The organism is Pedobacter cryoconitis, from assembly GCF_014207135.1.
Lineage (GTDB): Bacteria > Bacteroidota > Bacteroidia > Sphingobacteriales > Sphingobacteriaceae > Pedobacter > Pedobacter cryoconitis_D.
Genome location: NZ_JACHCC010000005.1, coordinates 115,343 through 173,013, shown reverse-complemented (window position 1 = coordinate 173,013; position 57,671 = coordinate 115,343). Strand labels below are relative to the sequence as shown.

Annotated in this window: 52 protein-coding genes (2 of these 52 running past the window's edge); 23 read left to right on the top strand and 29 right to left on the bottom strand. The window is 39.4% G+C overall.

Going from position 1 to position 57,671, the window contains the following annotated elements; genetic code table 11:
• The 3 genes from HDF25_RS10460 to HDF25_RS10450 all read left to right on the top strand — a co-directional run.
• Positions 1–593: the 3' end of a thioredoxin domain-containing protein gene (locus tag HDF25_RS10460; RefSeq protein WP_184624703.1), read on the top strand. 1,420 nt of this gene lie to the left of the window's left edge; the window shows 593 of its 2,013 coding nt (coding positions 1,421–2,013); the start codon falls outside the window, past its left edge; its stop codon occupies positions 591–593.
• Between the two features lie 11 nt (positions 594–604).
• Complete coding sequence (locus tag HDF25_RS10455) at positions 605–1,105, top strand: peptidylprolyl isomerase (RefSeq protein WP_184624702.1); 501 nt, start codon at positions 605–607, stop codon at positions 1,103–1,105.
• Between the two features lie 461 nt (positions 1,106–1,566).
• Positions 1,567–1,857 (top strand): YXWGXW repeat-containing protein, encoded by a 291-nt coding sequence (locus HDF25_RS10450; RefSeq protein ID WP_184624701.1) that lies wholly within the window; start codon positions 1,567–1,569, stop codon positions 1,855–1,857.
• A gap of 51 nt (positions 1,858–1,908) precedes the next feature.
• Here HDF25_RS10450 and HDF25_RS10445 read toward each other — a convergent pair whose 3' ends face one another.
• From HDF25_RS10445 to HDF25_RS10430, 4 genes are read right to left on the bottom strand one after another with little or no spacing between them, the layout of a single operon-like run.
• Positions 1,909–2,340, bottom strand: a complete 432-nt coding sequence (locus HDF25_RS10445) for a Fur family transcriptional regulator (RefSeq protein ID WP_184624700.1) — start codon at positions 2,338–2,340, stop codon at positions 1,909–1,911.
• A gap of 14 nt (positions 2,341–2,354) precedes the next feature.
• Entirely contained in the window at positions 2,355–2,792 is a 438-nt protein-coding gene (locus HDF25_RS10440) for a hypothetical protein (protein ID WP_184624699.1), read from the bottom strand.
• Between the two features lie 12 nt (positions 2,793–2,804).
• On the bottom strand, positions 2,805–4,037 hold the full coding sequence (locus HDF25_RS10435; protein WP_184624698.1) for an ABC transporter permease: 1,233 nt from the start codon (positions 4,035–4,037) through the stop codon (positions 2,805–2,807).
• The gene (locus HDF25_RS10430; RefSeq protein WP_184624697.1) at positions 4,034–4,663 is read right to left on the bottom strand and encodes an ABC transporter ATP-binding protein; all 630 of its coding nucleotides are present in this window, start codon (positions 4,661–4,663) and stop codon (positions 4,034–4,036) included. The genes HDF25_RS10435 and HDF25_RS10430 overlap by 4 nt, the downstream gene beginning before the upstream one ends.
• Positions 4,664–4,894: 231 nt before the next feature.
• Between HDF25_RS10430 and HDF25_RS10425 the strand changes: the two genes are divergently transcribed.
• Entirely contained in the window at positions 4,895–6,088 is a 1,194-nt protein-coding gene (locus tag HDF25_RS10425; RefSeq protein ID WP_184624696.1) for a GTP-binding protein, read from the top strand.
• Positions 6,089–6,514: 426 nt separating this feature from the next.
• Positions 6,515–7,999, top strand: a complete 1,485-nt coding sequence (locus HDF25_RS10420) for an alpha/beta hydrolase-fold protein (protein WP_221450889.1) — start codon at positions 6,515–6,517, stop codon at positions 7,997–7,999.
• A gap of 79 nt (positions 8,000–8,078) precedes the next feature.
• Here HDF25_RS10420 and HDF25_RS10415 read toward each other — a convergent pair whose 3' ends face one another.
• Complete coding sequence (locus HDF25_RS10415; protein ID WP_260409355.1) at positions 8,079–8,282, bottom strand: hypothetical protein; 204 nt, start codon at positions 8,280–8,282, stop codon at positions 8,079–8,081.
• 76 nt (positions 8,283–8,358) lie between these two features.
• Between HDF25_RS10415 and HDF25_RS10410 the strand changes: the two genes are divergently transcribed.
• On the top strand, positions 8,359–9,261 hold the full coding sequence (locus tag HDF25_RS10410) for a polysaccharide deacetylase family protein (protein WP_184624694.1): 903 nt from the start codon (positions 8,359–8,361) through the stop codon (positions 9,259–9,261).
• Between the two features lie 74 nt (positions 9,262–9,335).
• Here HDF25_RS10410 and HDF25_RS10405 read toward each other — a convergent pair whose 3' ends face one another.
• Positions 9,336–10,961 carry an ABC-F family ATP-binding cassette domain-containing protein gene (locus tag HDF25_RS10405; RefSeq protein WP_184624693.1) on the bottom strand — a complete coding sequence of 542 codons (1,626 nt, stop codon included), beginning with the start codon at positions 10,959–10,961 and terminating at the stop codon, positions 9,336–9,338.
• Positions 10,962–11,062: 101 nt separating this feature from the next.
• Between HDF25_RS10405 and HDF25_RS10400 the strand changes: the two genes are divergently transcribed.
• Positions 11,063–11,641, top strand: coding sequence for a nitroreductase (locus tag HDF25_RS10400; protein WP_184624692.1), 579 nt, complete (start codon positions 11,063–11,065; stop codon positions 11,639–11,641).
• The gene (locus HDF25_RS10395) at positions 11,634–12,095 is read left to right on the top strand and encodes a 3-oxoacyl-ACP synthase (RefSeq protein WP_184624691.1); all 462 of its coding nucleotides are present in this window, start codon (positions 11,634–11,636) and stop codon (positions 12,093–12,095) included. The genes HDF25_RS10400 and HDF25_RS10395 overlap by 8 nt, the downstream gene beginning before the upstream one ends.
• 70 nt (positions 12,096–12,165) lie before the next feature.
• Here the strand turns inward: HDF25_RS10395 and HDF25_RS10390 are convergent, their stop codons facing one another.
• From HDF25_RS10390 to HDF25_RS10365, 6 genes are all read right to left on the bottom strand, one after another.
• On the bottom strand, positions 12,166–13,038 hold the full coding sequence (locus HDF25_RS10390) for a polysaccharide deacetylase family protein (RefSeq protein WP_184624690.1): 873 nt from the start codon (positions 13,036–13,038) through the stop codon (positions 12,166–12,168).
• Between the two features lie 131 nt (positions 13,039–13,169).
• Positions 13,170–14,243: a TlpA disulfide reductase family protein gene (locus HDF25_RS10385; RefSeq protein ID WP_184624689.1), complete on the bottom strand. Its 1,074-nt coding sequence runs from the start codon at positions 14,241–14,243 to the stop codon at positions 13,170–13,172.
• 21 nt (positions 14,244–14,264) lie between these two features.
• Positions 14,265–15,845, bottom strand: coding sequence for a RagB/SusD family nutrient uptake outer membrane protein (locus tag HDF25_RS10380; protein ID WP_184624688.1), 1,581 nt, complete (start codon positions 15,843–15,845; stop codon positions 14,265–14,267).
• A gap of 10 nt (positions 15,846–15,855) precedes the next feature.
• Positions 15,856–19,302: a TonB-dependent receptor gene (locus HDF25_RS10375; protein ID WP_184624687.1), complete on the bottom strand. Its 3,447-nt coding sequence runs from the start codon at positions 19,300–19,302 to the stop codon at positions 15,856–15,858.
• A gap of 191 nt (positions 19,303–19,493) precedes the next feature.
• On the bottom strand, positions 19,494–20,612 hold the full coding sequence (locus tag HDF25_RS10370; protein WP_184624686.1) for a FecR family protein: 1,119 nt from the start codon (positions 20,610–20,612) through the stop codon (positions 19,494–19,496).
• Between the two features lie 81 nt (positions 20,613–20,693).
• Positions 20,694–21,272: an RNA polymerase sigma factor gene (locus HDF25_RS10365; protein WP_184624685.1), complete on the bottom strand. Its 579-nt coding sequence runs from the start codon at positions 21,270–21,272 to the stop codon at positions 20,694–20,696.
• Between the two features lie 284 nt (positions 21,273–21,556).
• Between HDF25_RS10365 and HDF25_RS10360 the strand changes: the two genes are divergently transcribed.
• Complete coding sequence (locus HDF25_RS10360; protein ID WP_184624947.1) at positions 21,557–23,086, top strand: IS1182 family transposase; 1,530 nt, start codon at positions 21,557–21,559, stop codon at positions 23,084–23,086.
• A 220-nt stretch (positions 23,087–23,306) separates the two neighbouring features.
• Here the strand turns inward: HDF25_RS10360 and HDF25_RS10355 are convergent, their stop codons facing one another.
• Entirely contained in the window at positions 23,307–23,945 is a 639-nt protein-coding gene (locus HDF25_RS10355) for an outer membrane beta-barrel protein (protein ID WP_184624684.1), read from the bottom strand.
• A 398-nt stretch (positions 23,946–24,343) separates the two neighbouring features.
• Between HDF25_RS10355 and HDF25_RS10350 the strand changes: the two genes are divergently transcribed.
• A complete protein-coding gene (locus tag HDF25_RS10350) occupies positions 24,344–25,825 on the top strand; it encodes a glycoside hydrolase family 130 protein (RefSeq protein WP_184624683.1) in 1,482 nt (493 codons plus the stop codon).
• Here the strand turns inward: HDF25_RS10350 and HDF25_RS10345 are convergent, their stop codons facing one another.
• Together HDF25_RS10345 and HDF25_RS10340 are read right to left on the bottom strand one after the other, a co-directional pair.
• Positions 25,826–26,827: a glycosyltransferase family 4 protein gene (locus HDF25_RS10345; protein WP_184624682.1), complete on the bottom strand. Its 1,002-nt coding sequence runs from the start codon at positions 26,825–26,827 to the stop codon at positions 25,826–25,828.
• The gene (locus HDF25_RS10340; RefSeq protein ID WP_184624681.1) at positions 26,824–29,097 is read right to left on the bottom strand and encodes a glycosyltransferase family 4 protein; all 2,274 of its coding nucleotides are present in this window, start codon (positions 29,095–29,097) and stop codon (positions 26,824–26,826) included. Before HDF25_RS10340 ends, HDF25_RS10345 begins: the two co-directional genes overlap by 4 nt.
• A gap of 343 nt (positions 29,098–29,440) precedes the next feature.
• On the opposite strand from HDF25_RS10340, the gene HDF25_RS10335 reads away from it, so the two are divergent.
• A complete protein-coding gene (locus tag HDF25_RS10335) occupies positions 29,441–29,770 on the top strand; it encodes a hypothetical protein (RefSeq protein WP_184624680.1) in 330 nt (109 codons plus the stop codon).
• Between the two features lie 97 nt (positions 29,771–29,867).
• Here the strand turns inward: HDF25_RS10335 and clpB are convergent, their stop codons facing one another.
• Positions 29,868–32,474 carry an ATP-dependent chaperone ClpB gene (gene clpB / locus HDF25_RS10330; protein WP_184624679.1) on the bottom strand — a complete coding sequence of 869 codons (2,607 nt, stop codon included), beginning with the start codon at positions 32,472–32,474 and terminating at the stop codon, positions 29,868–29,870.
• Positions 32,475–32,783: 309 nt separating this feature from the next.
• On the opposite strand from clpB, the gene HDF25_RS10325 reads away from it, so the two are divergent.
• Both HDF25_RS10325 and HDF25_RS10320 read left to right on the top strand, forming a co-directional pair.
• Positions 32,784–33,698, top strand: a complete 915-nt coding sequence (locus HDF25_RS10325) for a DMT family transporter (protein WP_184624678.1) — start codon at positions 32,784–32,786, stop codon at positions 33,696–33,698.
• 13 nt (positions 33,699–33,711) lie between these two features.
• Positions 33,712–34,518, top strand: coding sequence for an endonuclease/exonuclease/phosphatase family protein (locus tag HDF25_RS10320; RefSeq protein ID WP_184624677.1), 807 nt, complete (start codon positions 33,712–33,714; stop codon positions 34,516–34,518).
• Between the two features lie 61 nt (positions 34,519–34,579).
• On the opposite strand, the gene HDF25_RS10315 is transcribed toward HDF25_RS10320, so the two are convergent.
• The gene (locus tag HDF25_RS10315) at positions 34,580–34,978 is read right to left on the bottom strand and encodes an SRPBCC family protein (RefSeq protein ID WP_184624676.1); all 399 of its coding nucleotides are present in this window, start codon (positions 34,976–34,978) and stop codon (positions 34,580–34,582) included.
• A gap of 1 nt (position 34,979) precedes the next feature.
• Positions 34,980–35,642: an orotate phosphoribosyltransferase gene (gene pyrE / locus HDF25_RS10310; protein ID WP_184624675.1), complete on the bottom strand. Its 663-nt coding sequence runs from the start codon at positions 35,640–35,642 to the stop codon at positions 34,980–34,982.
• A gap of 258 nt (positions 35,643–35,900) precedes the next feature.
• Here pyrE and HDF25_RS10305 point away from each other — a divergent pair, with 258 nt between their 5' ends.
• The gene (locus tag HDF25_RS10305; RefSeq protein ID WP_184624674.1) at positions 35,901–36,545 is read left to right on the top strand and encodes an NUDIX hydrolase; all 645 of its coding nucleotides are present in this window, start codon (positions 35,901–35,903) and stop codon (positions 36,543–36,545) included.
• Here HDF25_RS10305 and coaD read toward each other — a convergent pair.
• Genes coaD through HDF25_RS10290 form a run of 3 tightly spaced genes read right to left on the bottom strand, consistent with a single transcriptional unit; the run spans position 36,520 to position 38,348 of the window.
• Positions 36,520–36,981: a pantetheine-phosphate adenylyltransferase gene (gene coaD / locus HDF25_RS10300; RefSeq protein ID WP_184624673.1), complete on the bottom strand. Its 462-nt coding sequence runs from the start codon at positions 36,979–36,981 to the stop codon at positions 36,520–36,522. The genes HDF25_RS10305 and coaD overlap by 26 nt on opposite strands.
• A gap of 3 nt (positions 36,982–36,984) precedes the next feature.
• Complete coding sequence (locus HDF25_RS10295; RefSeq protein WP_184624672.1) at positions 36,985–37,524, bottom strand: RsmD family RNA methyltransferase; 540 nt, start codon at positions 37,522–37,524, stop codon at positions 36,985–36,987.
• Positions 37,515–38,348, bottom strand: a complete 834-nt coding sequence (locus HDF25_RS10290; protein ID WP_184624671.1) for a DUF3822 family protein — start codon at positions 38,346–38,348, stop codon at positions 37,515–37,517. Before HDF25_RS10290 ends, HDF25_RS10295 begins: the two co-directional genes overlap by 10 nt.
• Before the next feature lie 52 nt (positions 38,349–38,400).
• Here HDF25_RS10290 and HDF25_RS10285 point away from each other — a divergent pair, with 52 nt between their 5' ends.
• Complete coding sequence (locus HDF25_RS10285) at positions 38,401–39,864, top strand: AAA family ATPase (RefSeq protein WP_184624670.1); 1,464 nt, start codon at positions 38,401–38,403, stop codon at positions 39,862–39,864.
• A 264-nt stretch (positions 39,865–40,128) separates the two neighbouring features.
• Here HDF25_RS10285 and HDF25_RS10280 read toward each other — a convergent pair whose 3' ends face one another.
• On the bottom strand, positions 40,129–40,353 hold the full coding sequence (locus HDF25_RS10280) for a hypothetical protein (protein WP_184624669.1): 225 nt from the start codon (positions 40,351–40,353) through the stop codon (positions 40,129–40,131).
• A gap of 227 nt (positions 40,354–40,580) precedes the next feature.
• Between HDF25_RS10280 and HDF25_RS10275 the strand changes: the two genes are divergently transcribed.
• Together HDF25_RS10275 and HDF25_RS10270 are read left to right on the top strand one after the other, a co-directional pair.
• Positions 40,581–41,951 carry a hypothetical protein gene (locus tag HDF25_RS10275; protein ID WP_184624668.1) on the top strand — a complete coding sequence of 457 codons (1,371 nt, stop codon included), beginning with the start codon at positions 40,581–40,583 and terminating at the stop codon, positions 41,949–41,951.
• A 24-nt stretch (positions 41,952–41,975) separates the two neighbouring features.
• Positions 41,976–42,935 (top strand): MBL fold metallo-hydrolase, encoded by a 960-nt coding sequence (locus HDF25_RS10270; protein ID WP_184624667.1) that lies wholly within the window; start codon positions 41,976–41,978, stop codon positions 42,933–42,935.
• Between the two features lie 37 nt (positions 42,936–42,972).
• On the opposite strand, the gene HDF25_RS10265 is transcribed toward HDF25_RS10270, so the two are convergent.
• Positions 42,973–43,371 carry a nuclear transport factor 2 family protein gene (locus HDF25_RS10265; RefSeq protein ID WP_184624666.1) on the bottom strand — a complete coding sequence of 133 codons (399 nt, stop codon included), beginning with the start codon at positions 43,369–43,371 and terminating at the stop codon, positions 42,973–42,975.
• 155 nt (positions 43,372–43,526) lie between these two features.
• On the opposite strand from HDF25_RS10265, the gene HDF25_RS10260 reads away from it, so the two are divergent.
• The gene (locus HDF25_RS10260) at positions 43,527–44,537 is read left to right on the top strand and encodes an AraC family transcriptional regulator (protein WP_184624665.1); all 1,011 of its coding nucleotides are present in this window, start codon (positions 43,527–43,529) and stop codon (positions 44,535–44,537) included.
• Here the strand turns inward: HDF25_RS10260 and HDF25_RS10255 are convergent, their stop codons facing one another.
• Complete coding sequence (locus HDF25_RS10255; RefSeq protein ID WP_184624664.1) at positions 44,538–46,955, bottom strand: TonB-dependent receptor domain-containing protein; 2,418 nt, start codon at positions 46,953–46,955, stop codon at positions 44,538–44,540. It lies immediately after the preceding gene.
• Between the two features lie 171 nt (positions 46,956–47,126).
• On the opposite strand from HDF25_RS10255, the gene HDF25_RS10250 reads away from it, so the two are divergent.
• Positions 47,127–47,846: a hypothetical protein gene (locus HDF25_RS10250; RefSeq protein WP_184624663.1), complete on the top strand. Its 720-nt coding sequence runs from the start codon at positions 47,127–47,129 to the stop codon at positions 47,844–47,846.
• Here HDF25_RS10250 and HDF25_RS10245 read toward each other — a convergent pair.
• On the bottom strand, positions 47,824–48,345 hold the full coding sequence (locus tag HDF25_RS10245; protein ID WP_184624662.1) for a GNAT family N-acetyltransferase: 522 nt from the start codon (positions 48,343–48,345) through the stop codon (positions 47,824–47,826). The two genes, HDF25_RS10250 and HDF25_RS10245, sit on opposite strands and share 23 nt — an antisense overlap.
• Before the next feature lie 39 nt (positions 48,346–48,384).
• On the opposite strand from HDF25_RS10245, the gene HDF25_RS10240 reads away from it, so the two are divergent.
• From HDF25_RS10240 to HDF25_RS10230, 3 genes are read left to right on the top strand one after another with little or no spacing between them, the layout of a single operon-like run.
• Positions 48,385–48,810: a hypothetical protein gene (locus HDF25_RS10240; protein WP_184624661.1), complete on the top strand. Its 426-nt coding sequence runs from the start codon at positions 48,385–48,387 to the stop codon at positions 48,808–48,810.
• Positions 48,811–48,840: 30 nt separating this feature from the next.
• Positions 48,841–49,566 (top strand): hypothetical protein, encoded by a 726-nt coding sequence (locus HDF25_RS10235; RefSeq protein WP_184624660.1) that lies wholly within the window; start codon positions 48,841–48,843, stop codon positions 49,564–49,566.
• Between the two features lie 2 nt (positions 49,567–49,568).
• Positions 49,569–50,021, top strand: a complete 453-nt coding sequence (locus HDF25_RS10230) for a hypothetical protein (protein WP_184624659.1) — start codon at positions 49,569–49,571, stop codon at positions 50,019–50,021.
• Positions 50,022–50,032: 11 nt separating this feature from the next.
• Here HDF25_RS10230 and HDF25_RS10225 read toward each other — a convergent pair whose 3' ends face one another.
• Both HDF25_RS10225 and HDF25_RS10220 read right to left on the bottom strand, forming a co-directional pair.
• Entirely contained in the window at positions 50,033–51,238 is a 1,206-nt protein-coding gene (locus HDF25_RS10225; RefSeq protein ID WP_184624658.1) for an MFS transporter, read from the bottom strand.
• A gap of 193 nt (positions 51,239–51,431) precedes the next feature.
• Positions 51,432–51,911, bottom strand: a complete 480-nt coding sequence (locus tag HDF25_RS10220) for a hypothetical protein (protein WP_184624657.1) — start codon at positions 51,909–51,911, stop codon at positions 51,432–51,434.
• 172 nt (positions 51,912–52,083) lie between these two features.
• Between HDF25_RS10220 and HDF25_RS10215 the strand changes: the two genes are divergently transcribed.
• Positions 52,084–53,130, top strand: coding sequence for a hypothetical protein (locus HDF25_RS10215; protein WP_184624656.1), 1,047 nt, complete (start codon positions 52,084–52,086; stop codon positions 53,128–53,130).
• Between the two features lie 60 nt (positions 53,131–53,190).
• On the opposite strand, the gene HDF25_RS10210 is transcribed toward HDF25_RS10215, so the two are convergent.
• Complete coding sequence (locus HDF25_RS10210; RefSeq protein WP_184624655.1) at positions 53,191–56,919, bottom strand: tetratricopeptide repeat protein; 3,729 nt, start codon at positions 56,917–56,919, stop codon at positions 53,191–53,193.
• Positions 56,920–57,107: 188 nt separating this feature from the next.
• Positions 57,108–57,671, bottom strand: the 3' end of a protein-coding gene (locus HDF25_RS10205) for a DUF4236 domain-containing protein (protein WP_184624654.1). 807 nt of this gene lie beyond the right edge of the window; the window shows 564 of its 1,371 coding nt (coding positions 808–1,371); its start codon lies off the right edge, out of view; its stop codon occupies positions 57,108–57,110.

Below are 57,671 nucleotides of genomic sequence, written 5' to 3'. Positions count from 1 at the left end.
ATGACTATGCCTTTTTTATCTCTGCTCTGCTGGCCTTATATGAGGCTGATTTTGACGAGCGCTGGTTAACGGAAGCTAAAAGGTTGACTGATTTGGTTTTAAGTAATTTCCGTGATCTGGATAGTCCGATGTTATTCTATACGGCGGCTAACAGTGAAACGCTGATTGCACGTAAACATGAGATCATGGACAATGTGATTCCGGCTGCCAATTCTGTGATGGCGCAAAATCTGAAGCAACTGGGCTTGTTATTTGATGAAGCCCGATATACTGATAAAGCTGATAAGATGCTGGCTGCGGTACATGCCCAGATCAAAACCTACGGCTCTGCTTATTCCAACTGGGCTATTCAGTTGATGAATGAAGTGTTTGGAATCAATGAAATTGCAATAACAGGTGATTCGGCTGTTGAGATAAAGAAAGAGCTGGACCAGAGGTATATCCCAAATAAAATTGTACTGTCGGGAACAAATTCTGCACTTCCTTTGTTAAAAGATAAGCAAAGCATTGAAACAAAAATCTATATTTGCCGAAATAAATCATGTCAGCTGCCTGTTACAACAGTTGAAGAAGCATTAAAATTAATTAACTAAATAAGATTCCAATGAGTATTAAACCCAATACAGTAGTTTCATTAACGTACGAATTGCATACGACTAATGAAGAGGGACAACAAGTTTTCGTAGAAAAAGCTGATGAGCAAAACGCGTTGGTTTTCTTATACGGTACAGGTATGATGTTACCTAAATTTGAAGAGCATTTAAATGGATTAAATGTTGGTGATGAGTATAAATTTGAGCTGAGCGCAGCTGATGGTTACGGAGATTTAGATCCGGGAGCTTTCGCTGACCTGCCTAAAGATATGTTCAAAGATGTTGACCTTCCTAACGTAGGTGATGTTATTCCTTTACAGGATAACGAAGGAAATCACTTCAGAGCTGGAGTAACTGCTATTCATGATACAACTATTTCGGTAGATTTGAATCACCCGATGGCTGGTAAAAACCTGATTTTTGGTGGTAAAATTCTTTCAGTACGTGAAGCAACTGAAGAAGAATTAAGTCATGGTCATGCACACGGTGCTGATGGACATTCAGGACACTAGTCCAGATAATATATAAGTATACTGTTTAGTTCCCGATTATTAGTCGGGGGAAACAGGATTTAAAAAAGGGATTTAAGGTAAAACTTAAATCCCTTTTTTTTGGCTCTAACCGAAATAGATTTTCAGGTTAAACCTTATTCATCAGTCTTAGTCAGAATGATTATAAGTGTTTATTTAATTTGAATTTTATGAAACTCATTAAGTTTTTCATCGCAGCATTAATCATGACATCTTTTGTGCAGTTAGCCAAAGCTCAACCTGTAACCGAAACTATTTATTCCTACCACTATCATCCCAGAATCGTGATTGTTCATAGGCCAGTTATTGTTGAAAGGCCATTTTTTTACGCACGCCCGGCCTATTATCATTATTATGGACCTGAGGTTTATTACAGACACCATTACCACTACTATAGACACTGCTGGTAAAAACAGAAGCTAGTTAAATTTAATCAATCAGATATGAAAAGGATAGGATATATTATTGTGTTAATGTCGTTAACAGTCATGTTTTTTGCTTCATGCGCTCCTGCTTACTATGTCGACAGCCGTCCTGTTGAACCGGTGTACGTACGTCCGGCTGTTCCTTATCCAAATGCCTACTGGGTACCTGGCGAATGGGAATGGAGGGGTGGAGGATATGTACATGTCAATGGTTATTATGTAAGACCAAGACCTAATCATGTTTATGTTCAGGGATATTGGGGTCGGGCAAGACATGGCTACGCGTGGCACAGAGGGCACTGGCGATAGCTAAAAAAGAATCCCAATGAATATTCATTGGGATTCTTTTTTTTATAGAATTTAATCTTTTTTTATCATCTGATTACACTTGTCGCAAATCCCGTAAGCGGTAGTATTCACTGTTTTTGCGGTGAACCCTTTAGGCATCGTGCTGTGCGGGACTGCTACATCCAGACAATATATTTTGTGACAGCTGGTGCAGTTAAAATGGATATGCTCATCATGGTGATGATCCTCAGAACAGGCAGAAGAGCAGATTGCATAATTTGCTGTTCCGTTCATATCCATAATCCGGTGCAGGATTCCTTTGTCTTCGTAAATATTTAATATACGGTAAAGTGTTACCCTGTCAATTTCCTTACCCAGCTTTTTTTCCAGTTCAGGTTGTGAAATGGCAACAGTATCTAAAGCTATCTCTTCCAAAACACGTACCCTTTGTTTGGTATGTTTCAGTGAGTGTTCTTTCAGGATGTTAGTAGGATCGATTTTCATTGGATTTATACTGATTAGATTGACTTTGCATTTACTAAAGCTATCGGAGGGTTGTCCATGGCGTTTCCGGCACTTAATTTCAGTGTTCCCTTAATAGTAATAGTCTGGTAGGTGAATTTAATGGGTTCAGCAAGCTCAACCATCACCATAATTGGTACTCCATTTTTTCCGCAGAAATAACACTGATTTATCGGAAGGGTAGAAAGCATAAATTTAGTTTGTTTCATCCCGTCTTTAATCGGAACTAAATAGCCCTCCAGCTCAAATGGTTTATTGGCGTGTTTTTTAATTTCCGGATTATATACAACATACATTTCTGAATCCTTTACAATCTTAAAATCGACACTTCCTATCACATCCCAGTTACTGGATGTAATCTGATCATTTGGGTTATGTTGTGCTTTTACGGCATAACCGGTAAAAAGCAAAAATATCAGGATCAATTGTTTCATTAGAATTTCATTTTAGTTTTTAGACAATATCTTAGAAATATTTGACCGGTAAGCCTGCAACGCAGGAATAATGGATGCAAATATACCAATCGCCAGGCCTGCCGCAAATAAATAAATTTCATCTTTCAGGAAAATGAAACCGCTTAACCTGGCCTGACTGCTTTCCTGGTAATTTCCAATAAATTGAAGTACTAAATGACCCAGGACTACACCAATAACCGTGCCTGCCAGTGTCAGTAGTATACCTTCAAAAATAACGATGCAAAACAGCTGTCCCCGCGAAGCACCCAGTGTCCGCATGATGGCCAGATCGTAACTTCTCTCTTTTAAAGAATTGTACAGGTTGACAAAAACACTGATGGCAGCAATCAGCATAATCAGTGCTGCAAACCATTGTAAGGTATCCACGCCAACACCAATGAGTGAGAACAAACGTGTACTTTCCATCGCAGGAGAGGCAGCCTGTAGATTAGTTGAAGAGTTGACCATTCTGGGAAACATCACCACAGACATCGGAGAGCGGTACTGGATCAGCAGGGCAGTGATTTCTTTCTCATCCTGGTGTTCTGCCTGGTCAGGGCGTTGTTTTTCGGCAGTATGATGATGTTCTGCGGCTTCTTCTTTCTCATGGTCCTCGTGCATTTTCCAGACACTCGAGATATTAGTCAGGATCAGATTATCAGTCACATTACCCTGCGGGGTTAAGATTCCGACTACTTTATAGGCATGTGTTTTATGGATATCACTGCTGCCGGTCAGACCATGGGCCCCAAAAAAAGTATCTCCTAGTTTTAGTTTCTGATTCTGGGCTACAGTTGAACCTATAGTGACTTCAAAATCTTCTTTCCAGAATTTACCCGTGGCAGTTTTCAGTTTGTATATGCTGACAAAATTACTGTCTGTGCCTACTATTCTGATACCCTGGTAATTATCGCCCTGCGCAAGCGGAACTGCTTTTTTAACAAAAGGGCTGTGCGCCAGTTCCTGCGCGGCTTTTAATGGGATATTACCGGTGGGGAAATCTATATAATAGATACTGCTGAGGATTAACTGAAGCGGGCTTCCCTTCGCACCGACAACCAGGTCAATATCTTTGGCATTGTTATCTAGTTTTTCTCCGATCTGTCTCGAAGCTAAAAGCAGAATGGTCAGAATGCCGGTACCAAAAGCAATAAGCATAATATTTAATGCGGAAGACAATGGTTTAGACCATAAACTTTTCCAGCTGATTTTTAAGGGGCTCATATTAATTGATAAGTATTGGTAAAGGCATCTTTAACTCTTTTGTCATGGGTGGCTACGATCAGGGTAGCCTGGTTTAAACCGGATTGCTGCATCAGCAGGTCTAGTACGGCCTTTGCATTTTTGTCGTCCAGACTAGAAGTCGGTTCATCAGCAATCAGTAAGGCTGGTTTATTGATCACAGCTCTTGCTATAGATACTCGCTGCAATTGTCCCTGGCTTAATTCATCTGGATAGGCATTCTTTTTTGCTGCTATGCCTAAAGACTCAAGGACTTCATTTACCCTGTTCAGATTTTCCGGGAGAGAGGCGAAACTTTGTGCCAAAACGAGGTTTTCTGTAATAGTAAGGCTTTTGATCAGGTGCGGCCGCTGAAAGATAATCCCTATATTTCTGCCCCTGAACTGATCCAGTGCCCTGGAAGAAAGTGCATAGACAGAGGTGCCGTCCATATTGACTTCACCCTGGGCTGGTTTCAGGATTCCGGTCAGAATGTGCAGGAGGGTAGTTTTACCGCTGCCTGATTCTCCCAGGAGCAGCCATTGTTCGCCGTTGTTGATTTCCCAGTCTTTAAAGCTGATGCGCTGGGCACCGGCATAACTATGTGAAACTGATTGAATGGATATCATTTGTGTTTATCTTTTAATAGGGCCTTTATATTATACACTTATTATTTGGTAAAAGTACTATATGCAAGTTGATTGCATATAGATTATGTGTAAAGAGTTTGCTACCGCTTTTAATAGCAGAACGGTGTGTTTTTTGAATTGTTATCTGATCGTCAATATAAATGCAATTAAATTGCATTTAATGTAGTCTTTAATATATTTGCAACTTAATTGCATAAAAGATTCCGATAGATGAAAACGAAATTATTACCTGTAACAGTACTCAGCGGCTTCCTGGGAAGCGGAAAAACAACTTTACTGAATCACATCCTGCATAACAAACAAAATCTGAGGGTTGCCTTGATTGTGAATGATATGGGTGAGATTAACATTGATGCGAACACGATTGAACGCGGAAATATGTTGTCCAAAACGGAAGAAAAGCTTGTGGAAATGAGTAATGGCTGTATTTGCTGTACGTTACGCGAAGATTTGATTGCAGAAGTGGAGAAACTGGCTAAAGAAAACCGCTTTGATTATCTGATCATTGAAAGTACGGGTATTTCAGAACCTGTGCCTGTGGCGCAGACCTTTAATTATATAGATGAGGAGCTGAATATTGACCTGAGTAAGTTTAGCAGACTCGATACGATGGTTACTGTAGTGGACTGCTTTAATTTTAAAAGAGATTTTGGGACGAATGAAAAACTGGTTGACAGGGCATGGGTAGATGATCTGGCCGATCAGCGGACGATTGTCAATCTGCTGACAGATCAGATTGAATTTGCCAATGTGATTATCCTGAACAAAACCGATCTGATTTCTGCTGAGGATTTGTTGTTATTAAAAGCGGTGATCAAAAAATTAAATCCTTCAGCCAGACAGATACCTGCTTCATTTGGTAAAGTAGATCTGAAGGAAATATTAAATACGGGTTTGTTTGATTTTGACGAAGCTTCGCAGGGAGCGGGGTGGATTAAAGAACTGAACTCGGAGCATTTGCCCGAAACGGAGGAGTATGGGATTAGCAGTACTGTATTTCGTTCTTCCAGACCTTTTCATCCGGTGCGTTTGTGGAATTACCTCAATCTGCAGTTCCCGCCGAATATTATCCGGACTAAAGGATTATTCTGGCTGGGACCAATGCCAGACCGGGCATTGAATTTTTCACAGGCAGGAGGTTCATTGCGAATTGAAAGTGCGGGCACCTGGTGGGCGAGTATGCTACCATCCGAAAGACTCAATTATCTGGATTTTACTGAGAACAGAAAGGAAATTGAAATCCGCTGGGATAAAGATTTTGGAGACCGGATGAATGAACTGGTATTTATTGCGCAGGATCTTCAAAAGGAAGAATTACACGGGCAGCTCCATGCATGTCTGATGACGGATAAAGAGGTTAAGCTAGGTGTATTTGATAATCCTTTTGCGAATGTAATCCAGTAAGCCGGATTTAATGCTTTACTGTTAGGGTACTGTTCGGGTTGTAGTGCAGTTGTGGTCGGGACTGAACCAGTATCGGCACAGTTTCTATCCGTGGCAAGTCCATGTATTTTAACTAGTTAGAATGCATGGACTTGCCACGGTATAAAACCATTTCAAAGCTGGTTGGTTCCAAAGCCTGACCATAAACTGAGCTAACTGGTACCCGAAAGGTTGATTTCAATAATAAATAAATTATTAATGCAATGTAGTTGCAATTGTGTTGCGTTTGTATTATATTTGGTCTTCATTATTTAGTTAATAGGAAAGCACTGGTAACGGATTCATCACCCGTTACGGTGCTTTTGGTTTTTTTGGGTTATTTTTTTAGAATTAATTAATATCGTCATTGTGTTGTATATTTAGGATTGAATTAATATGCTGCATAATATGATAAAAAGAACTTGTTTACTGCTGTTTTTGATCTTTTCTGTATCCCTGGGTAGTTTCGCTCAACAATTTAAAGTCAGTTATTCTCCAGCAGCACTCAACCGGCCTTTTACAGGGAAGGTTTTTCTGTATTTATCAAAAAATAACCCCAGACCAACAGAAGCTTCTATCGGTATTGAACCTTTAACTTGTTTTTCAGTTAGTGTCAGTGGGGTTAAACCTGGTGAAAGTATTTTGATTGATGATCATGCTACAGCTTATCCGGTTTTACCTTCTGATATAGAACGGGGAACGTATTACATTCAGGCTGTATGGGACCTGGACCTGGGCGGAAGAGCGATTGCAACAAGTCCGGGTAATTTAGTCAGTACACCACAAAAGATTCTGATTACCAAAGATCTCAGTAAGTCTTTTGACATCAGGGCAGATCAGGTCGTTCCAGGGCTGGTGTTCCAGGAGTCTGAATTGATGAAAGAACTGAAGGCGCCCTCAAAACTATTGAGTGATTTTTATCATAAAGATTATACACTGAACGCAGCGGTACAATTACCGATTGAATATTACAAAGACCCAAAACGGAAATTTCCTGTTGTTTTTCTGATTTTTGGTTATGGAGCTGATTATCATTATATGGCTGCAAATAGTAGCAGACATCTTTTATTAGAGGGGTCGCCAGCCGAACCGGTGATCCGGGTATTTCTGGACGGGAATTGTAACCTGGGACATTCGGCCTATGCCAATAGTGAAAATAACGGGCCATGGGGAGATGCACTGACACAGGAACTGATTCCTTTACTAGAGCAAAAATATCGTTGTAACGGGGCAAGAATGTTGATGGGACATAGCAGTGGCGGATGGTCTGTATTATGGTTGCAGATCCATTATCCGAAAGTGTTTTTAGCTACCGCAGCCAGTAGCCCGGATTATGTTGACTTCAGAAGTTTTGCCAAGGTAGACCTGTATAGGGATACTAATTTATTTTACGATAGTAAGGGGCAGGTAAATCCTGGTGGTACAGTTGCCGGCAGGTTTCCATTTTCTTATCTCAAAGAGATGTATCAGGTTGAAAATGTAATTTCAAGAGGGGAACAACAGCATTCCTTTGAAGCCGTATTTAGCCGGAAAGGAAAAGACGGTTTACCTGAGCCAATCTGTGATCCCAAAACCGGGAATATCAATCGTATGACAGCAGAGAGCTGGAAAAAATATGATCTCTCTTTATATCTTAGAACTAACTGGAAAGCTATAGGGCAGGACCTGGATGGAAAAATAAGGATTTCTGTAGGGAATGATGATAATTTTCTGCTTAACTATCCGGTTAAGTTACTGGAGCAGGAGATGAAGACAATTAATGCCGGAGTGCTTTTTAAATACTATCCTGGGGATCATTTCACAGTAAGTACAAAAGAGTATATGGATGATACCGTGAATTTTCTGGGAGAGAGGTATAAACAATGGCTGATTAAAAATAAATCAGCCAGATAGGACGATTGGTAATGTACTAACTGGAAACGGGTATTTGTAAAATGCCTGAATAATGATTTATCTATTCAGGCATTCTTTTTTAATAGTTCTCCAGGAAGTCTTCTCCCTTTTGAGTAATTGTTGCAGAGGTGTGAGCACTATCCGGGTGGATAAGAATGTAGCCCATTCGCTCCAGTTCTTCGTAGGCTTCTTCCATTCCTCCTAGAATAGAAGAACTAACCTGCATTTCAATTGTTTCCAGAATTGTTTTTATTTCTTCTTTTTCCATACTTAAATCTAACAAATTTTTATTGGAGCCTGTTTAAAATTATCTGATAAATTTAAACAGGCTATAAATCGTTATTATTATTTTTGTAGCCATGAAACCATACAATAAAAGCTTGTCGCTCTTTTTGATACCACTTCTGTTTTCCTGTCATCAGACTGCCAAAAAGGAAGAGGTAAAGGCAGCCCGGGATACAGTCAGTGTAGCTGAGTCTTCAAAAGAAATATCCAATTCTTCGCCTGCAGACGCTAAAACGATTATGGAACGTCCGGAAATACCCGTCTTGTGTTATCATCAGATCAGGGACTGGAAAGCATCAGATTCGAAAAGGGCACATGATGATATCATCCCCCCGGCAAATTTCAGGGCCCATATGAAAATGCTGGCTGATAGTGGTTATCATACAATTTTACCGGATCAGTTGCATGCTTATCTAACCTATGGGGCAAAGTTACCGGCAAAACCTATCATGATTACTTTTGATGATACTGATCTGGATCAATATACGGTAGGTGCTGCAGAACTGAAAAAATATGGTTTTAAAGGTGTCTTTTTTATTATGACTGTATCGATTGGAAGACCAAGGTACATGAGCAAAGCACAGATTAAAGAGTTGTCAGATGAAGGAAATGTGATTGCCAGTCATACCTGGAACCATAAAAACTTTGCCCAGTTTACGGAGGAAGACTGGAAAATACAGATAGATGAGCCCACCAGGACATTGGAGAAATTAACAGGAAAAAAAGTCGAATATTTCGCTTATCCCTATGGGGTTTTTAAAGCATCCAGTTTAAGCCGGTTAAAAGAACATGGTTTTAAAGCTGCATTTATCCTGTCTACGCCAAGAGATGAGGTTAACCCGATTTATACGATCAGAAGGATTATTGATCCCGGACATTATACGGCTAAGAATTTGTATAACAGCTTACAAAAAAGCTTCAATAAGAAGAAAGTTAAAGCTTTTTCTGCTAAAGAGGTTAGCTCTTCAAGACTGTAGAACCGATAATAATCAGATATAAAAAAGGGGTTGAACAAAAATATGTTCAACCCCTTTTCTGTTATTGTTCTGACTTATTTATATAAGTCAGCTTTTAGCTGAGCTACATCTTCACTATTGATATAATCATCATAACTCATCATCTTATCGATTGATCCGTTCGGCGTTAATTCAATAACTCTGGTTGCAACTGATTCAGTTAAGGCATGATCTCGTGAGGTAAACAGGATAGTACCTTTAAAATCTTTCATACCGTTGTTTAAAGCGGTAATTGATTCCAGATCCAGGTGATTGGTTGGCTCATCAAATAATAATAAGTTAGCCTGTTTTAACATCATTTGAGAGAACATACAACGCATTTTCTCGCCTCCTGACAGTACTTTACAGTTTTTAAGTACTTCTTCTCCCGAGAACAGCATTCTGCCCAGGAAACTTCTTACAAACTGCTCGTCTTTATCAGTGTCAGAGTATTCTCTTAACCAGTCAACCAGGTTCATGTCTTTTCCTTCAAAATAGGCTGAGTTATCATTTGGAATATCCGCCGGAACGATGGTTACACCAAATTTAAAGTCTCCTTTATAGTTTTGATCACGGCCGGTCAGTACATTATAAAAGGCTGTAGTAGCCAAACTGTTCTGAGAAACAATAGCAATTTTATCGCCCTTGTTAACCATAAAGTTGACGTTTTTGAATAAGTACTCTCCGTTTACGCTGTAGGAAAGGTTTTCTACCTGAAGGATCTGATCACCGGCTTCACGGCCCCCCGTATTATTAAACATAATAGCCGGATATTTACGGCTGGATGGTTTAATCTCCGAAAGGTCAATTTTATCTAATGCTTTCTTACGCGAAGTAGCCTGTTTTGACTTGGATGCATTCGCACTGAAACGCTGAATAAATTCTTGTAGTTCTTTTACTTTTTCTTCCAGTTTCTTGTTCTGGTCACTGCGTTGTTTTAAGGCCAGCTGACTTGACTCATACCAGAAAGTATAGTTACCTGAGTAAGTACTCATTTTGCTGAAGTCAATATCTACGATATGCGTACAAACCGCATCTAAAAAGTGCCTGTCGTGGGATACAACCAATACAATGCTCTGGTAATCTGCCAGGAAGTTCTCTAACCAGGCAATAGTTTCTATATCCAGGTCATTCGTAGGCTCATCCAGTAACAGGATATCCGGATTTCCAAAAAGTGCCTGAGCCAATAAGACACGTACTTTTTGTTTACCATCCAGTTCTTTGATGAGTTTATAATGAAATTCTTCTTTAATACCTAAGTTGCTGAGCATGGTCGCTGCATTGCTTTCCATGTTCCAGCCATCCATTTCTGCAAATCTGTTTTCCAGTTCACCTGCACGCTCACCATCTTTATCAGAGAAATCCTCTTTTAAATAGATCGCATCTTTTTCTTTCATGATGTCATACAATTCCTTGTGACCGATCATTACGGTTTCAAGAACTGAGAACTCATCATATTCATAGTGATTCTGTTTTAAAACAGCCATACGCTCACCAGGAGTAAAAGCTACACTACCACTAGTCTGACTAACTTCTCCGGACAGGATCTTCAAGAAGGTTGATTTACCTGCACCATTTGCTCCGATTACACCATAGCAATTGCCATGAGTGAACTTTAGGTTAACATCTTCAAATAGGGTGCGTTTTCCGTAACGCAGGGATAAATTAGAAACTGAAATCATATTGCACAAAAATAAGCCGCAAAGGTAACGATTATTTAATAAAATGCTTAGACCGAATCGGATTCATTAGTTCGGTTGTTAAATGTTATTTTTGTCTGATTATGGAGAATGAAATAAAAATACTGAGTTCTATTATACAGCGCAGGCGGAGCATTTTCCCGCCAAGTTATACACAGGAAGAAATCCCTGAAGCATTGATCCGCCAGGTACTGGAAAGTGCTAATTATGCACCTACACATAAATTAACACAACCCTGGAGGTTCATTGTTTTCCGTAACGAAGGAAAACGCAAGCTAGGTGCAGAACTGGCCCGTTTATATGAGGAAGAGACTCCTGAGTCACAATTCCTTCAGAAAAAATATGAGGCCATCATTGAGAAGGCTACACAGTCAAGCTGTGTCATTGTCCTGAATGCCCAGCTGCATCCTGATATTATCCCCGAATGGGAGGAAATCGCAGCTTTTGCCTGTGCAGTGCAGAATATGGCATTGACAGCCGAAGCCTTGAAGATAGGTGCTTACTGGAGTTCTCCCGGGACGATCAGCCAGTTGGGTGATTATCTGAAACTGGAGAAAAATGAAAAATGTTTTGGATTGTTTTACATGGGCTTTCACCAGGAGGAACCGCGCTTACCAAAGCGGACACCTATGGAAGAGAAAGTAAGATGGGTTAATGATTAAGATGGAAGGACTAAAAGCAAAATTATATCAGTCTTGCATGGATTTTATCCTGCAAAGAATAAATACTGCTGAAACTGCTTTACAGCAGGCACAGGAAGCCAGTAATGACGATACAAAAAGTAGTGCGGGTGATAAGTTTGAAACCACGCGCGAAATGATGCAGCAGGATATCGCCAGAAATAAGGGGTTATTGCTGGATGCCAGACAAAATCTGGCTCTGTTATCTTCTTTGGAAGAGGCAGTTCAGGGTGATACGGCTAAAAACGGAAGCCTTGTTTATACTTCGAACGGGATATTTTATATCAGTATCAGTGTGGGGCAGCTGAAGATCGATGAACAGCAGATTTTTGCTATTTCGGCAGTTTCTCCGATCGGACAATTACTGACGGGTAAAAAAGCAGGGGAATCTTTCAGCTTTAACAAGAATGAATATACCATTCAAAGAATAGATTAATTTCAGTTCTTTCCATTAAAAAAGCCGTTTCACAACAAAATGAAACGGCTTTTTTAATGTGTTTAAAGTATTAAAAACTGTTTTTAATACTATTGCTTAGTGTTTTTGGACTCCAGTATCCACTTGCTATAATTCTTCTGATAGTAAACAATGGATCTTTCTCATCACGTTTAGTCGATAAGATAAAAGCGCTTTTGAAACCTCTTTTCTTCAATTCAGGAATAGCTTCAGGATTCCATAAGCCAAATGGATAAGCAAAATGGTGAATATTTTTACCTGTAATAGCTTCGAGGGTTTTGGTAGGTTTATCAATCTGGATTTCCCAGTCTTTACCCTGGTATTTTTTGACGTTATGGTGATCCCAGGTATGTGAACCGATATCATTTCCTTTATCTGACAGGTCTTTAACCTGTGCTTTACTCATGTAATTTGGTCTGCCCAGAGAAACAGTCATCACAAAGAAAGCTCCTTTGAACCCATATTTTTTCATTGTCGGCTCAGCAATAGTATACTGATCCAGATCTGTATCGTCAAAAGTCAGTACAATCGGTTTAGAAGGTAATGGAGTACCATTATTCAGGTAATCGTATAACTGATCCAGCAGGATGGTGTGATAACCACTGTCTGCCAGCATTTTCATATGTGACTTAAACACATCGATTGGTATAATGTAGTCTTTAGCTGCTTTTGAATCTTTTGGTCTCCAGTCGCGGATCTGGTGATAACATAATACAGGTACTTGTTTACGGGCCAGAATTGTTTTGGCATCGGCAACTTTAACTTTCGAAATATCTACCTGTTTAGCTGTGGAGGGTTTATTTTGTGCAGGGGTAACAGCTGTGCTGTCTTTAACATTGTCTTTAGCTTTGTCCTGTGATTTGGACTGACAGCCGGCACTTAAAAATAGCGCAGCGGCGGTCATGGTTAAAATATAGTTCTTCATTAAGGCATTTTTATGTGTCAGCTGCTAAATTAGGAAATAGGCGGGTAAAAGTGCAAGCTATTTGACCTAAATAAAAATATCCCCTGAAGAACATGCCGACAGGGGATATTTGGAGTAATAACAGCAAAGAACTACTTAATGACTTCTTCCAGTTTTTTGAGCAATGCGTCTCCTCTGAGGTTGACTGCAACGATATTCCCGTTTGGATCAAGCAGGAAATTGGAAGGAATAGCATGTATCCCGAATTGTTCGGCTGCCGCATTTTTCCTTTTCAAATCCGAAACCTGTGTCCATGGCAATTGATCTTCTTTAACCGCTTTAAGCCATTTTTCTCTGTTTTCATCAATAGAAACAGAGAAAACAGTAAATCCTTTGTCTTTAAACTGATTATAGGCTTTTAGTACGTTAGGGTTTTCTCCACGGCAAGGACCGCACCAGCTTGCCCAGAAATCAAGCAATACATATTTTCCTTTAAAAGAAGATACGCTTACTGGTTTCCCCAGTGTATCAGGCTGTGAAAATTCCATCACTAGTTTACCAACACTGGTTTTTTTCTTGATGGCAATTGTTTCATCCAGTTTGATACCTAAAGCTGATTTCTGAATAGATGGATCGAGCCCTTTAAATAAGGCTTCGAGGGTTTCACCGCTGTTGCTGTATTCCAGTTCTTTAATCTGGTAAGCACTTACAAAACTTTTAGGGTTCTGTTTGATAAACTCTTTGGATTTAGCTTCAGACTGCTGATCTATAAGGTCAATTTTCTTTTCTACTGCCGCCAGTCTGTCCTTGTCTTTTGCTTTAGAGGCAGCCTCATATTCGGCATATAATTTTTCCTTTTCTGCATCAATTGTTTTCGATAAGGCATTTAAGCGATTTAAATCTGCCTGTGCTGTTGGGCCTGTGATTTTAGCCTGACCAGAGGAGGCAGCTTTTCCTTCAATAGTTGTAGTGGTATTTTTATCTACAAAAAACACAAGGTAAACACGGGAGTCAGATTTGGTATATAGCTGGGTCATTTCGGGTTCAGCTGTTTTTCCGGTAAAGCTGAACCGGTCATTTTTGACTTCGGCAGAATCTCTCCCTTTATAGATCCAGTGATCTTTCAGGCCTTCCAGATGTCCGGATATGGTGTAAGTGCTTTCCTGTGCACTGGCCTGAATGGCCAGTGCTGAAAGAGCTAAGAGCAAGGTGTTTTTTAGTTTCATAACTTAATGATTTAAAATGAATTAATAACCTGGGTTCTGTTCTTTGGCGAGGAGCGGATTAGTAATAGTTTCGGTTTGTGGTATAGGCCAGATAAACCGGTGATCGGTATAAGGTATAGCAGCTATCCGGGTAGGGGCAACCGGACGGTTCACTATATCATAGTCTGAACCATCTGGATTGACATCGGTATAAGAGACTTTTGCCGGGATACCACCAGCTGAAAAGTTCTGATCTTTTGACAGACGCTGAAGATCCGGCCAGCGTAAACCTTCACCTGTAAATTCAATGCGTCTTTCATTTAAAATAGCCTGTGTTAACGCATTTGGTGTAGTAAATGAACTACTAGTATACTGATCTGCTGCGGCTACTGAACGGTTACGTACGGCATTCAGCAGGCTCAATGCTTGTGGGTCGGATGGAGAATTACGTGAGTAGGCCTCAGCTGCATTTAACAGTACCTCGGCATAACGGATAATCGGAGTCCAGTCTGTCAGATTGGCCTGGTCGCGATATTTATTATTGAAAGAGAATTTTGGCGATCCGTCACTGGTATTCTGGATTTGTAATAATTTCCTTCTCAGGTCGCTCGAAACCCAGAATGAAGCATTATATAAATTCGGACTGGTAATATACCAGCCACGGCCATTTCCATCGGTGTAACCAAAGAGGGCCGGCAGGGCAGTATTAACTCCTGAATTGGAACTGCTGCTGTTTTCTATAGAGAAGATGGACTCTGTATTTCCGCTATTATTTAAGAAAGGACCATCCGGACTAGGTGTAAGCTTGTAGCTTCCGATTGGACTGGTATAAGAACCTGAGGTACCTGTAGCACCTAATTTGGTTGCTTCGGTAATTACGCCCTGCCAGTCTCCCATATGGAGTTTGATCCTTGTTTTTAGTGCAATTGCAGCTCCTTTGTTGGCCCGGCTGATCGGGTGGGCAGGATTACCCGCTGACAGATTGGCTTCAGCATAATCAAGATCTGCTAAAATCTGGGTATAGTCATCTTTAACTGTTCCGCGGTCAACCAGTAGTGCAGCGTTTAATCCGGCAGGTGTATTTACGGCAATGGTACGGTAAGGTACACCAGGATTAGCACCTGAATTATCCAGGTACGGACGGGCAAAATTGATGACCAGTTCATGATGTGCCAGGGCTCTCATAAACCTGGCCTCTCCTTCGTAGGATGCAGCTGTTGCTGTAGTCAGTATCCCTTTTGCCAGGGCAGCGTGCACCCCATCAATAAAAGTGTTGGTTTGGTTGATTACAGCATAAAGTCTGGTCCATGCACTGCTGACAGTACCGTCAGTGGTAATGAAACTGCTTACGTAAATAGTGGGTGTAAACCCACTGGCTATCATATCCTCCCCGCGCATTTCATTATTAATGATTTCATTGCCATTAAAAATATCAGCCTGAGCAGTTCCGTATATTCCTATTGCAGCCAGTTCGACATTAGCGGCTGTATTGAAGGTAACGGTAGAGGGCAACGCATCCTTAGGTTGCAGATCGGTGAATTTCTTACAGGAGCTTATTAGCAGAGTGCAAACAAGTGCAATGGCTATCCCTGTGTTTTTGATGATCGGTTGAAAATATCTCATTTTGTGCTTATTAGAATCCAACATTTAATCCAAAAATTATTGTTCTTGGTCTGGGGTTACTACCCGCACTAACCTCAGGGTCAAGACCTTTGTATCCTGTAATCAGGAAGGCATTGTCAACAGAGGCATAAACATGTACTTTACTCAGTTTGATATGGTTAATCAAATTGGTTGGTAAAGAATAACCAAGTTTAAACTGCTGTGCCCGGATAAAATCTCCGTTTTCTAAATAGGCTGTTGATGCTGTATGAAAAGCACTGCCTCCTGAATATAACCTCGGAACATTGGTAATCTGTCCTGGTGTAGTCCAGCGGTTTAAGATCGCAACCGAACTGTTTTCAAAACTGTTATCTGTGACGAAACCTGCCAGGTCACTGTTCAAAATCTTATTACCTCCTGAGAAGACAAAGTATAATGTCAGATCAAAGTTTTTATAGGTAAAAGTATTATTCAAACTACCAAAGTAGGTTGGGGTAAAGGTACCGGAAGGCTTTCTGTCTGAAGCAGAAAGGGTAGCGGGAGTAGAAATATCTGCCGGGTTTTTAGGGTCATAGAGGTAATAAGTGGTGTTTGGAATATTACCCTGTACAATCTGTCCATTGGCTTTAATAAACAATGGATTTCCATTGGCGGGGTTTACACCTGCCGATTGATATAAAAAGTTCTCATTTCTGGGTAGGCCAACACGGAATAAAGTAGCTGAGTAAAGAATATCCTGTCCCTGGTAAAGATCAGTGATTTTACTGTGGTTAAACGACAGGTTAAAATCAGTGGTCCAGGTAAAGGATCTGCTTTTGATATTTTTAGAACTGATCGCAAACTCATATCCCTGGTTAGTTAATGCACCGATATTTTCTGCGATAGAGTTACCCGGTACACCCAGTGAAGGAGCAGTAGGAACTTTTAAGATCAGGTTATTATTGTTGTTGCGGTAATAATCGGCTGTTAAGTTAATCCGGCCCTTTAAGAAAGAAGCATCCAGCCCGACATCGAATTTGTTTGAGGTTTCAAAAGTTAAACCCTGATTTCCAAATGTACTGTAGGCTACTCCATTTTGAGAACCATAAGTATTTGGAGCGTATATGTTAGCAAATGGATAGTTACCTATATTGGCATTACCTGTTTTCGCATAACTTGCCCGTATTTTAAGTTCATCTATGAATTTGAGTGAATTTGACTTCTTGAAAAAGTCTTCGTCTGATAATCTCCAGCCAACAGATACACCTGGTAAATTAGCTGCCTTACTGTTAGGTCCCAGACTGGAAAGTTTATCTGATCTGTAGGTCAGGGTTAACAGATAGCGATCATCAAAACTGTAGTTGACCCTTCCAAAATATGAACTGATTGCATTTTCAGTAATATCACCTCCGACAAATTGATTAGCCACTGTCCCTGAGATTAAATTTTCAGGGCCAAAATAGATATTAGACAAACCTGTTCCCGAGGCATTGAAGTTCCTTACTCTTGTCTTCTGATATTCGGTACCTGCAACAACACCGAAACTATGGCGATGGAAGGTTTTATTGTAGCTCAGGTTGTTTGTCCAGACGTAATTAAAGGATGGATTGTATTGCTGGTAGAGATAACCATTGGTACTGTTCCCATCCCCATGGAAAGGACTCCAGTAAAGATAATCCTCACCGTATAATGCATTTACACCAATCTGTGATCTAACAGATAGTCCATCAATGATCTTTGCACTGACGAAGGCATTTCCGTTGATTGTGGTATTTTGATTACGATAGACATTATTATCCAGTACTGCTTTGATATTTGGCAGATCATTGGCAATGCCTATTTTGTTGGCTCCTTTACCTAATGCATTTCCGGAGATATTATAAGATCCATCGGGATTATAAACAGGAACATTTGGCAAGAGGACTAAACCTGCTCCGACGTTACCGCTGAGCGCACCCGGATCAGTATTCAGACCCTGGTTCTGCACATAACTTATCGCTGTGTTAAAACCAAAAGTAAATATGTCAAGGGCTTTCTGTTCGACACTGGCTCTTACCATATATTTTCTTTGGGAATTATCTACTGTAACACCTTTGATGTCCGTATAACCGCCTGAAAAAAAGTAATTGGATTTATCTGTACCTCCACTTAGTGATAAGCTATGATTCTGTGTAAAACCTGTCCTGAACAGTACTTTCTGCCAGTCTGTGTCGTAAGGTTTTCCATCCGGACCAATAGTCGGAAAAGCTTGTGGTGAAAGGCCGGCATTGGTGAATTTCTCGTTATTGATCTCTATAAATTGTGCTGCGTTCAGCATTTTATAGCGTTTGGCAGTCTGGGCAAAACCCATCCAGGTATCATAATTGACAGACGTTTTCCCTTTTTCTCCTTTTTTTGTGGTAATCAATACTACCCCCGAAGCTGCTCTTGAACCGTAAATTGCCGATGCAGACCCATCTTTTAAGACTTCGATACTAGCAATGTCAGAAGGATTGATATCACCTAATGGATTGGTCGTGATAACACCACTCTGGTTACCTGTAATAATTGGAATTCCATCCAGGACATATAATGGATCACTACCAGATGTTAATGAATTGGTTCCCCTGATACGGATAGTAGGAGCCTCACCTAAAAGGCCACTGCTCTGGCTCACATAAACCCCTGTTATTCTGCCAGCAAGTGCTTTGTCAAAACTCTCTACAGGCTGAGTGGCTAATGTAGCTCCTGTTACTTTTCCTACTGAACCAGTCAGGTCTCTTCTTTCCTGGGTACCGTAACCAACTACGACTACTTCGTCCAGCTTAGCAGGATTCAAAGTCAGTTGTATATTGCCCAATTGCTGTTGTGCCTTAACTTCTCTGTTCACATACCCTACGAATGAAATAATCAGAACTGAGTTTTCAGGTACATTTTTCAGGTTAAATACTCCAGAAGCATCTGTCAGTGCAACCTGTTTGGTTCCTTTGACTTTAACGGATGCACCCGGTAAAGGAAGATTAGACTCGTCAACAACTCTTCCGCTCACATCTATCTTTGCGAAATAGGCTTTAAATTTATTGAGTATGCTATCGTTTTCTTCTTTTTCGCTGATCAGTATTGTTTTTTCCTCGATGCTGTAAATCAGCGGCTGACCGGCGAAAATCTGATCCAATGCTGTCTTCAGCGTGGTGTGGTTCAAGTCTATCGTAACAGGCACTGATTGATTCATAGTTTCTTCACTATAAAGCAGGGTATAGTCAGTTTGTTTTAGGACTTCCCTGAGCAGGCTCTTTAAAGAAACTTTGGTCCTTTTCAGGGTAACCTGCTGGGAATATGCTGCAGCATTTACCTGCATGCAGAATGCAAAAAGTAAAAATCCTATTATTTTCATCGTTAATAATGCTTTTTTCCACTGCCTTTTGTGATCGGGCAATATAGACTGGCGGGTGGTAACCTGGTTAGGGTTAATGCATACCGCTCCATCTACAATCTTTTGAGATTGTATAAATTGTTTCATACCTTTAGTTTAGGTTAAAGTTTTTTTGATTCGAAAGATTAATTGAAATTTTCCGGTATGTTCTTTTAATGGAACATAGGCCGCAGGATGTTAGCGCATTCTGCGGTTCTTGTATACCGGAATTTGGTTCAGGTTGTTGTGGTCTAGGTTTTTCCTCGCTGTGATCTCCTTTCTTTTAGATTTATAATCTGTTATTTACATATCGTTACATTCTTTTTATCAATTTTGAAATTGATTTTTCCTGTTTTCTTAAGCATATTTAATATCACGGAGATATTGTTATTTCTGGGCAGTGATCCGGAATAATGCAGATCAGGAAGTTCTCCATCATAGCTGACTTCGATGTCGTACCATCTGGACAATTGGCGCATGACTGTTTTGATATCAGCATTGTCAAATTCAAAATTGCCTTTCTTCCAGGCTACGGCTTCCTGGGTATCTATGGAAGTAATCTTGAAATGTTTATTGCTGAGGGTAGCCTGCTGACCCGGACGGATCAGCTCGGTATTCTGTTCACAGGAAACTTGTATACTTCCTTCCAGTAATGTTGTTTTTACGCAGGCCTCGTCTTTGTATGCGTTGATATTGAAATGTGTTCCTAATACTTTGACATCCTGATTCCCGCTGGTCACAATAAAAGGTTTTGTTTTGTCTTTAGCGACTTCAAAATAGCCTTCTCCTTTGAGTTCGACCTTTCTTTCTTTTGCACCATTAAAGCTTACCGGATATTTAAGGGAAGAAGAGGCATTCAGCCAGATCGCAGATCCATCTGGCAGACGTATCTGAAACTGGCCACCCTTTGGAGTTTCAATAATATTGGAATCTAATTTTTCTGATGAGTTCTGCTCATCTTTGATAGTATAAATAAGCTGTCCATCGGCCGATTTTTTAACTTCAACGCCACATTGATCGGCTATTTCTCCATTTTTTGCATCTGTCAGTGAAATTTTGGTGCCATCACCTAAAACCAGTACAGCTCTGTTTCCACCAGGAGGAACATCTTGTTTGACCAGCTGGGTATCTGAAACCGATGAGATTTCTTTGCGGAGAAAATAAATACTGCCAAAAGCTACAATTAATATGGCAGCAGCGATTTTTGGCCAGTACATAAATTGTTTAGACTGATGAATTTGTTTTTGCAGACTTCCCCAGACTTCTTCGGCATCTTCCAGTCGTTCCTGTAAATCATAGTAATGATCATCCTGTTCCTGATATTGTAAATACCAGCATTCCAGAAAAGCTTTTTCCTCTTCGGTAGCTGTTCCAGCTTTATACTTGCGAATGATCTCGTTTAACCTGTCTTCCTGCATATCTTTAAGGATTATGATTCCCTAATTAATTGTAAGACAAGAATGGGAGGTCGAACAGGTAAAAGAAAATGAAATTATTTTTTATCTGTGGTGGAAGAGCAAAATCAGGTAGATATAAACACCCAGTTTCGTCCTTAGAATTCTCAGGGCGTTGGTTATATGTTTACTGACAGTCTGTTCAGAAATATCGAGTACGCTGGATATTTCTCTATGACTCAGATGTTTCTTTCTGTTCAGTTCAAAAACTCTGCGCATTTTAGGTGGAAGGGCAGCAATTTCTTTTTCTATTAATTCAGAAAGCTGATGCTCCCTGACCAGGTGATCGGTAATCAGCGTTCCTTGTTTTGCAAACTGAGTGATGGAAACCAGATATTTATCCTGAACTGTTTTATGTACAAACTGATTCAGGATGATATTCCGTACCGAAGTGTAGAGATAAGCAGAGAGATTGTTTATTTGCAAGTCTTTGCGTTTAGACCATAACATAGCGAAAACCTCATGGACAACATCTTTGGCTTCTTCACGGTCACGTAATTTATGATGGGCATGGTTTAACAGGACAAATATATATCGGTTATAGATTTCGGCATACGCGTCATGTTTCCCAGCTTTGAGTAAGTCTGTCAATTCAATATCCGAATACGCATTGTAGTCAGGCATGCCAAAGCTTGGTTTAAATTAGTTTCTTCTTAATAGTCAAGAGCAAATGTAATAAAGTCTATTTAATTAGTAGATTTTATTTTGATATAATTTAAAGCGTTTTAGTCGTTCGTTTTTATCAGGCCATTTATCGAATTTACAATAAAATCTTAATTCTGCAAGTGGAATTGACAGGTTCCATGATATAATTTGCATTTCGTGAAGATTAGTTTTTACAACAAAAAGAAGCTGTCTCAAAAGTGGGGCGGCTTCTTTTTTTTGATGTGAAATTTTAGTAATTTAAGATCATGTCAGGAAAAGTAGTTTTTAAGCCCTATGATCCGGACCAGGCGACATTTTTACCCTATAGCCTGGAAGAGTTGGTGCCTTTAGGCCATCCGGTTCGGATCGTTAAACAGGTTGTTGATCAGGTAGACGTTAAACCAATCAACCGCAAATATAAAGGAGGTGGTGCCTCCAGTTTCCATCCCCGTTTGATGTTGAAACTGTTGGTATACGGTTACCTGAGCAATACGTATTCCTCCCGTAAGCTGGAAGAGCAGGCCCAGCAAAACATTCATTTCATGTGGCTTTTAGGCATGAAAAAGCCAGACCATAATACCATCAACCGCTTTCGCAGCCATAAACTTTCGGGTGTTTTAAAGGAGATCTTCTCCCAGATTGTACTACTGCTTAATCAGGAAGGCATTGTTTGTTTGAAAGAGGCAGTGTTTACCGATGGGACAAAGATTGAATCAACCGCTAACCGTTACAGCTTTGTATGGGGCAAAAGCATCAAGACCAATAAAGAGAAGATCAAATCCCAGTTGGATGAATTATGGCAATATGCCCAGGGCATAGCCGCTGAAGAATTAAAAGATACCGCACCTTTAACTTTTGAACAGATCAACCCTGAAAAGGTCAAACAGACCGTTGCCCGTATCGATGCTGCCCTAGATGATAAGCCGCAAGTCAGTAAAAAGGTGAAACAAAAGCTGAATTATGCCAAGAAGAACTGGCCGGAAAACCTGGAACGTTACCAGCAGCAGGAAGAAATCCTAGAGGAAAGAAACAGCTATTCCAAGACTGATCCCGATGCGACTTTTATGCGTCTGAAGGAAGATCATATGCTCAACGGACAGCTTAAACCAGCCTATAACCTGCAGATCAGCACTCAGGAACAGTTCATTCTCAATTATTCGCTTCATCAAAGCAGCACCGATTATCAGACCCTTGTCCCTCATCTTGATCAGTATGAAGCGTTGTATGCTCAAAAACCTGAAGCTGTAGTCGCCGACGCGGGCTATGGGTCAGATGAAAACTACGAAATGCTGAAGGAGAAATGTATTGAAGCCTATATCAAGTATAATACTTTTGATAAAGAGCAAAAGGAAGGAATAAAAGCCTTTAGTAACGATAGTCTTCACTATAATGAACAGGGAAACTTTCTGGTGTGTCCGATGGGACAGAGAATGACACATATTGGTGACCATCAGAGAAAAACTAAAACAGGCTATATCCAGACCATTAGTTCCTACCAGGCACCAAACTGTCAGAACTGTCCAATCAGGGGTGTATGCCATAAAGCCAAAGACAACCGCATAGTCGAGGTAAACCATAAGCTCAGAAGAGCTAAAGAACAGGCCAGAGAACGGCTTAACACTCAACAGGGACTCAAATATCGTAAACAAAGACCGGTTGATGTGGAACCCGTATTTGCACACATCAAAGCCAACCGCGGATTCAAAAGATTTCTGCTCAGGGGGATAAACAAGGCTGAAGTAGAAATCGGATTGCTATCCATCGCACACAACTTAAAAAAATGGAAAGCGTAAAGCTTTTATCCCCTTGCTTACTCCTAAGCTATCGTAGAGAATATTAATATATCCACAAATCAACGTCCAAATTTCGTCGGAATATCTAATAAACATGAATTGAGGCCTTCATCTAAAAATAGCTATGAGATCAAAAAAACTACACAATAAAAAAACCGCCTCATAATTGACTTATGAGACGGCTTCTTTTTGTTGTAAAATTACGTAGAGTATCTACATACTATAAGTAGAACTGAACACCTAATTTAGGAGCAAAGAAGTTAGCACCGATGTTGAAATCTTTGTTACCACCGATTTTATCACCGTTGTTGTTTTTCAAAGTGTTGTCGTTGTAGCTGATACCTTGAACAGAGAATTCAATACCGAATTTTTTGCTTGGGAAAAATGCAAAACCTGGAGATAAAGCAACTCCTACGTTGTTGTATTTGCTAACTTTTGCATAGTTGTTTCCGTCAACATCACCTACTTTAGTGTTACCGAATGCCATTGGAACTGACAATTGTCCGAAGAATTTGAATTGCTCAGTGATACCTTTGTAGTAACGTGCGAATGGAGCAACTACAAATGCTTGATTTTTAGTTGTGCTTCCACCAATATTAACACCATTTACAGTAGTTGCATCAACGTGGTTTTTTGCACTTTCGTAACCAACACCTGTACCGATTGCAAAGTTATCAGTTACAAAGTAACCTACACTTGGAACGATATTGAATATAGTGTTTGATTTGCTTGCGCCATTTGGTTTGTTTGAATCGAATTCAACGTTACCACCTAACATAAATTTACCTTTTTCAGTTTGTGCTTGAGTTGTAAATGCTAATGCAGAAACTGCGATTAATGATAATAATAATTTTTTCATTTTGTTGCTTTTTTAATTAATACTAAGCCAGACATTATATTTTAGTTTCTGACTATGTTTGTCATATAGTCAAGACTGGTGCCAAATAAATATTTATCATACAAACTGGAAAAGGCATTTTCTGTAAAACCTTATCCGATAGTGAGATAAATTGTTTTAGATTTCTCTTTATTATTTTGTGATGACAATTAACAAAAGTTTAATGTAAAATTAACAAATAGTATTTAAGACAGTTTGACTTTATTTGTTAGAATGTCAGCTTTTCAACAGGCACTTATGTCAGTTTTCAGGACATTTCTTTATCGGCTCATCAATAAGATAATTATGGTGTCTTGTTTTCGTTAAATAAAAAGTAAATTCATATAACCTTTATACGTGTTAAAAGCGTTATTATAATTATGAGATTATTAATAGAACGAAAACCGGTTAAAGTATATCCTGACCCCAAGCGTGTAATCGCCAGATTCTTCTTTAATGGAGAGGAGAGGGCAAAAGAGGTAATCAGGAGAGTTTTGGATTTATCTTCAAAGGAGGTCTTTGGGCTGATTTCTCCGATCCTGCAGGAGTATTCCAAAAGACACAGGAACATTACCAAGATTCTGACCCGCCATTGCAAAAATATTAAGTATTGTATAGATGCAATGGATATCGATTATGAGTCTTTGAGTAAATACCAGCGTTTATTGCTTGGCTCCTATTTTACACATGAATATTCTATAGAATCTGCTGCTTTTTTTAATCCCTCGGTGGTGGAAGATCCTGACCAGTCCGAACTGGTAGAGGGAGAAAAGCGTTTAATCATTAGTTTCAGAGCCGTAGGAGAAGGACATATTTCTTCAGTTGTGTTCAGAAGGGCATTGATTGATTGTTGTGGAAATATCACTGTTGATCCTTCCGGGAATTATGTTGATGAAGCAGAAGTAGTCCGTAATGCAGTTTATAACAAAAAACTGTTTCTCAAGCGGGCTGCTGATACAATGATTGATCAATCTATTTTGAATGAACTTGATTTAAAGCTGGAGGAGAAGTTTGATTATGCCATACTCAGAAGAGTAATTATCGATTCTAAAAATCTGCAGATTGAGGATCTGAAAAAACTGGAGTATGATAAAGTTCTTTGGCTTTCAGATACTTATCATGAAATAAGTTTTTCAAGAGATACAGATATCTCTGACCGGGTGATCTTCCCGATATCGGAATTTGAGCGAAAAGGTATTGAAGATGCACGTTTTGTCCGTTTTATTAAAGAAGATGGCTCTGTGATATATTATGCCACTTATACTGCATTCGATGGTGCGATGATTTTGCCGAAACTTTTACAGACAACTGATTTTTACGACTTTAAGGTAAGTCCGCTTCACGGGGTAGGTGCTCAGAATAAGAACCTGGCATTATTTCCGCGCAAAATTAATGGAAAGTATGTAATGATGTCAAGGATAGACGGATGGAATAACTATCTGATGTATTCTGACAGACTTACTGTATGGGATCATCCGGTAATGTTGCAACATCCACAGTTTCCCTGGGAATTTATCCAGATAGGTAACTGCGGGTCTCCTATAGAAACGGAGGCTGGCTGGTTAATTATTACACATGGGGTTGGTCCGATGCGCAGATATTGTCTGGGAGCAAGCTTATTGGACCTGGAAGACCCTTCCAAGGAGATTGGCAGGCTGACTGAACCTTTGGTTATACCAAATAATGACGAAAGAGAAGGCTACGTACCTAATGTATTGTACTCCTGCGGATCAATTATTCATAACGGCGATCTGATTATTCCTTATGGATTGTCTGATTATTGTTCTTCTTTCGCTACTGTGAAGATTGCTTTACTGCTGGCCAAACTTTTAAGCTCAGGAAACAGTGAAAATAAAGTTTAATCAAATGATCTGATGGTAGAGATTCAGGTAATCCTCTACCATTTTTTCTTTTGAAAATCTGGTTTTTGCCCATTCATGACAGGTATGTCTGTCGATTTGTTCAAGCTGACCGACAGCCGCCACTGCCTCTTCGACATCGTTTACTAAAAAACCTGTATTCCCATGCCGGATCAATTCTGGCATAGACCCCTTATTAAATGCAATCACAGGAGTTCCGCATAACATGGCCTCAACGACACTTAATCCAAATGGTTCTTCAAAATGGATTGGATGTAACAGGGCTATAGCTCGTCCAAGCAGCTCATTCCGTAAATCTGGCCCTGCTGCACCTAAAAACTGGATGTCGTCGTTCAGATAGGGTTCTACCCGTTTTTTGTAATAATCTTCATCCTGAATAATCCCGGCTATAAATAATCTTCTTTTGCTTTTGATCGCAATTTGTATAGCCTGGGCGGTTCCTTTATCAGGATGAATCCTTCCAAAAAAAAGCAGATAGTTATCAGAAGAGGGGCTGAATTGAAAACTCCCGGTATCCAGCCCATTATATACTGTCCCCAGGTAAGTCAGCGCGGGGTGACGGTTAGCCTTACTGATGGAGACGTAATGACTGTCCCGGTTATATTTTTGATAGACCGGGATAATCTTTTCTGATGAAAAGCCATGAATAGTTGTTAAAACAGGAGTTTTGATCAGCCGTGAATAACTCAGAGGCATAAAATCAAAATGATTGTGAATCAGATCGAAGCTGGCAGCCTGTTCCATGAGATTACTGATGTGGAGGCATTCAAGGACTTTAGCATCCTGGTTACGTTCTTCCTCATATCCTTTTTCAACAACACTGCTTAATCTCGATGCGGTCACTGAATCGCCTGTGGCAAATAAGGTGACATCTATTCCTGCCTGGTGTAAACCCTCTGTCAGATTAGATGCCATTTGTTCCCATGGGCCATAATGGCGGGGAGGGGTTCTCCACGCCACCGGTGATAATACAGCTACTTTCATTGTGAAACCTCTTCTTTTTGAATGACTGTTTCGGGAGAGTATTCATATTCGAACTCCAATGCTTTTAGTACAACCAGATGTGACACCCAGTAGGCCAGTGTGCTTTCAGCTCCCTGGTTTCTGTTCACCCCATAGGTTTGGAGACCATCTCCACAACCTTTGGTTTCATAGTCATACAAGGGGAGACGGAGGCTGTTTTCGCCAAGAAACCATTGATAACTTAGGTACATCTGGCGGATATATTTTAAATCATGGGTAATTTCATAAGCTTTAAAATAGAGCAGTACTATAGCCATGGTTTCAATCGCCTGCTGATCATACAAAGCCATTTCTTCACCATTTGGAAGCCATCCGTCATTACCTACCGGATTCAGATAACCTTTATCCAGTGTTTTTGAACTCAGGAACTCCATACTTTCCAGTCCGATTGCCAGAGAGTCCTGATTCTGCGTTGTTTCATAATGACAGAGTAGTGCCAGGGGCAAAATCGCATTGTCATAAGTCATTTTCTGCTCAAACCAATACCATTGAGCTTCTTTATTGGCCTGGTAGGCAGCTTTGAGTGGGACCGCTAATTGATTGAACTCTTGAATGATCTGTTCATCATAAGGACGGGCTTTTAAAAAAGAGCTTAAACCAATCATTGTATTAGCTATTCCTCGGAGATGTTCTAGTTTACTGAAGTGGGGAACAGATTTTACAAACAACTCGGTTGCAAATTCTTTGTAGGAATTATTGGGTGCGTTGTTAATCAGATAACCCAATGCCCAGATTGTTCTGCCAAAGGAATCCTCACTGCCAACTTCATCCAGATACTCTCTTTTGAAACTTAAAAAATTCCTGAAGTTGCCATTATCACATTGCATATATTGGATATAGCTCAGGTAAACCGGCAGTAATTCAAGTGCAGTTTTGCTTTTGTTTTGTTGCCAGGCCATAATGACCATAATTAATGCCCTGGAATTATCATCCAGACAATACCCTTCTTTAAGATTTGGGATACCATATTTTGCATGTTGTACAATCCCGGTATCATCAGTTAAACGTTTGATATGGGCCATACTGAAACTGGGCATCATATCAGGGTCTATAATGGGTTTAATCTCTTCCTCAATCTGGTTGGCCTGCAAGATAGCTTCCTTTAGGGTTTGGATGTAAATCTTACCAATATTTGGCCAGCGCAAATTTAGACCGTAATTATAAGCGTTTTTCCTGAGTTCCTGTAATTGCTCCTTGCTGGCAAATAATTCATTCACGATGGTGGCCAGTCCTTTAGCGTCTTTGAAATCAAATAGTTTTCCGCGTTGATCTGCAAGTAATTCCTGAGCATGCCAGTAAGGCGTGGAGATTACGGCGGCTCCGGCACCAACAGCGTAGGATAAAGTACCACTGGTAATTTGTGCCTCATTAAGATAGGGGGTAATGTACATATCAGCTGCAGTGAGGTAATCAAACAGCTCTTCCTCTGATACAAATTTATTAATGAAGATCAGATGGTTTTCTACGTTGAGTTTTTTTGCCAGTCGTTTGAGGCTGTCGCGGTATTCTTCACCCGAACTACGGATCACCCCAGGATGTGTTGTTCCTAATATGACATACATGACATCAGGATTTTTCTCTACTATTTCGGGTAACGCTTCGATAACAGTTTCCAATCCCTTATTTCTGCTGAGTAAACCAAAAGTGAAGAGTACTTTTTTGTTCTTAAAGGTCGGTGAGTTCTTGATTTTATTGTCTTTTTTAGATTCGAGATCGGGAACACCATGCTCAATGAGTTTGATTTTATTCGCAGATATCCCATAAATAGTGATCAGAAAACTGACTGCCCTGCTGCTCATGACAACAATTTTCGAAGAGTATTTGGCAATTTCCCTGATCATGGTCAATTGCATATAGGAAGGATCTTTAAGTATGGTATGGAGAATCGTAATCAGGGGCTTTTGCAATCGGGCAATCAATGGTAAAACATAAACACCTTTTTCACCGCCATAAATGCCAAATTCATGTTCCATGATACATACATCTGTCAGACTGGTATTGATGTAATCTGCAGCCCTGGTATAGTCCTTCTGATTCTCCTGGCGGATGATGTATTTGACTTCAGGAGGATATTCATAAGCTGTAAGGTCTTCGGAGTCTGCCAGCGCAACGACAAAACTGTTTTTGGATACTTCACTTGTATCGAGACCGATTGCGTTTAAAAGATTATTATTGAATGTAGCAATACCACATTCACGCGGAGGGTAAGTTGATATATAGGCTATCTTCATTTGAATAATTGTTATTTGGAGTCGTCAGATGAGAATGCATAAACAAAAAAGTAGAAATGGTATTTTTTGTTTAAATTCTACTCTTAATTGGAATGGAATTTTTGTTCAAAAGACAACTCTTGTGTTCTTTCTCTCTTATAAAGCAAAATTTTGGATTATTGTTTTGTATTTTATCTGTGTTTCAGAGATAAAGGAGTAACATGTTTATGGAAATTGGCTCTGAACAGGAGTTTGATCACTGGTTAAACAGCAATGGACTGTTATCTATTCGATTTAGCGTGTTTTTTTGGAGATTGCTGACAGGAAAGAGGGGGATTCGAATTTTACATTTTAAATACTCATTATGAAGACTAAGTTATCTGTGGAAAAATATGACTTAGTTTGTGTGATGAGTGTTTTAAAAAAGACGGGACTGATTATACTTCATATTTTCGGAGTGTTTTTTTCTTATGGTTGTGCTGGTGCAGTTATTTATGCAGTTTACAAAATAGATATTCCATCTTTCTGGCTGTTGAATACAATGGCTTATGCGGTAGGAGTGACGATAATTCTGCCTGTTTTGGGAATTATCTGTCTGATTGCAGAGAAACCTATTTTAAATAAATTACCAGGTTACCTATACTTACTATTATGGTTAGGGGTGATTATTAAAATAGTGTTTTTTACCTGGTAAAAGCTGTTGATTTTAAACAAAAAGAGGATACTGAATTCAATCAGTATCCTCTTTGCAATGATCCGGTATTCAATACCAGTTTATCTAATCAAAAGTTTTAAACCTCTGCTTTTTTCATATTCAGAAATACAAACTTGTTATCGAACATATCCAGTTTGATTTTACTGTCTTTGTCAATTTTTCCTGCCAGTATTTCTTTAGATAATTCATTTAATACGCGTTTCTGGATCACCCTTTTCAATGGACGGGCACCAAACTGTGGATCGTATCCTAGTTCTGCCAGCCAGTCGAGCGCTTCGGGTGAGGCTTCAATCTCAACTCCCATTTCAGCCAGGGTATCCTGTACATGTCTGAATTGCAGTTCTGCAATATTCCTGACTTCGCTGCGGTTTAACGGAGTAAACATAATCAGTTCATCGATCCTGTTTAAAAACTCTGGTCTGATGGTTTGTTTAAGTAACTCAAACAATTCATTTTTAGTTTTTGCGATTATCTCATCACGGTTGGCATCATCCAGCTCCTTAAAGTTTTCCTGTATCAGATGTGATCCGATATTGGAAGTCATGATGATAATCGTATTCTTGAAGTTGACCAGTCTGCCTTTATTATCTGTTAAACGGCCATCATCCAATACCTGTAAAAGGATATTAAATACATCCGGGTGTGCTTTTTCAATCTCGTCCAGTAATACTACTGAATAAGGTTTACGACGCACGGCTTCGGTCAGCTGACCACCTTCATCATAACCTACATATCCCGGAGGCGCACCAATTAATCTGGATACCGAATGTCTTTCCTGGTATTCACTCATATCGATACGCGTTAAAGCGTTATCATCATTGAACAGGAACTCTGCCAATGCTTTGGCCAGCTCTGTTTTACCGACACCTGTTGTGCCCAGAAAGATAAATGAACCAATTGGTTTTCGCTTATCCTGTAAACCTGCTCTCGAGCGGCGTATTGCGTCGGATATAGCCTCAATAGCTTCATCCTGACCTGCTACACGTTTATGCAGCTCATCTTCGAGGTTCAGTAGTTTTTCGCGTTCACTGGCAACCAGTTTAGTGACTGGAATACCTGTCCAGCGGGCCACCACACCGGCGATATCATCGGCAGTAACCTCCTCTTTCAGCATACGGCCTGCGCCCTGCTGACTTTCAAGAGTAACTTTTAGTTGTTCAACCTTATCCTGGGCTTCTTTGATTTTACCATAACGGATTTCGGCTACTTTTCCATAATCCCCAGCACGCTCCGCCTGGTCGGCTTCCAGCTTATAATTCTCTATCTGTTCGAGTAAATTATTGATCCCATCCACTACATCTTTCTCTCCCTGCCATTTTGCTTTCAGCTCATCGCGTTCGGCAGAAAGGTTTGCAATTTCTTCTCCGAGAGATTTAACTTTTTTATCATCATTTTCTCTTCTGATCGCTTCCCGTTCAATTTCCAACTGCATGATCTTACGATCCAGCTCATCCACATTTTCAGGGACACTGTCCATTTCCAGTCGCAGTTTAGAAGCGGCCTCATCCATTAAGTCGATGGCTTTATCAGGCAGGAACCTATCACTGATATACCGCTGCGATAACTCAACAGCAGCGATAATCGCCTCGTCTTTGATCCTTACTTTATGGTGGGTTTCATATCTTTCTTTCAGGCCCCTCAGGATGGAAATTGCATCCTGTGTATCCGGCTCATCTACGACTACTTTCTGGAAACGACGTTCCAGCGCTTTATCTTTCTCCAGATATTTCTGGTATTCATTCAAAGTTGTAGCTCCGATTGCACGTAATTCACCACGAGCTAATGCAGGTTTAAGAATGTTTGCGGCATCCATCGCTCCTTCGCCGCCACCAGCACCAACTAGTGTATGGATCTCATCTATAAACAGGATGATATCTCCTTCACTCTGGGTCACCTCTTTAACGACTGCTTTCAGTCTTTCTTCAAATTCTCCTTTATATTTCGCACCGGCGATAAGGGAACCCATATCCAGAGAGTAAACTGTTTTTGTTTTTAGGTTTTCTGGTACATCACCTTTAATAATCCTGAAAGCTATACCTTCAGCAATAGCTGTTTTACCTACTCCAGGTTCGCCTATTAAAATAGGATTGTTTTTGGTCCTGCGGGATAGGATCTGTATGACACGGCGGATTTCTTCATCTCTGCCGATTACAGGATCCAGTTTTCCGGACTCTGCATACTCATTCAGATTTCTCGCATATTTATTTAAAGCATTGTAAGTGGCTTCAGCATTCTGATCGGTTACCCTATTATCACCACGTAAGGAAAGAATAGCTTTTTTAAGATCTTTCTCTGTTACACCCTGGTCTTTTAACAGTTTAGAGGTGTTATCATTCACAGACAGGATACCTAACAAAAGATGCTCTACAGAGACAAACTCATCTTTAAATTCTTTCAGGTAAGACTGTGCTTTCTGTAAGGCCGAATTAGTCCCTGAGGATAAGTAAGCATTACTGCCACTTACTTTCGGGAATTTCTCAATCTGAGCATCAAGCTGCTGATTGAGTACATTTAAATTCACATTCAGTTTCTTTAAAACATAAGAAACTACATTTTCATCAACAGTAAGCAACCCTTTTAGCAAATGGGCTGTTTCAATAGCCTGTTGCTGGTTGCCCTGGGCTATTTCGGAAGCCTGCTGAACTGCTTCCTGGGCTTTTATAGTAAAGTTGTTGAAGTTCATGCCAATGCTGGCACAAAAGAAATGCCATATCGCAGGATCTTTAAATATCGGAAATTATGTCGCTAAAAGATAATTATTACTGAATAAATGTCTGGTTTTTAATTAGTTGTACTGAATTTTTGTCTGTTTTTACAATAAATATACCCGCAGATCCTTCAATTGTCCTCTGGTTAGAAATTAATGCACTGTAATCAGGATCGGTTTAAAGAATGCCATCTTCGGCTCAGTTTCCTGAAAAGTTGATGTATTTCGATTTTGAATGAGTTTCTTTGCATAAAATTGAATGAAAATTAATACGAATACAATATAATGGAGAAGAACTTACTAAAGGGCGCCTTATTGGTAGGGCTTGGCGCCTCAAGTTACGGCGCGCTGGCAACTGTAGTTAAACTGGCTTATGAACATGGATTTAATACTGCTGAGGTCACTACCTCTCAGTTTACGATCGGATTTACTGGTATACTTTTATTAAATATACTGATCAAAAATAAAGATAAAGCTAAAGAAGAGGGACAGAAAGAAAAGGGATCTATTTTAAAATTAATGTTTGGTGGAACCTCACTGGGGCTGACCAGTGTCTTTTATTATTTCGCTGTGAAGTATATCCCGGTTTCTGTAGGCATTGTCCTGCTGATGCAATCAGTGTGGATGGGTTTACTACTGGAAGCTGTAATAGATAAAAAGATGCCTACCGGGAGAAAGATCCTGGCAACGGTAATTGTACTGATGGGAACAGCATTGGCTACAAATATTTTCTCGGATGTACATGAACTGGATTGGAGAGGGGTAGCCTGGGGACTGGCTGCGGGAGTTTCTTATACGGTTTCTTTATACTCATCCAATAGTATTGCAACGCATATGCGACCGTTAAAACGGAGCTTGTGGTTATTGGCCGGTGGATTGGTCGCTATTGTACTGATCTTCTGTACTAATTCTTACTCGAATTTTAACTTTGGCATTTTCTGGCCATGGGGATTATTTCTTGCTTTCTTTGGAACTATTTTACCTCCACTGCTTTTTACCAGTGGGATGCCACATACAGGGATCAGCCTGGGAACAATTGTCGCCTCGGTAGAGTTGCCGGTTTCTGTGATGTTTGCCTATGTGTTATTAAAAGAACCAGTTAATTTTCTGCAATGGGTGGGGATTTTAATGATTATCAGTGCCATTGTATTAATGAATGTGCAGAATTTAAAGAAGAAACCAGTACCCGTAAATTTATAGAGATAGCTGCGATTTGAAAAGATATATAATAACGGTTTTCCTTCTTTTTTCGTTTTCTGTTTTTGGGCAAACATTAACCGTCTGCTCCTGGAACTTAAAAGACTTTGGGAAATCCAAGACCGATACACAAATAGACTTCATTGCCCAAACGTTAAAAAACTGTGATATAGTTGCTGTACAGGAAGTCGTAGCCGGGCCAGGTGGGCCACAGGCTGTTGCCCGCCTCAGCGATGCGCTGAACAGAACTGGTACTAAATGGGATTATACGATCAGTCATGGAACTTCGAGTGACAGATACAGTAAAGAGCGTTATGCTTTTATCTGGAAGACCAGCCGTACAGAAAAAATAGGAGAGGCCTGGCTGGAGAAAAAATATAATCTGGAAATTACCAGGGAGCCTTATTTTGCAAGGTTCCGGTTAGGGAAAAAACAATTTACATTGGTTACAATGCATGCGATACCCAAGTCAAAGCAACCGGAAACCGAGATTAAATACCTGAAATATTTCCCTGAAAGTTATCCTTCGGATGTGTTGATCTTTTGCGGGGATTTCAATCTGCCTGAGTCTCATTCGGTGTGGAATCCGTTGAAGAATGCGGGATACCCTCCGGCATTTACAGGTCAGAAAACTTCACTCAAACAAAGATGTGTTAACGGAAATTGTCTGGCTTCGGCTTATGATAATTTTTTCTATAATCAGGCTAAGGTGAATTTAATTGACGCTGGAATTATTCCTTTTTATGCCGCATTCGAAGATTTAAAAGAGGCGAGAAAGCTTTCAGATCATGTACCCGTTTTTCTGAAGTTTTCAATGATTTAAAATCGGAGCATAAAAAAAGAGCAAATCATTTGCTCTTTTTTTATGCTCTTTAAACAGACGTTTACTTTAATATTTCACTTAACCTTGCAGTCTGGTGATCTGTTAATTTCTTTAAAGGTCCCGCAGCCAGCATTTTCATCATCATATTCAGATCTGCTGAAATGATATGAGTTGCTGTTGTTGTACCATCCCCATTATCTGCTACTGTCCACTTCAATTCCAGATCGAAAGGAGCTTTCTCAGAAGGGATCGCGATGATCTCCTGGTTAGGCACGCGGCTGGAAATCCTGATAGCCAGTTTAGCCATATTCTGAATGGTAAAACTCGCTTCATCTACAGTAGAAGACCAGTTGTAGATGTTTTCAGGCATTAACTGCTGAACATTGTTCATATCGGCCAGGAAATTATAAACTTTCTCAACCGGCTGGTTTACGATGGTGGTACTTTCGATAACGGTCATTTTATGCTGGATTTTCGTCAAAATTCTGTCCCCATTCGGATGGGTTTCTGCGCCATTGATTCAGTATATCCACATCACTTTGTGCAATAAAACTGTTTTCAGCAGCGTATTGTATCAGGGTATTATAATTTGATAAGGTTGCAAAACGACATTTGGCTTCTTTGAAATTCTCTTCGGCCAGATCAAAGCCATAAGTGAAGATCGAAACCAGACCTGCAACAGATAATCCTGCATTTTTCAAGGCATGTACTGCCTGTAAGCTGCTTTTTCCGGTAGAAACTAAATCTTCTACCACTACTACGCGCTGACCTTCGATGATTTCTCCTTCAATCAGACTGCCAGTTCCATGTTCTTTAGCTTTCGCTCTTACATAAACAAAAGGCAATCCTAATTCCTGAGCAACCAGCACACCTTGCGGGATACCTGCAGTAGCAACTCCGGCAATTACATCCACAGAACCAAATTCTTCCTGTATCAGTTGCGTAAGTTTCTGTCTGATGTATGTTCGTACTGACGGATGGGAAAGGGTCACCCTATTATCACAATAAATTGGAGATTTCCAGCCTGATGCCCAGGTAAAGGGGTTATTCGGCTGTAATTTTATTGCTTTAATTTGAAGTAAAAATTCAGCTACCTTTAATTCAATATCACTTTTATTATACATGCTCCAAAATTACTCAAAATAATACCTTAATTCTAGAAAGGATTTGTCCTTTTTTTGCCACCAATTGATACTCAATGTGATAATTAGAAAAGATTAGGATTTAGAGCCTGTTTAAAATGAGCAGACGAATTTTAAACAGGCTCTAAAAGTAAATAATAAGCGATTCCTCTTTGTATCGTATAGAATTTTTATACTTTTATTTCCTGAACTAAAGTTGAAAATCGAATTTTCATACTTAGTAATGTAAATATCAGGCCAATGAAAACTTATAGAATTTATATAAACGATAATACACTACTGATCACGAATAAAAGCTGGTCACAAACAGAACCTGTTGAGCATCTGGAAGAAAACGGATTTAACTTTGAAACTTTCTACGAAGGTTTAAATAAATTCTCTGCAAAACAATATGAATTAGTTACTGATGATCCCAAATCACTTTTTCAACAAATAAAAGGAGGTTTAACAGTGATCAAAGCCGCTGGTGGACTGGTGATGAATGCGAAGGACGAATACCTGTTTATTTTCAGAAATAAAAAATGGGATTTGCCAAAAGGTAAAGTAGAAAAAGGAGAAGGGCTTAAAGAAGCAGGTAAACGGGAAGTTGAAGAAGAATGTGGCGTGAAAATCCTGACGAATGATGAAAAGTTATGTAAAACCTATCATATCTATGAAATGGGAACAAAACTGGTTCTGAAGAGAACTAACTGGTACAAAATGACTGTTAAAGGGTCACCTAAGCTCATCCCGCAAAAAGAAGAAGGCATCACTAAAGCGGAATGGCTTGCAGCTTCAGATCTGAAGCCTGTTCTTAAAAACACCTACCCTTCGATCGTCGACGTACTGAAAGCAGGCAAACTCATCAAAGAGAAAAGTACTAAAGAAAAAACAAAGCTTCCTTAGGAAGAAAAGGCGTTACATCACCATGGTTACGGAGAATATCCCGTACTATGGTGGAGCTGATAGCGGAATATTCAGGTTTACTCAGAATAAATATGGTCTCAGCAGTTGGCATCATTGTTTGATTAATCTGTGCAATAGCTCTTTCATATTCGAAATCGGCTACTGAACGGATACCACGTATCATATAAGTAGCATGAATTTTTTTACAGAAATCTACTGTTAAACCCTCATAAGACTGGACCTCCACATTATGATAATTTGCAAACACTGCTTTTACAATTTCCATCCGGACATCGCCTGACAGAAAACTTTGTTTGGAACTATTCAATCCTATACCTACAATTACTTTATCAAACAAAGGCAGGGCACGCTTCAGAATATCGGCATGTGCAATGGTCAGTGGGTCAAATGAACCCGGAAACAGGGCTATTTTCATAGTCTAGGGAGTATAGTTGAAAAAGCTGAAAGAAGAATTCCCATATCTGCGGGTTTCTGTATATCCAGGCTGATCTTTTAATTTTAATAAGGATGGATGTTCTACGACCAGTAAACCGTTCTCAGTCAGTAGTTTGTTTTTGGCAACCAGCTGTGGGATCATGGGTATATTGTTCAGATCATAAGGAGGGTCGGCGAAAATAATCTGGTAGCGTTTTGTATGTTGCTCCAGGAACTTGAACACATCAGCTTTCTGCAATTGTATTTCATTCAGTTCGTATCTCTCAATAACAGATTTGATCCAATAGATACAACCCGAATGTTTATCTACCGCGGTCACTTCCTGGATTCCCCTTGAAGCGAACTCGATACTGATATTCCCGGTGCCACAAAATAGATCCAGGACTTTGCAGCTATCAAAATCATAAGTATTATAAAGAATATTGAAAAGTGCCTCCTTGGCCATATCTGTTGTAGGTCTTACTGGGAGACTGGCAGGCGCACTCATGCGGATACCTTTTAATTTACCGCCGATTATACGCATAGGTCAAGAGCTAATAGGCTGCTGTAATAATGTGCAGGCATATCATCTAAGATAGCATGATCAATATCACCAGCAGGGGGAAGGTTAAAATGGATGTGGTTGAAATATTTATGCAGGCAGGTATGGTAACCATCGTGCTGATGAATAATTCCACTGACTAGTACAGGTAGGTTTTTGGCGTCCAGTTGTAATTCCTGGATTAATAAAAGCAGGAAATAATTGAACTCTTCCGGATTTTCGGTCTGAAAGGTATTCTGGAAACGCATTTTTCCTTCATCCAGTAATAAGGCATTAAAAGAGCCGGTTGTGAAATCCAGTAATAAAGCAGTGTGCTCAATGCCTGATCCCAGTGCTAAAACCGGTGCATTCTGCTCGTAGCGTGCAGCACTGGCTAAAAAAGTATTTAAGGTCTGTTCTGCAAATTTCTCAAGGTTGAAAACAGAGGTAAAGCCAAACCGGGCAAAAGAGCGTGTATACAATGTATCTGATTGCTCTTCATTAAAAAAATTGGCATAGGCATTTAAATCCTGGGTGCAGAAGAATTCATTTGGAACGGCAATAGTATTTGGCGTGTATACAGATACCTTTATTTCCCGGAAAGGAAGATTCAGATAGCTGTCTTTTTTTAAGACAGTAGCCAGTTCAACATTGATATCCTCACATTCCTGCTGATCAAAAACGGCCTTTAACTGTTTGCTGTGTTTGTCAATTATAGCATAAGAAAAACTATCGCCAGTAATTTTTAACAACAAATTACAGTCTGAGGCAGTATTAGGATCAAATTCCGGATCCACTAATAAAATGCTGTTTTTACTATTGTTCATCTTAGCAAAATTAATTCTTTTTTCTATAACCACACCATTGCATATTTGTAAAATGGATAAAGCCTCAATAATAGCTCAGTCTTATCAATTTCAACCTACTGCGGAACAGCTTGTTTTCTGCAGTCAGATGGCTGAATTTTTAGCTGGAGAGCTGGATAACAGGTGTTTCATTCTCAGAGGATACGCCGGTACGGGTAAAACTACTTCGGTTGCGGCCTTAGTCAGCGTTTTGCCTAAATTTAAGATAAGGTCGGTTTTACTTGCTCCAACGGGACGTGCAGCTAAGGTGATGACCAGTTATTCGGGCAGGACAGCCTTAACCATTCACAAAAAGATTTATAGAAAACGCTCTGCTGTATCTACGGATATGTCTTTTCAGCTCGCTCCGAATCTTGCGGAACATACTTTATTTATCATAGATGAAGCTTCTATGATTGCAGATGAGTGGAATACCCGGAACGGTTCATCTTTTCTAAAGGATGTGATGGAGTTTATTTACAATGGAAAGAACTGTGCTGTACTTTTTGTTGGGGATACCGCACAATTACCACCAGTAGGCAGCCTGGATTCACCTGCATTGAATAAAGCTTATGTAGCGCAGAACTTTGGATTAAAGGTCTATGAAACTGAACTTCGTGAAGTGGTCCGCCAGGGAAGGGAATCAGGTATCCTGGCCAATGCTTCCATGCTGCGTGATCTGATCAATACACATATTTCGACTATAGCTGAAGGAAGCGGTGATGAAAAGATGGCCCTCCCTCAGTTCTTTACTAAGGGGTATAAGGATATTTTCAGAATGACAGGTGTTAAACTGGTAGAAGGCCTGGAATATGCTTACCGGAAATTTGATATTGAAAATTCGCTGGTTGTATGCCGTTCCAATAAATCAGCAAATGTCTACAATCAGCAGATCAGAGCCAGGTTATTATATCGTGAAGAGGAACTCACCGGAGGGGATCAGATTATGGTGGTTCGTAATAATTATTTCTGGTTGCCTGATAATGAAGCAACTTCTTTTATTGCCAATGGCGATATGGCGAGGATTGTCAGGGTCAGGAATGAAGAAGAAAGGTATGGGTTTCGTTTTTCGGAAGTGCAGGTGGAATTTATGGATTATCCTGATGCAGGACAGATCACTTGTAAGGTGATGCTGGATACTTTGCAGGCTGAAACACCTAATTTGTCTTATGAAGACAGTAAAAAATTATTTGAAGGGGTGGCAGAAGATTATGAGCATATAACAAACAAACGGGAACGGATGCTGGCCATTAAGGAAGATCCTTATTATAACGCCCTGCAAATTAAATTTGCTTATGCCGTAACCTGTCACAAGGCACAGGGGGGGCAATGGGATGCCGTATTTGTAGACCAGGGATACCTGACCGAAGAAATGATTGACCTGGAGTTTCTGCGTTGGTTATATACCGCGATTACCAGAGCCAAACAACAGTTGTTTCTGGTAAATTTCGCGCAGAATTTATTCCGTGATCCTTCCGATGGGCAGTTCCAGGACTAAAAAGGACAACTTAGTGCTGTCCTGCGTCGCTTGTATCGCGTTTTCTGAAGAAAGAAAAATATACCGCGAAAGCAGCGATAATAAAGCTTAAAACAAGAACAATGATTGTAACTTCTTTATTTCCTAAAACTGTGCAAATAGTCATATTATTTTTTTTGGTGAAGGTAATAAATATAAATTGTTACCTGGTTATTAAAAATACAAAATGAGCAATCTGACGGACAGTTTGGGGAATAAAATCGCTGCTAAATTATTGATTATGATCTAGTTCACTATTCCGAATTTTTCCTCAATTGCCTTCCCTATAGGGGCAACGGGTAAGATTACAGAATGATTAGTTTGGATTAAAACCTTCCATTCACCGCTGTGTCTGCTCCTTGTGATTTCAAAAGAACCCTTGTTGTGCACTATTTTGTAAAGGTTGATAGTGGTAATAGGTTGCAGTACACTGTACACATCTTCTTCGATATTGACTTTTAGACTTCTCATAGGTTTGAGTTAATAGAAATGATTATGGTAACATTATACAGGAATCTTGCCATGATCAGATTTCTTAACATAGAGTTACAGGATATTAGTCTTAATTTATGCACTTTTGTTACGAATAGATGATTATGATATAAGTATTTATTCTTTCTGGAATTACCGGAAAAAATGTTAAGCAATTATAAAACTAAAAATATAAATTGAGATTCTTTCATCTTTGCATCTTATTGATGGCCTTAAACTTACATTCTTTTGCTCAGCCAGCATTTATTGTAAGAGAGCATAAGAAATATTACATAAAAGTAAATCCAGATACCTATCAGGTCACCTTTAGTGGCGAAGATGGTACGATTTATAAGGGGACGCCCGATCTGAATTCCCTGGATTATAATAAAGTTTTTGACAGGGCTATTTTACAGAAAGGAAAAGTCCCTCCTGCCAGACAACCATTTGCTAAAATAGCTGTTCATCATGTTCCTGGTAATTTTACTTTAGTTGGTACTGGCTCGGGAACGCTGATGCTTGATGTTTTAAAAAATCAGCAGATCAGGATCAAACCAGGGAATTATAGTTATATCAATATTAAAAAGGCTGATCATGTGAAGATAGATGCGACGGGAGTGAAGCTGACTGGTGGAAAACTGGATGTGGAAGATGGTTTGAACCAGGTAGAGATCTGGGGCCTGACTATCGAAAACCAAGAGGGTAAGGGAATAGAGATCTCAGGATTTAGCAATGATGTTTACCTTCATGATATGGTATTCAGGAATATCACTGATTTTGTGATCAGTTACCGTTATAATGGAATTTACGATGGCACACCTGCTTCGGCATCCAAAAATTTCAAATTTGAAAGATTGCATGGGGAGCATATCAGCAGACTATTTTCTACTGACGGAGGGTTTAGTGAGGCAGGGATTATCAATCTGATGGAAGGATTTAAAATGATTTCCTGTAAAGTGAAAAACAGTCCTGATCTGGGAAGCGTGGTCTGGATAGCTGCGGGGCAGGATTATGAAATTGCTGATAATGTGGTTGATCAGGTAAATGTCGGCCTGACAGATGGTAAGGCTGCTTCTGGTAATCATAATGGGATATGGCATATAGTTGGTAATGGTTCATTTCACGATAATAAAGTGACCAATCACCAGGGAAACGCTATCCGAGCCTGGCTGATCAGTTATGGTTCTGAGATGAAAACAGTCAGCATATACAATAACAAAGTCTGGCAAAGTTATAAATACGGAGCTTTTGAGGTTCAGGCCACACCCGAAATTCAGGAATACCTGGCGAAATATCCTCGCAGGGTATCTCCGGCAAAGACTAAAGTATATAACAATACAGTTGGGAGTCTGAATACCTCCAGAGAGTGGGAAGGCCAGCTGCTGGATCTTTATAACACTTTAGGCCCGGTTGAATATTATAATAACCTGGGTTTTGAGTTGAACAGACCAAATCAGAAAACAACCGATATGATTAATTATAATGGCTCTGGTACTACGTTTAAAAGTTATGGAAATATATATAAGGCGTCATCTAATCAGGCTGTTGCCGATAAAATAAATTTCCACTCTTTATTTAAGGGCGTCGGTGCCCCTTAGAATATATAAAATTTATACTCAATCATGAAAAAGAAAATCTACTTCCTGCTGCTGCTTTTATCAGGTTTTAGTATCAGTTATGCACAGCAAACAAGAGAAAACTCCTTTAAGGTAATTCCGCTGGGGGTTAAAGGAGGATTGGACGAAAGCAATTTGTCATCCTATATGATAGCTCCAGCCGGGAGTAATAATTTCATCTGTGCTGATGCAGGAACGATCAGACACGGGCTCGATGTTGCTATTAAAAATCAACTTTTTAAAGGCCCTGCTGATGAAGTTTTGAAAAATAACATCAAAGGGTACCTGGTTTCGCATGCTCACCTGGATCATGTAGCAGGTCTGATTATGAATTCTCCCGACGATTCAGCCAAAAATATTTATGCACTTCCTTCGGTCATTGAGGTTTTGAGAGCTCAATATTTTACATGGAAAGCGTGGGCTAATTTTGCCAATGAGGGCGAGGCACCACGCTTGAATAAATATACCTATGTTCATCTGGAAGAGAAGGTGAAAATAGACCTCAAAGGAACCGAAATGCAGGTTGTTCCTTTTATTTTAAGTCATGGACCTGCTTATGAAAGTACCGCTTTTTTAATCAGCCATCAGGACGCGGCATTGTTGTATCTGGGAGATACTGGTGCGGACGAAATAGAGAAAAATACGCAGTTGGAAAAACTATGGAAAGAGATAGCCCCTCTGATAGTTAAAAATCAACTGAAAGCTATTTTTATTGAAACTTCATTTTCCAATAAGCAGCCGGAATCTCAGCTATTCGGACACTTAACACCGAAACTGCTGATGACCGAATTAACAAAACTAAGTAAGCTGACCGGAATCAGTGCTTTGCAAAAAGTGTCAGTTGTAATTACGCATATGAAAGCCTGGGATAAGGAAGAGTTATATCTGGTTAATGAACTTAAGAAAACAAATACCATGGGTTTGAAACTGGTCTTCCCGGAACAAGGTAAAGCATTGATGTTTTAAATCAAATAAGCGCAGGCCTTAGCCTGCGCTTATTTGATTAGTTACCCCAAAAATGATCTTCATGAGCTACATCGGATGAAAAGACTTCGGCACCGATGATCTTACCATCTTCTACAGTATACACATCGATATTATCTACTTCCAGTATTTTACCCGATGGTTCGGTAGCTTTCCATTCCAGCAGACAGGCTACCCGGTTTCCAGTAACAGTTATTGATTTAACATCAGTTAACCTGATCGTATTTGCCGATAATTCAAACATTTTGCCAACCATCTGGAAAACTTCCCCACTTGATTTTTTTAATCCTGAAAGCTGGTTGTTTCCTGGCTGGATCCATTCTACATCAGCATGTAATAACTGACCTAATTTTTCTGTGTTTACTTCTTTTACTGCATTCAGGAATTCAGTAACTACTTGTTTAGCTTGATTTTTCATATTCTTATAATTTGTTTTTTGAATTGTTGTTAAACAAATATCCTCTTAAAAGAGGGGGGATAGCTTACCTTAAAGCGACAGAGAATTACCATTTTACGCCAATCTTCTTTTTGCTCCGCAGATACGATTATCTTAGTACCAGATAATTAAAAATCATGGAAGATCAGCTTAAGAAACTGGTATTGGGTTTAATAGGTTATGCGGTACAAAGAGATATACCAGCTGATACCTTATGCCGTTTATCAAATATTACTATGGATGGCTTACTGGATGATAGCTCACCACTCAGTCAGAAACAGCTCAGTGATCTCTGGCTTAATGTAATTCATTTAAGTAAGGATCAGTTGTTCGGATTGCATTTTGGCGAGTCTTTACAGCTCTCTGCATTGGGTATAGTAGGTGAAATTATTAAGACGAGCGAAACAGTAGGTCAGGCATTAACTGTTGCTGCCTCTTTGACCCATCTGATTACAACAGCTTTTAAATTAGAAGTGCAGCAACGGCAGCAGGATTTTATAGTCCGGTTCGTACCGCTTCTGACTGACTGGGAAGAATCAGTTTCAGCAGTACAGACACTTGATTTGCTGATGGTATTTGTGATCCATGAACTTGATGGGCTGATGCTTAAAAAGATAAAGCCTTTGGCTGTCAGTTATACGGCGACAATAGCTGATATGGATGAATTTGAACGGGTGATGCGCTGTTGTCCGGAGACCAGTGTCGTTGAAAATGCCATTGTATTTGATCTCAGTTATTGGAATGAACAGATTATTACGGCTAATTATGAATTGCAGCATATATTGTTGCAGAAAATAACTCCGAAGCTGGATATGCCAGCTCTGGAAAAACAAACATTACACAGCCGTATTACGAACTATCTGCTGGCTAATTCTTATCTGGGCATAGTTTCACTGGAGGATATTGCATCGAATTTTAATGTGAGCGCACGCACTTTACAACGTAAATTAAAAGAAGAAGGAATCAACTTTCAGCAACTGGCCGATGATGTCCGTAAGACATTAGCGATCAATTATCTGAAAGAAGGGACTTATCCCGTTAAGGAAATTTCTTATCTGTTAGGCTACAATGAACTGAGTGCATTCACGCGGACTTTTAAGCGCTGGACAGGGATTACGCCAGGCAGTTATCAGAAAAACTATAACTGATTAATGGTTTCTGCCCAGCTCATCTGCATTTCCTGTTTCACGGGTTTTACTTTTTGTTTGTTTATTTCCGAAACGGTAGCTCAGACTTAATTGCGCATATCTGTTGATTTGAAAATTGGTGAATTTCTGTTTAATCCCATTTACATAGGTGGTTACATTCGTTGCGCTGCTTTTGAAAACATCATTTACATTCAGCGTGATATTCAGGTTCTTCTGAAAGGCCAGGGCCGTTAATCCAAGATCCAGTTTATAACTTGTACCAGATCTTCCGATATGATCAATTTCGGGAAACTGGTACCAGAAGTTTGCCGCTGCGGCAAAGGTTTTATCCTCATTGAAATAAACAGTATTGCTGGTCGATAAATAAAGGCCATAACCCTTGATATTATTGAAACTACTGTTGTCTGAATAGGCGTTGGTATGAAAAAAAGTAGCTTGGTTGTTGTTTTCGAGCCATTTAACCAGTTTTAAAGAATAACTTTCCGTAAGGCCATACCGATAGGTTTTGATAAAATTAAGTGGTGTTGTATAAACCAGATTGGTGTCAGGCCTGGCAATTGTTACACTGTTAAATCCATTATCGGTGATGTTTAAAAAGAGGGCAGATGTCAGGTTATTCCGGTAAGTATGTGATAATTCGAAGTTGTTATTGTATTCTGGCTGAAGGTAGGGATTACCCTGTCCGTAGCTATAAGCTGTATAAAGTGATTTAAATGGGTTCAGGTTCCAGAAGGACGGTCGGTTGATCCGTTTCCCGTAAGTGAATGAAAAACTATCATCCTGGCCAGCCTGATAACTGATCAGCAGGGAAGGGAACAGTTTAACATAATTGTTGTTTGTCGTTTGATTGATAGTATAGGAATACCCTTTGGTTTGTGTGATCTCTGCTCTCAGTCCGGCCTGATATTTCCATTTATTTTTCTCCTGACTGATATTTGCATACAGGGATTGTGTGTTTTCACGGTAGTCAAATTCATTACTGAGATTGGTATCATATATCAGGTCTTTATCATTGATCTTTTTATAATAAAAGGCATTACTGTAATTATTGATAAAACTTAATTTACCGCCAAATGCTAATGCACCGTATCGGGTAGGTAGTTCTGCATCTGCCTTAAATGTGTATATATTGATATTTTGTTTGTTTGTGTCAAAATAGCGTGTGTCATTCACTGGTGTAGAATTTCCCGGCAGGTAACTGTTACTCTCAAAATCTGAGCGGTCAGTCCGGTAGTAATTATAATAATCGGCATTCAGCAAAAGCTTCTTGCCGGTAGTATCAAAATTAATAACCGTGTGCATATTGACCGAATTACTATTGGCTATCGGATGATAGGTTGCATAGGTTTTTAAGGTAGAGTCGAGTTTCCCCGAACTGTTATAAATTGGATTATTCACGTGGTCAGAACCGTCGTAAACATTACGTCCTCCCAGATAAGAGAAACCTATACTGGTTTTCGGACTGAGTTTATAATCAGCTCCAGCAATCAGATTGATATTTTTATAAGTATAATTTCCGGTGTCCGACTGGAGCCAGGTTTGTTTAGGATAATAGATATCAGTTCGGAATCCTTCCAGATGATGGTCCTGATCTAAATTCAGATTACCATAAACTGATAATTTTTCTGAGTTGTAATAAAGGTTTGCACCCCCGTTAAGCGCATAATAATTACTTGTGCCATAAATTGTCTTCTGATCATGAATCCAGCGTTTGGCATTAAATTGTACGTTCCCGGAATAACCTTGTTTTTTACTTTGTTTAGTGACAATATTGATGATTCCCGCATTCCCGTCAGCATCATAACTGGCTGAAGGATTTTTAATGAGTTCTATTTTTGAAATCTGACTGGCAGACATCGATTTCAGATAACGCATCAGGTCAAGACCGGTAAGCTGCACAAGCTGTCCGTTAATCGTTACTTTAAGCTGTCCTTTCCCTGCACTGCTGATTTCATTGTTACTCACCTTCACGCCTGGTACCTGACTCACTGCTGTCAGTCCATCCGTTCCGGTGGCAGTAATACTGCTGGATACATTGTAGGTCAGCTTCTCTTTATTATTAGTCAGCATGGCCTTAGTTGCAGTAACTGTTACTTCATTGAGTTGTTTTTCAGCAGGAATCAGTTGGAGTTTGATTAAAGTGTCAGCCTGAAGAGAAAGAATGAGGTTTACGGGCTGAAATCCGGTATAGGAACTGTTGAGCTGATATTGACCAGGTTTTATTTGATTAAAGCTAAAAAAACCTGCACTATCTGTGGTCATCGTCTGTACCTGATGACTGGCTAAATTGGACAAGGTAACTCCCGCATAGGGTAAGGGGAGATTCAAATTATCGTGTACAGTACCTGAAAGTTTAAACTGAGCTGAAAGACTGCCATTGATTAGCAGTAGGAGTGCAATCGTAATTAGAGATTTCAATAGAATTTATATTTGGGGAAGCTATAAATGTATAAAAAAAAGGAGGGAGATACAACTTCAGCGATAAGGATGTTACAGATAAGCAATGTTTTTTGTTAACAGTAATTAACATGCTTGGTTAAAGAGTGTTAAATTGGGGAAAACATTTCCTTTTGTACTTATTTTTAAGTCATGAAAGTAAATTATAAACAAATTCTGCCTCTGTTTATGTTGCTGACAATTTTCACCGGCGTCAGGGCACAGTCGCAAAAGATGTTGAATGGAGTGATTTTTCAGGTGGGTACTAAAACGAGAGTAGGTGGAGCCGCCGTTTACAATAAAAGAACGGGGTACACCAATACGACTAATAATTTTGGTTTGTTTGATATATTGGCCCAGACGGGTGATACACTAACGATTACGCATAGCGGTTACCAGGACAAAGAGTTGATTGTAAGTAGCTTTAGCAACCTGGTGGTTTATCTCCGGCCTTCAGTTAATCAACTTGATGAAGTGAAAATTACTAGTCAGTCTGTAAAGCAGGGATTGAAAGAAACTGAAGCAGGTTATCGGGATAAGGGAATCTTTTATAAGGGAAAACCTCCTTTAGGTCTGCTGTCCCCAATAGGGGGCAGTCCGTTAACGTATTTATATGAACGTTTTAGTAAAGACGGGAAAAGAGCAAGAAGACTGAGTGAACTTTCCGCAAGAGAAGTGGCTTATAGTGATGTATCAGCCCGGTTCAATAATACGGTCATCAAAAATATTGTTCCGATTAAGGAGAAAGACCTCGAGGATTTTAAAACGGCGTACTGGCCTGATGCGGAACAGTTGAAGAAATGGGCAGATTACGACCTGCATGGTTATATCAAAAAGTCGTTTGAAGAATTCAAAAAAGGGAAGGATTATTAATCTGATAAACCAGGCTCTGCGGCTGACCAGGTACATCGTCCAGTGTTCCTGATAAGAGCATGCCAGTTTTTTCCAGTACTTTTATCGAGGTCGTATTCTGAGGTCGTACTACTGCGTAAACTGCGGGTTGATGGAGTTGATGGAACGCATAATCCAGACTGGCAAGGGCTAATTCTGTGGCATATCCTTTTCCCCATGCATCGACTGCAAAGCGATAACCAAGGTTCAGGCGTTCTGCAATACCATAATTTTTCAAGGAGAGTCCGCCAAATCCTATAACCAGGTCCGGATTTTCTTTGGTCGTAATTGCCCACATACCAAAGTTGTTTGTATCCCAGTGTGTTATCCAGCGATGTAATACTTCAGCAGCTTTTTCCAGGTCGGCCAATGGCCCGGATGGATTACTCAGGTTCGTCCGGGGATCTCCGTAAATCTCAAAAAGACTATTTAAATCATTATTGTCTGGCCGTTTGAGTAGTAATCTTTCAGTCTCTGACATATTTTGTATTTTGCGGATTCTTATCAGGCAAGTTAAAAAATGTCCATTAAAAAAAAGTTACTGCATATCATATTTTACAATATACTTGCTTATAGTTTATTGTCTGTTTTTATCTTTTTCTGGTTGGTTTATACCATAAAGGGCAGTAATAAGATGTTTGGCCTTTTTGTTGTTTTCTATACCGGGAGTTGTTTGTTCGCTATATTGAATGCGACCATATTTTCTTGTCTGATATTTTTCAATTTAAAGGAGAAAATCAGAGATAATTATCTTTTATCCTTTCTTAGCTTTATCATACCCCCTTTTATCATAGCTGGTATTTTTATGATTAATGATTACGGAAAACAAGGAAATCAGGTTAATCAATACTTTTATACCGGGATTTTATTCCATGCCGGACTGATGGTTTTGCAATTTTTCTTTTTCAGGAATTACCTGAAACAACTATCGTCTGGTACTGTTTAATTCTAACATCTATAAAACAATTATGTGCCAATGAAAAATTTATTATTCCTGTTACTGTTTACCATTGGGGTCTGTCATGCCCAGGAAAAGAAAACCCCGGTTGAATTGAAAAGGTTCAGCTGGACTGGGACGATCAATAAAAAGATCCCGGTTGACCTCGATTTCACAGTTTCTGGTCTTACTGTGATAGGAGAGATACACTATTTAAATACCAAATCTCACTTACCTATAAAGATTATTGGAAGCAAGGATGCGGAGGACAAATATACTTTATGCGAATTTGGAAAGGATGGAAATATAAGCGGTGTGCTTTATGGAAAACTGAATGGAGATAAGTTTGAAGGAGAGTGGAGTTCTACAAAGTCTGATGGAGTATATCCTCTCAGCCTGATTTTAAAAGACAACAGACAGGTCAAACAGGTTGTTTTCCCGGCAACTGATATTACCGGAAAATATAATTATCAATATGGAGAAAAAGGATATCAGGGTGGAATCACCATTAAGAAACTCCGGGGTAATACTTATGGATATGAAATTGGTTCGGTAACCAGCGATCCTGGGAGGAATATGGCAGATGCATCTGGGACTGCTGTTTTAAAGAATAACGAAATGATTATTGAGGTTAATAAGAGTTGCAGATTCAAGGTTACTTTTTTCAATGGATTCCTGGTGATTGGTTCTGATGATGAATTGGGAGGTTGTGAATTTGGTTTTAATGCAACGTTATCCGGGACCTATCTTAAACTAAAAAACTAAGGATGAAATATATATATTGGGTAGTACTATTAGCGGGGTTTATTTCTCTGGTAGCTTATTGTAATCATGCAGCTGAAAAACGTATGGAGATCATTGATCGCGTCATGCAAAATGATCTTGTAATCAGAGGGAAACTTGTAGATACAAAGACCTCTTCCAATCATAGTTTTGGTATCCTTTTATTGAATGTCGATAGTGTAAAGACGGGTAAGTTCAGAGATACAGTGCTAGAACACGGGAGATATCCATATAAAATTAAGGATGGGAAGGCGGAGATATACCTTCATGTTCCTTATGGAATTCAAAAAGGAGATCAGGTGATTATTGATTCTGATAAAAAGACTGCATTCTATCATTATAGCAGAGGCAATAAAGTTTATACTGGTGATCTGGGAGTTGTGGTAGACCCTTATGATATCGATTATGTAAAGGAAAATACAATATTTAAACATTGATCCATCAGCGTTTAAGTATTGGAAAATGCTACTTTTTGACGGGAGTAAATTAAGACGGATAACAGAAAACCAATAAACACAGCTGTCATACTAAAAGGAAAGATATATAACATTCCAAAATGACTGGCTACACCTCCTACTAAGGGACCGGTTAGGCCGAGTGATAAATCAATAAACAGACCATAACCACCAAGTGCGGCACCCTTATTAGAGGCGGGGACGAGTTTTACCGCTTCTACGCCTAAAGCCGGGAAAATCAGGGAGAAACCCAGTCCGGTAATCCCTGCACCAATCAGGGCCAGGTGAGGGACATTCGCCATCCACAGGATGAATAAACCTATTGATTCGAGGGCAAGACAGGCCATGGCTGTTTTCATTCCGCCATATAATTCTATAGAGCGGCCAAAAATAATGCGGCCAAGGATAAACAGTAAGCTGAAAACAGATAAACATAGAACAGCACCTGTCCAGTTTAAGGAAGCATAATATAAAGTGATAAAGGTAGAAATGGTACCAAAGCCAAGACCTCCAAGAGCGAGACACATTCCATAAGGTGCCACTGTTTTGAGTACCTGAAGAAAAGGTTTTCGAGGTTCTTTGGTATTTCCTTTCAAAGCGATTTTGCTTTTGGCATAGAAGAAACCAATGATCCCTACAAGGACAATCAGAATGCCTATACTGCCAATTCCATAAGCATTGTGAAGAATGACTCCTAAAGGCGCACCAACTGCAAGAGCACCATAACTGGCAATACCATTAAAAGAAATTGCTTTCCCGGTATGTTCATCTCCAACAGCAAGAATAGCCCAGTTAACAGGGCTTGCGCCAATCAGGCCTTCTCCAAAACCAGTGATTAACCTGGTTAAGATCAGCATCCCCAGGCTCAGTACCGGTGTGCTTCTCAGCATATAGGAGGCAACCAGTAAAATACCACTTATGGCAAAACCGATCATCCCCAATAAAACAGCTGGTTTAGGCCCTTTTTTATCTACAATATTACCGGCATAGCCCCTGAAGAGAAAAGTAGTGACATATTGTAAACTGATAACGATACCAGCAATCATTGCACTATAACCCAATTGCTGATGAATGAAAACCGGCAAGACAGCCAGTGATAAACCTATGGTAAAGTAGCCTAGAAAAGTGAAAGTAACGAACCCTGTTATTGTTAAACGAATCTTTGAGGAAGAAGAATCCGCAATTGTATCTGTTTGCATAATATATAAATCTCAACTGATTTTTGAGATGGTGCTGCAAATTTAAGGGGTTTTTAAGGCGTAGGGAGGTTAGTGGGGCAAAGAATTACTTTGAGATGAAATTAACCGGTAAATATGACATTGGTTTAATTTGATGCAGTTATGGATAAAGCCTGAAAAGTAAGAATGTAACCCAGTTATTTATTCATAATTATCAGGGTTTGTTCGTGTTTTTGGAAAAGGTTAATGACAGGTGTTTGGTGGTCAGATTGTTGAGCAGTGAGCCAATGATAATCAGTGATAACCCAGTCATTGAGATTAATTTTTCAGCAGGGAAAGCGAACCGGTTTAACAGAAGCAGTCCACACCCACATAAACTGATGAAAAATGGCAGGTAGCCTTTTGTTCTGATTTTTTTAAAAAGTAACAGTAAATGTACACCCATGAAACCAATCAATATTGGTAACAACCAGGGTAAATAGGGGATTTGAGCAAGGCCGATACTGCTGAACATACTCATATATACCGCCCAGCATAAGGGACATTTTGGGAAAAATGCAATCAGGATACTCATCATGGCTGATGGGATTGCTTTTACAGTCTTTGTGACACCATTTATGGTTTTATGTGTATTATTAATAACAATAGGTTCAGTATTACAGTTGCAAGAGCTTGTCTCTGTTTTGTCTGACATGTTATTTATAGTTTCGATAGTGTCTGATAAGTGAGTATATAAATCTCATTTATTTAATGATGTTTTTTTAAAGTGTAATCACTTGATTCTGAAACCAAGTAGTTTTACTTGGTTTCAGGGGGACAGTTGCCTGTGTTTTTTAATAAATTGCAGGTCATTTGTTAATAATTATATGTCTCTTCTCCCTTCTGAAAACAAACTCTTTCCAAAGCTTTCCGTTATCTTCTTTCTATTTGTCTGCTATTCAGGGAATACTTATGCACAAGCTACATTTGAGATGGTAATTCCTAAACAGAAGATCCATAATAGTTCGTACGATAAGATCAGGTTTCTTGATTCCAGAACAGACACAGGTTCGATGGGAACAGTTCAGGTAGGGATGCTTAACCGAAGAGCTCAAGTGGTTGTTAATCGTCCTTTAAAAGAGCAGATCATAGCTGTTTTTAATGCGTTGATTGATTCTTCGGCCAGAACAGGTACGCTAATATTCCAGTTGCGTCAGCTTAGTTTTGCAGAGACAACTACAGCGATGAAGGAAACCGGATATTGTTATATAAGAGCTAAATTGTACAGGGCAAACGAAGACAGCTATGCTGAGGTTGGTAAACTGGATACATTGATTTCATTCAATGCGATGGATGTAACCCGGCGTTTATTTAAAGAAGGAAATGGAATGCTTACTAAATTCATTGCTGATCATATGATTTCAACTGAATCGAGTGGTTCGCCTGTTAGTGACCGTGATATTATTCAAATTGATAGTGTAGAAAAAAGCAAAATTAATCTTTATACAACTCCAAAATATACTGACGGTCTTTATGTAAATTATGCTTCGTTTAAAGCGCAGACCCCAGACTACATAGACGTGTCATATTCCTTTAAAGACGATTTTATTACTCAGGCAGAGGTTAAAGATAATCAAGGGCAGGGGGTTGAACTGAAAGAATCCTATGCTTTGGTGTATAAGGGAAAACCTTACATTTTAACTGACTATGGAATTTACCCATTAAGAAGAGAAGGTGATACTTTTTGTTTTATAGGAATTCTAATGGCCCGTGATTTTTCGAATACCGGATATTTTGAGGTGAAGCTTGATCATCTCAATGGAGTATTTATATCTTACCGGCAGATAGGGAAAAAGGAACTGAAACTGAAGATAAAATCTGGTGAAATTCCTCCTCCACGGAATTATCCGGATTATTCGCATGACGATTACTAATCCGGAAGCGAGCCCCTTAGCTAAACAAAAAAAGCGCCCTTGTTTGGGCGCTTTTTTTGTTTATTTCATAGCTAATTGCTGTTCATCCGCTTCGGCTATCTGCTTGTAAAATGTATTGAAGGCCTTAACCTTGTCTAATGGCACCAGGTCACTTTTTAATACAAAATTGCGCTTCAAAGAAATCTTGTTTCCAATTTGCTGGCTTTCCAGACTAAAGTCTATAAATTCATTAGAGATGTGAATGTCTTTAGGCAGTTGTACTAAACTTTTGTCAGCGGGTAATTCTAAAATTAACTGTTGTTTAGATTCATCCATGACAAATATCTGTGTAAGGTCAATGCCGAATTTTCTTTCAGGCAAAACTTGCAGATTGGCTGCAGAAACTTTGGTAGACCACGGTAGAGAAAAGATCATCATACCCGCCACAGGTTTGCTTACATTGATCAGTTTATACGAAGAGGCTGTACCCAGGGTATCGGATCTCGCTTTCTTAGCATCAAGATTTGTGAAACTGAGTTTATAGACCTCGTTTTCCGGATAAGATGAACTCAATTGTTCCTTCATCTTCTTTAACTGGTCTTTATTGCTAAGATCTGTAAATACCGAACGCAGATAGCTGACTGCTGATCCTGTATTCTGATTAGTCTCGGTAACGAGCATATCTGCATTTTCTATTTTGACAACTGTTTGATACGTTAATGTATTCCGGCCTCTTATTGTCGGATTAAACTTGATCAGTTCATTGGATTTTTTGTCAATAGGAAGTACATTCGAGTTGATAAAGCCATTATTGAATGTATTAAATGGCAGGTTTCCTGAAGTAAGCTCTACCCAGTAATCCTGATTATTTATGGTCGTTTTTGCAATACAGTGATTAAAATCTATACTTGGTAAAGGCAAGGTGTTCTGACCGTTATCCCGGGTACTCACTAAGGCCAGTGTTGCATCTATACCAGCTTCTTTACACATGGTCACAAAAAGAGTGGAGACGTCTTTACAATCACCAATACGCGTATTAATCACAGTAGCCGGATTTTGAGGGATTACCCCGTTTTGTCTGAATGGTACTGAACTATAAGCAATATTGCGTGTGATATAGCTGTAAATCATTTTGATTTTTGTCAGCTGATCCAGGTCTTTCTGATTAGCAAACAGATCTCTTACAACTGATTTTACCTCATAGCTGGTACGTGCTTTAGCTGTTGCAATATTGTTATACCAGTCTGCCACAAACTGCCAGCTGGGAATCGAAGAGATATACAGTTTATTAACTACATCTTCTGAAGGAGGCATTTTGTCTTCATACAATAAAGCCTTTTGGTTTCCCTGCTGCCAAACGTATAAATCAAATTCATCCTTTTTACTTTTTACAGGTGCAATAGGGCTTTGCGAGAATACGTATTTGAATGGCTTATCGTGATGTATCAGTAAAGCGTATTTTTTATTCACATAGGACAAACCATAGCTGAAATAAAAGGAATCTGAAAAGTGGGAGGCCATTTGTCCATCAGAATAATTTTCAATGGTATATCTAAGGTTGATCGCATCACCGACCTCAAGATTTGTAAATACAATACGATTTTCATTTTGTTCCGCGGGCACTTTTGTTCCATTTGCTTTAATCACTTCAGCAACCTCAACATTGAAGTTTTGATCACTGTTGTAAGGAATGGTGTATTCTGTAAGGGATTCCAGTCCTTTTTGAGTAAGAGCTTTAGTAATATTGAAATGTTTTTCTTCTGACCCACCATTTTCATAGACTACTTTCTGTACCTCTCTGTCTAAAACAAGTACTTGATCATCAGGGTAATCAGATGCTTTTGGGGCAGCACCGATGATAGCTTTAACATCTGGCTGGGCAAAGTAATCAAAAACAGCTTTTTTATCCTGTAATCTTCTTAACGACTGGATAGCATCATAATTATTTGGACTGATCTGAAGTGTTTTATTGTAAGCTTCAATGCTTTTTGCTTTTTGTTTAGCTGCGCTATATAACTGCCCCATTGAATTATAGGTGTCCGCATGATTAGGATCAATTTGTAAGGCCTGCAAATACACCTTTTCTGCACTATCATATTGCTGTAGTTTGTAGTATTGGGCTGCCAGGTCAGTATATACGCCAAATGATATAGGATCATTTTTTATTTCATCTTTGTAGATAGTCAGGCCTTTTTCGCTTTCTCCCTTGTCAAAATAAAGCTGCGCTAAATATTTAGCGGAAGAATAATCATCATTACCGGCAACGTATTTCTCAACAATTTCAATGGCATTAGGGTTTTTTCTGATCTCCTTCTCAATACCATACTTTATACCTACGATGTCTGCTGAGTTTGGAAACAGGGGATATGATTTGTCTCCTAATGAAATTACCTCCTGCTGGTTTTTGAGTTTTCCGGCTACTGTTATTTTTTTCAGATAGATATCATCAGCCTCGCCATATATTTTTTCCAGTTTTGCGATGGTGGCCGTTGCTTTATTGTAATCTTTCTGGTTAAGGCATTCATTGTAAGTGAGTTCAAGCGCATATGAACTTTCCGGGTCATTTGCTTTGATTGCTTCCTGGAGGGTCTCAATGCCAGTTCTGTTGCCTGCTTTTGAAAACAGTTCGATAAGCATTGTGTTCAGGTAGGTACTTTTAGGAAATTGTTGTTTTAGTTTTTCCAGCAAACTGCGGCATTCAAATATATTACCTTGTCTGAGATAAAGTCTGGCCAGCATCAACTGATTTAAATAATTGTCCGGATGTTTTTCTAATTCCGTTTCAAAATAATTGAAGGCTGCAGGTTTTATTTGAGTAGATACATAGGCTGTTTCTTTAGTGTAGTTTTGAGGTGAAGAACTTGTTGTAATATTGGTTAAAGGGTGTCCTTTTTCATCGGTTAAACGGATCATGAAATTAGATCTGCCGGCATAACTTTCACCCACCTGGATGAGGATCCTATTATATCCCTCATTTAATTTAATAGAGTTAATGTAGGAATCAAGGTCATTATTTCTTTCTTCAGCTTCACTGAGGATAAGCTGGTCATTTACCCAGACTTTGATTGAACCTGAAACTCCGGTTCTCAATTCTGCAGTCATATTTGCCGGGCTTTTTACAAAAGTCTGCGCAAACTGGATGGAGTTTTTATAACTGTTGTAGTAAGAAAAATCGAACCATTTATCAAGCCGGGTATAAGGTACTTCTCTCCAGCCAAACTGACGGTTCCGTTTTCCGGAAAAGTTTGCATTAAGTTCGGGATGATTAATAACGTCATATGATTTATCAAATCCACTTGTAGAGATATTTTCATACTCGCCTGTGATTAACCAGTTTTCAAGTTCCCCAATCTGACCATAAGCTTTTCTGGCCATTTCATAGTTCTTGTTTTGCTGGTAGTGTTTTCCTGCGAGAGACAAAGCCATTGCTGATAAGGTGCCGTCAATATCCTTTCTTTGTGAAAGACTGTTGTAGAATGTCATTTGCTCTGGTGATTTCCTGTAACCTGAGTAATTTGCCGGGCTTCCCCATAAAGCAAACAGATAAGGCTCCGGGGTTTTTGATGTCGTGTAGAATTTATCCAGATAGGTAAATGCCTCCTTATCTGGTCTGTCCATCTCTGAAATGAGACATAACCCTATGTTCGCATCATCAAGTGTTTTTGGATTTTTAGCGAGTTGTAAAAATAAATTACGGGATGTCTGACGGTCATTTTGCAGGAACTTACTCCATGCATTGTCAACGGTAACCTGTGCGTTTAATTTTAGAGAAAAGAATAGAAAGAGGATTAAAAGAGATTTAATTTTCATTTAGTCAGTGCTTGAATTTATTGGTATTATATTCAATAATATAAAAAAAAGATGTTATTCATGGTAATTAAAATTAAGTATAGATGGAAAAAGAAAAGCAGGCTATTATAGCCTGCTTTTCTTTTCTGGAGCTGTGAGGGTAGATTGAGTATATAACTTCTTGCCATTGCCTGTAATAAGCAAAACACTTATTTTAATTGTATACGTGCCTGTAATTGGCCAATCTGAGCAAGAAACCTGGAGAAATTATCAAAGGCCCCGATTTTTGAAGTGGTGATGATTTCATAAACACCAGTTTCGGATTTGATTGTATACTCGGAGTAGTGGCAAATTGGAATTTGCCTGTTGTTATTGAACCGCCGGTCTGGACCGCCCTTCTTATTAAGGAATTTCCAGGTTTGTCCGACTACTACTGCATCATGTGGTACACTTTCATCTTCAATGAAACGGGTGATATTTCCTGATATAGTCAAATGCTGATAGAAAACAGCTGCAAACTGGTTACCCCGTTTAATCAGCAGCCTTTCTGGCAGGAAATACAGTTCTGTGTTCCTGAGCCTGATATAAGGGATGCTGACATTTGTGGTGAAAAATTTGATAGGTTTGCGATTAGCCGATATACCGCCAATTGGAATTCTTCTAATCAATTGACTTGCACCACCAGTTCGTTTATAATCAGAATTATTTGAAGCATGTAAATATTGCCAGGTACGGGATGAGCCTATTAATTCGGTGAAATGAGTAATAAATTT

Excerpts from the sequence above, each read along its gene's own strand:
- HDF25_RS10455 (WP_184624702.1), top strand. The coding sequence starts at position 605 with ATGAGTATTAAACCCAATACAGTAGTTTCATTAACGTACGAATTGCAT.
- HDF25_RS10450 (WP_184624701.1), top strand. The coding sequence starts at position 1,567 with ATGAAAAGGATAGGATATATTATTGTGTTAATGTCGTTAACAGTCATG.
- HDF25_RS10445 (WP_184624700.1), bottom strand. The coding sequence starts at position 2,340 with ATGAAAATCGATCCTACTAACATCCTGAAAGAACACTCACTGAAACAT.
- HDF25_RS10440 (WP_184624699.1), bottom strand. The coding sequence starts at position 2,792 with ATGAAACAATTGATCCTGATATTTTTGCTTTTTACCGGTTATGCCGTA.
- HDF25_RS10435 (WP_184624698.1), bottom strand. The coding sequence starts at position 4,037 with ATGAGCCCCTTAAAAATCAGCTGGAAAAGTTTATGGTCTAAACCATTG.
- HDF25_RS10430 (WP_184624697.1), bottom strand. The coding sequence starts at position 4,663 with ATGATATCCATTCAATCAGTTTCACATAGTTATGCCGGTGCCCAGCGC.
- HDF25_RS10425 (WP_184624696.1), top strand. The coding sequence starts at position 4,895 with ATGAAAACGAAATTATTACCTGTAACAGTACTCAGCGGCTTCCTGGGA.
- HDF25_RS10420 (WP_221450889.1), top strand. The coding sequence starts at position 6,515 with ATGATAAAAAGAACTTGTTTACTGCTGTTTTTGATCTTTTCTGTATCC.
- HDF25_RS10410 (WP_184624694.1), top strand. The coding sequence starts at position 8,359 with ATGAAACCATACAATAAAAGCTTGTCGCTCTTTTTGATACCACTTCTG.
- HDF25_RS10405 (WP_184624693.1), bottom strand. The coding sequence starts at position 10,961 with ATGATTTCAGTTTCTAATTTATCCCTGCGTTACGGAAAACGCACCCTA.
- HDF25_RS10400 (WP_184624692.1), top strand. The coding sequence starts at position 11,063 with ATGGAGAATGAAATAAAAATACTGAGTTCTATTATACAGCGCAGGCGG.
- HDF25_RS10395 (WP_184624691.1), top strand. The coding sequence starts at position 11,634 with ATGATTAAGATGGAAGGACTAAAAGCAAAATTATATCAGTCTTGCATG.
- HDF25_RS10390 (WP_184624690.1), bottom strand. The coding sequence starts at position 13,038 with ATGAAGAACTATATTTTAACCATGACCGCCGCTGCGCTATTTTTAAGT.
- HDF25_RS10385 (WP_184624689.1), bottom strand. The coding sequence starts at position 14,243 with ATGAAACTAAAAAACACCTTGCTCTTAGCTCTTTCAGCACTGGCCATT.
- HDF25_RS10380 (WP_184624688.1), bottom strand. The coding sequence starts at position 15,845 with ATGAGATATTTTCAACCGATCATCAAAAACACAGGGATAGCCATTGCA.
- HDF25_RS10375 (WP_184624687.1), bottom strand. The coding sequence starts at position 19,302 with ATGAAACAATTTATACAATCTCAAAAGATTGTAGATGGAGCGGTATGC.
- HDF25_RS10370 (WP_184624686.1), bottom strand. The coding sequence starts at position 20,612 with ATGCAGGAAGACAGGTTAAACGAGATCATTCGCAAGTATAAAGCTGGA.
- HDF25_RS10365 (WP_184624685.1), bottom strand. The coding sequence starts at position 21,272 with ATGCCTGACTACAATGCGTATTCGGATATTGAATTGACAGACTTACTC.
- HDF25_RS10355 (WP_184624684.1), bottom strand. The coding sequence starts at position 23,945 with ATGAAAAAATTATTATTATCATTAATCGCAGTTTCTGCATTAGCATTT.
- HDF25_RS10350 (WP_184624683.1), top strand. The coding sequence starts at position 24,344 with ATGAGATTATTAATAGAACGAAAACCGGTTAAAGTATATCCTGACCCC.
- HDF25_RS10345 (WP_184624682.1), bottom strand. The coding sequence starts at position 26,827 with ATGAAAGTAGCTGTATTATCACCGGTGGCGTGGAGAACCCCTCCCCGC.
- HDF25_RS10340 (WP_184624681.1), bottom strand. The coding sequence starts at position 29,097 with ATGAAGATAGCCTATATATCAACTTACCCTCCGCGTGAATGTGGTATT.
- HDF25_RS10335 (WP_184624680.1), top strand. The coding sequence starts at position 29,441 with ATGAAGACTAAGTTATCTGTGGAAAAATATGACTTAGTTTGTGTGATG.
- clpB (WP_184624679.1), bottom strand. The coding sequence starts at position 32,474 with ATGAACTTCAACAACTTTACTATAAAAGCCCAGGAAGCAGTTCAGCAG.
- HDF25_RS10325 (WP_184624678.1), top strand. The coding sequence starts at position 32,784 with ATGGAGAAGAACTTACTAAAGGGCGCCTTATTGGTAGGGCTTGGCGCC.
- HDF25_RS10315 (WP_184624676.1), bottom strand. The coding sequence starts at position 34,978 with ATGACCGTTATCGAAAGTACCACCATCGTAAACCAGCCGGTTGAGAAA.
- pyrE (WP_184624675.1), bottom strand. The coding sequence starts at position 35,642 with ATGTATAATAAAAGTGATATTGAATTAAAGGTAGCTGAATTTTTACTT.
- HDF25_RS10305 (WP_184624674.1), top strand. The coding sequence starts at position 35,901 with ATGAAAACTTATAGAATTTATATAAACGATAATACACTACTGATCACG.
- coaD (WP_184624673.1), bottom strand. The coding sequence starts at position 36,981 with ATGAAAATAGCCCTGTTTCCGGGTTCATTTGACCCACTGACCATTGCA.
- HDF25_RS10295 (WP_184624672.1), bottom strand. The coding sequence starts at position 37,524 with ATGCGTATAATCGGCGGTAAATTAAAAGGTATCCGCATGAGTGCGCCT.
- HDF25_RS10290 (WP_184624671.1), bottom strand. The coding sequence starts at position 38,348 with ATGAACAATAGTAAAAACAGCATTTTATTAGTGGATCCGGAATTTGAT.
- HDF25_RS10285 (WP_184624670.1), top strand. The coding sequence starts at position 38,401 with ATGGATAAAGCCTCAATAATAGCTCAGTCTTATCAATTTCAACCTACT.
- HDF25_RS10280 (WP_184624669.1), bottom strand. The coding sequence starts at position 40,353 with ATGAGAAGTCTAAAAGTCAATATCGAAGAAGATGTGTACAGTGTACTG.
- HDF25_RS10275 (WP_184624668.1), top strand. The coding sequence starts at position 40,581 with ATGGCCTTAAACTTACATTCTTTTGCTCAGCCAGCATTTATTGTAAGA.
- HDF25_RS10270 (WP_184624667.1), top strand. The coding sequence starts at position 41,976 with ATGAAAAAGAAAATCTACTTCCTGCTGCTGCTTTTATCAGGTTTTAGT.
- HDF25_RS10265 (WP_184624666.1), bottom strand. The coding sequence starts at position 43,371 with ATGAAAAATCAAGCTAAACAAGTAGTTACTGAATTCCTGAATGCAGTA.
- HDF25_RS10260 (WP_184624665.1), top strand. The coding sequence starts at position 43,527 with ATGGAAGATCAGCTTAAGAAACTGGTATTGGGTTTAATAGGTTATGCG.
- HDF25_RS10250 (WP_184624663.1), top strand. The coding sequence starts at position 47,127 with ATGAAAGTAAATTATAAACAAATTCTGCCTCTGTTTATGTTGCTGACA.
- HDF25_RS10245 (WP_184624662.1), bottom strand. The coding sequence starts at position 48,345 with ATGTCAGAGACTGAAAGATTACTACTCAAACGGCCAGACAATAATGAT.
- HDF25_RS10240 (WP_184624661.1), top strand. The coding sequence starts at position 48,385 with ATGTCCATTAAAAAAAAGTTACTGCATATCATATTTTACAATATACTT.
- HDF25_RS10235 (WP_184624660.1), top strand. The coding sequence starts at position 48,841 with ATGAAAAATTTATTATTCCTGTTACTGTTTACCATTGGGGTCTGTCAT.
- HDF25_RS10230 (WP_184624659.1), top strand. The coding sequence starts at position 49,569 with ATGAAATATATATATTGGGTAGTACTATTAGCGGGGTTTATTTCTCTG.
- HDF25_RS10225 (WP_184624658.1), bottom strand. The coding sequence starts at position 51,238 with ATGCAAACAGATACAATTGCGGATTCTTCTTCCTCAAAGATTCGTTTA.
- HDF25_RS10220 (WP_184624657.1), bottom strand. The coding sequence starts at position 51,911 with ATGTCAGACAAAACAGAGACAAGCTCTTGCAACTGTAATACTGAACCT.
- HDF25_RS10215 (WP_184624656.1), top strand. The coding sequence starts at position 52,084 with ATGTCTCTTCTCCCTTCTGAAAACAAACTCTTTCCAAAGCTTTCCGTT.
- HDF25_RS10210 (WP_184624655.1), bottom strand. The coding sequence starts at position 56,919 with ATGAAAATTAAATCTCTTTTAATCCTCTTTCTATTCTTTTCTCTAAAA.